At 72.2% G+C, this 56,864-nt stretch carries 46 protein-coding genes, 1 tRNA gene and 2 pseudogenes (1 of these 49 only partly in view); 29 read left to right on the top strand and 20 right to left on the bottom strand.

The window, feature by feature from the left end; all coding sequences use genetic code 11:
• Nucleotides 1-1,657, top strand: a 1,657-nt coding sequence (locus ORI94_RS24430) for a PTS fructose transporter subunit IIC (protein ID WP_266079326.1), incomplete at its 5' end; no start/stop codon positions are given.
• A gap of 181 nt (nucleotides 1,658-1,838) precedes the next feature.
• Nucleotides 1,839-2,183, top strand: a complete 345-nt coding sequence (locus tag ORI94_RS24425) for a hypothetical protein (RefSeq protein WP_266079324.1) — start codon at nucleotides 1,839-1,841, stop codon at nucleotides 2,181-2,183.
• An 85-nt stretch (nucleotides 2,184-2,268) separates the two neighbouring features.
• Here the strand turns inward: ORI94_RS24425 and ORI94_RS24420 are convergent, their stop codons facing one another.
• Nucleotides 2,269-3,024: a DUF6227 family protein gene (locus tag ORI94_RS24420; RefSeq protein ID WP_266079322.1), complete on the bottom strand. Its 756-nt coding sequence runs from the start codon at nucleotides 3,022-3,024 to the stop codon at nucleotides 2,269-2,271.
• A gap of 367 nt (nucleotides 3,025-3,391) precedes the next feature.
• Complete coding sequence (locus ORI94_RS24415) at nucleotides 3,392-4,417, bottom strand: P1 family peptidase (protein ID WP_266079320.1); 1,026 nt, start codon at nucleotides 4,415-4,417, stop codon at nucleotides 3,392-3,394.
• A gap of 125 nt (nucleotides 4,418-4,542) precedes the next feature.
• Here ORI94_RS24415 and ORI94_RS24410 point away from each other — a divergent pair, with 125 nt between their 5' ends.
• Complete coding sequence (locus ORI94_RS24410) at nucleotides 4,543-4,719, top strand: hypothetical protein (RefSeq protein ID WP_266079318.1); 177 nt, start codon at nucleotides 4,543-4,545, stop codon at nucleotides 4,717-4,719.
• 51 nt (nucleotides 4,720-4,770) lie between these two features.
• Here ORI94_RS24410 and mscL read toward each other — a convergent pair whose 3' ends face one another.
• The 6 genes and pseudogenes from mscL to ORI94_RS24380 form a co-directional block, all read right to left on the bottom strand.
• Nucleotides 4,771-5,277, bottom strand: coding sequence for a large conductance mechanosensitive channel protein MscL (gene mscL / locus ORI94_RS24405; protein ID WP_266079316.1), 507 nt, complete (start codon nucleotides 5,275-5,277; stop codon nucleotides 4,771-4,773).
• Between the two features lie 141 nt (nucleotides 5,278-5,418).
• On the bottom strand, nucleotides 5,419-6,045 hold the full coding sequence (locus ORI94_RS24400; RefSeq protein WP_416237884.1) for a hypothetical protein: 627 nt from the start codon (nucleotides 6,043-6,045) through the stop codon (nucleotides 5,419-5,421).
• 210 nt (nucleotides 6,046-6,255) lie between these two features.
• Nucleotides 6,256-7,098 (bottom strand): S-methyl-5'-thioadenosine phosphorylase, encoded by an 843-nt coding sequence (locus tag ORI94_RS24395; protein ID WP_266079312.1) that lies wholly within the window; start codon nucleotides 7,096-7,098, stop codon nucleotides 6,256-6,258.
• A gap of 105 nt (nucleotides 7,099-7,203) precedes the next feature.
• Nucleotides 7,204-7,572, bottom strand: coding sequence for an FmdB family zinc ribbon protein (locus ORI94_RS24390; protein WP_266079310.1), 369 nt, complete (start codon nucleotides 7,570-7,572; stop codon nucleotides 7,204-7,206).
• Nucleotides 7,573-7,869: 297 nt separating this feature from the next.
• A complete protein-coding gene (locus ORI94_RS24385) occupies nucleotides 7,870-9,162 on the bottom strand; it encodes an MFS transporter (RefSeq protein ID WP_266079308.1) in 1,293 nt (430 codons plus the stop codon).
• Between the two features lie 346 nt (nucleotides 9,163-9,508).
• Nucleotides 9,509-11,031 (bottom strand): annotated as a pseudogene (locus ORI94_RS24380) (potassium/proton antiporter); the annotation flags it as partial.
• Between the two features lie 249 nt (nucleotides 11,032-11,280).
• On the opposite strand from ORI94_RS24380, the gene ORI94_RS24375 reads away from it, so the two are divergent.
• Nucleotides 11,281-14,121 carry a penicillin acylase family protein gene (locus ORI94_RS24375; RefSeq protein WP_266079304.1) on the top strand — a complete coding sequence of 947 codons (2,841 nt, stop codon included), beginning with the start codon at nucleotides 11,281-11,283 and terminating at the stop codon, nucleotides 14,119-14,121.
• 68 nt (nucleotides 14,122-14,189) lie between these two features.
• Here ORI94_RS24375 and ORI94_RS24370 read toward each other — a convergent pair whose 3' ends face one another.
• Nucleotides 14,190-14,732 (bottom strand): 5-formyltetrahydrofolate cyclo-ligase, encoded by a 543-nt coding sequence (locus ORI94_RS24370; RefSeq protein ID WP_416237883.1) that lies wholly within the window; start codon nucleotides 14,730-14,732, stop codon nucleotides 14,190-14,192.
• Nucleotides 14,733-14,899: 167 nt separating this feature from the next.
• Between ORI94_RS24370 and galU the strand changes: the two genes are divergently transcribed.
• From galU to ORI94_RS24335, 7 genes are all read left to right on the top strand, one after another.
• Nucleotides 14,900-15,811: a UTP--glucose-1-phosphate uridylyltransferase GalU gene (gene galU / locus ORI94_RS24365; protein ID WP_266079300.1), complete on the top strand. Its 912-nt coding sequence runs from the start codon at nucleotides 14,900-14,902 to the stop codon at nucleotides 15,809-15,811.
• Complete coding sequence (glp, locus tag ORI94_RS24360) at nucleotides 15,808-17,130, top strand: gephyrin-like molybdotransferase Glp (protein ID WP_266079298.1); 1,323 nt, start codon at nucleotides 15,808-15,810, stop codon at nucleotides 17,128-17,130. Before galU ends, glp begins: the two co-directional genes overlap by 4 nt.
• An 84-nt stretch (nucleotides 17,131-17,214) precedes the next feature.
• A complete protein-coding gene (gene moaC / locus ORI94_RS24355; protein WP_266079296.1) occupies nucleotides 17,215-17,781 on the top strand; it encodes a cyclic pyranopterin monophosphate synthase MoaC in 567 nt (188 codons plus the stop codon).
• Nucleotides 17,778-18,353 carry a MogA/MoaB family molybdenum cofactor biosynthesis protein gene (locus ORI94_RS24350; protein WP_266079294.1) on the top strand — a complete coding sequence of 192 codons (576 nt, stop codon included), beginning with the start codon at nucleotides 17,778-17,780 and terminating at the stop codon, nucleotides 18,351-18,353. Before moaC ends, ORI94_RS24350 begins: the two co-directional genes overlap by 4 nt.
• A 59-nt stretch (nucleotides 18,354-18,412) precedes the next feature.
• The gene (locus ORI94_RS24345; protein ID WP_416237886.1) at nucleotides 18,413-19,057 is read left to right on the top strand and encodes a GNAT family N-acetyltransferase; all 645 of its coding nucleotides are present in this window, start codon (nucleotides 18,413-18,415) and stop codon (nucleotides 19,055-19,057) included.
• Between the two features lie 180 nt (nucleotides 19,058-19,237).
• Nucleotides 19,238-20,542: a gephyrin-like molybdotransferase receptor GlpR gene (gene glpR / locus ORI94_RS24340; protein ID WP_266079290.1), complete on the top strand. Its 1,305-nt coding sequence runs from the start codon at nucleotides 19,238-19,240 to the stop codon at nucleotides 20,540-20,542.
• A gap of 83 nt (nucleotides 20,543-20,625) precedes the next feature.
• Nucleotides 20,626-20,699: transfer RNA gene (locus tag ORI94_RS24335), tRNA-Ala, on the top strand.
• A gap of 590 nt (nucleotides 20,700-21,289) precedes the next feature.
• Here ORI94_RS24335 and ORI94_RS24330 read toward each other — a convergent pair.
• Nucleotides 21,290-21,766: a GNAT family N-acetyltransferase gene (locus ORI94_RS24330; RefSeq protein WP_266079288.1), complete on the bottom strand. Its 477-nt coding sequence runs from the start codon at nucleotides 21,764-21,766 to the stop codon at nucleotides 21,290-21,292.
• 185 nt (nucleotides 21,767-21,951) lie between these two features.
• Here ORI94_RS24330 and ORI94_RS24325 point away from each other — a divergent pair, with 185 nt between their 5' ends.
• Nucleotides 21,952-22,755, top strand: a complete 804-nt coding sequence (locus ORI94_RS24325; protein WP_266079285.1) for an exodeoxyribonuclease III — start codon at nucleotides 21,952-21,954, stop codon at nucleotides 22,753-22,755.
• An 81-nt stretch (nucleotides 22,756-22,836) separates the two neighbouring features.
• Here the strand turns inward: ORI94_RS24325 and ORI94_RS24320 are convergent, their stop codons facing one another.
• Nucleotides 22,837-23,457 carry a MerR family transcriptional regulator gene (locus ORI94_RS24320; RefSeq protein ID WP_266079441.1) on the bottom strand — a complete coding sequence of 207 codons (621 nt, stop codon included), beginning with the start codon at nucleotides 23,455-23,457 and terminating at the stop codon, nucleotides 22,837-22,839.
• Between the two features lie 231 nt (nucleotides 23,458-23,688).
• On the opposite strand from ORI94_RS24320, the gene ORI94_RS24315 reads away from it, so the two are divergent.
• The 4 genes from ORI94_RS24315 (at nucleotide 23,689) to ORI94_RS24300 (ending at nucleotide 27,522) form a co-directional block, all read left to right on the top strand.
• On the top strand, nucleotides 23,689-25,227 hold the full coding sequence (locus tag ORI94_RS24315) for a flavin-containing monooxygenase (RefSeq protein WP_266079283.1): 1,539 nt from the start codon (nucleotides 23,689-23,691) through the stop codon (nucleotides 25,225-25,227).
• Nucleotides 25,224-26,339 carry an alpha/beta fold hydrolase gene (locus ORI94_RS24310; RefSeq protein WP_416237882.1) on the top strand — a complete coding sequence of 372 codons (1,116 nt, stop codon included), beginning with the start codon at nucleotides 25,224-25,226 and terminating at the stop codon, nucleotides 26,337-26,339. The genes ORI94_RS24315 and ORI94_RS24310 overlap by 4 nt, the downstream gene beginning before the upstream one ends.
• An 11-nt stretch (nucleotides 26,340-26,350) precedes the next feature.
• Nucleotides 26,351-27,253 (top strand): SDR family oxidoreductase, encoded by a 903-nt coding sequence (locus ORI94_RS24305; protein WP_266079439.1) that lies wholly within the window; start codon nucleotides 26,351-26,353, stop codon nucleotides 27,251-27,253.
• 80 nt (nucleotides 27,254-27,333) lie between these two features.
• Complete coding sequence (locus ORI94_RS24300) at nucleotides 27,334-27,522, top strand: hypothetical protein (RefSeq protein WP_266079281.1); 189 nt, start codon at nucleotides 27,334-27,336, stop codon at nucleotides 27,520-27,522.
• A gap of 69 nt (nucleotides 27,523-27,591) precedes the next feature.
• Here the strand turns inward: ORI94_RS24300 and ORI94_RS24295 are convergent, their stop codons facing one another.
• Nucleotides 27,592-31,056, bottom strand: coding sequence for a S41 family peptidase (locus ORI94_RS24295; RefSeq protein WP_266079279.1), 3,465 nt, complete (start codon nucleotides 31,054-31,056; stop codon nucleotides 27,592-27,594).
• Nucleotides 31,057-31,315: 259 nt separating this feature from the next.
• Here ORI94_RS24295 and ORI94_RS24290 point away from each other — a divergent pair, with 259 nt between their 5' ends.
• From ORI94_RS24290 to ORI94_RS24275, 4 genes and pseudogenes are all read left to right on the top strand, one after another.
• A complete protein-coding gene (locus tag ORI94_RS24290; protein ID WP_266079277.1) occupies nucleotides 31,316-31,915 on the top strand; it encodes a TetR/AcrR family transcriptional regulator in 600 nt (199 codons plus the stop codon).
• Nucleotides 31,916-32,072: 157 nt separating this feature from the next.
• Complete coding sequence (locus ORI94_RS24285; RefSeq protein ID WP_266079275.1) at nucleotides 32,073-34,313, top strand: MMPL family transporter; 2,241 nt, start codon at nucleotides 32,073-32,075, stop codon at nucleotides 34,311-34,313.
• A 220-nt stretch (nucleotides 34,314-34,533) separates the two neighbouring features.
• Nucleotides 34,534-34,662, top strand: a pseudogene (locus ORI94_RS24280) (EamA family transporter); the annotation flags it as partial.
• A 143-nt stretch (nucleotides 34,663-34,805) separates the two neighbouring features.
• Complete coding sequence (locus ORI94_RS24275; RefSeq protein WP_266079273.1) at nucleotides 34,806-35,090, top strand: DUF1876 domain-containing protein; 285 nt, start codon at nucleotides 34,806-34,808, stop codon at nucleotides 35,088-35,090.
• A gap of 85 nt (nucleotides 35,091-35,175) precedes the next feature.
• On the opposite strand, the gene ORI94_RS24270 is transcribed toward ORI94_RS24275, so the two are convergent.
• Nucleotides 35,176-36,369 (bottom strand): serine hydrolase domain-containing protein, encoded by a 1,194-nt coding sequence (locus ORI94_RS24270; protein ID WP_266079271.1) that lies wholly within the window; start codon nucleotides 36,367-36,369, stop codon nucleotides 35,176-35,178.
• A 263-nt stretch (nucleotides 36,370-36,632) separates the two neighbouring features.
• Between ORI94_RS24270 and ORI94_RS24265 the strand changes: the two genes are divergently transcribed.
• A complete protein-coding gene (locus ORI94_RS24265; RefSeq protein ID WP_266079269.1) occupies nucleotides 36,633-37,001 on the top strand; it encodes an SsgA family sporulation/cell division regulator in 369 nt (122 codons plus the stop codon).
• 102 nt (nucleotides 37,002-37,103) lie between these two features.
• On the opposite strand, the gene ORI94_RS24260 is transcribed toward ORI94_RS24265, so the two are convergent.
• The 4 genes from ORI94_RS24260 to ORI94_RS24245 form a co-directional block, all read right to left on the bottom strand.
• The gene (locus ORI94_RS24260) at nucleotides 37,104-38,774 is read right to left on the bottom strand and encodes a penicillin-binding transpeptidase domain-containing protein (protein ID WP_266079267.1); all 1,671 of its coding nucleotides are present in this window, start codon (nucleotides 38,772-38,774) and stop codon (nucleotides 37,104-37,106) included.
• Nucleotides 38,775-38,938: 164 nt separating this feature from the next.
• Entirely contained in the window at nucleotides 38,939-40,591 is a 1,653-nt protein-coding gene (locus tag ORI94_RS24255; protein WP_266079265.1) for a penicillin-binding transpeptidase domain-containing protein, read from the bottom strand.
• Between the two features lie 480 nt (nucleotides 40,592-41,071).
• Entirely contained in the window at nucleotides 41,072-41,635 is a 564-nt protein-coding gene (locus ORI94_RS24250; protein WP_266079263.1) for a dihydrofolate reductase family protein, read from the bottom strand.
• 282 nt (nucleotides 41,636-41,917) lie between these two features.
• Nucleotides 41,918-43,660 (bottom strand): dolichyl-phosphate-mannose--protein mannosyltransferase, encoded by a 1,743-nt coding sequence (locus tag ORI94_RS24245; RefSeq protein ID WP_266079261.1) that lies wholly within the window; start codon nucleotides 43,658-43,660, stop codon nucleotides 41,918-41,920.
• Nucleotides 43,661-43,850: 190 nt separating this feature from the next.
• On the opposite strand from ORI94_RS24245, the gene rsmI reads away from it, so the two are divergent.
• The 4 genes from rsmI (at nucleotide 43,851) to ORI94_RS24225 (ending at nucleotide 47,810) form a co-directional block, all read left to right on the top strand.
• Entirely contained in the window at nucleotides 43,851-44,699 is an 849-nt protein-coding gene (rsmI, locus tag ORI94_RS24240; protein ID WP_266079259.1) for a 16S rRNA (cytidine(1402)-2'-O)-methyltransferase, read from the top strand.
• A 388-nt stretch (nucleotides 44,700-45,087) separates the two neighbouring features.
• Nucleotides 45,088-45,987 (top strand): TatD family hydrolase, encoded by a 900-nt coding sequence (locus tag ORI94_RS24235; RefSeq protein WP_266079257.1) that lies wholly within the window; start codon nucleotides 45,088-45,090, stop codon nucleotides 45,985-45,987.
• A 33-nt stretch (nucleotides 45,988-46,020) separates the two neighbouring features.
• Nucleotides 46,021-46,917, top strand: a complete 897-nt coding sequence (rsmA, locus tag ORI94_RS24230) for a 16S rRNA (adenine(1518)-N(6)/adenine(1519)-N(6))-dimethyltransferase RsmA (RefSeq protein ID WP_266079255.1) — start codon at nucleotides 46,021-46,023, stop codon at nucleotides 46,915-46,917.
• Nucleotides 46,914-47,810 (top strand): 4-(cytidine 5'-diphospho)-2-C-methyl-D-erythritol kinase, encoded by an 897-nt coding sequence (locus ORI94_RS24225; protein WP_266079253.1) that lies wholly within the window; start codon nucleotides 46,914-46,916, stop codon nucleotides 47,808-47,810. Before rsmA ends, ORI94_RS24225 begins: the two co-directional genes overlap by 4 nt.
• A gap of 9 nt (nucleotides 47,811-47,819) precedes the next feature.
• Here the strand turns inward: ORI94_RS24225 and ORI94_RS24220 are convergent, their stop codons facing one another.
• Nucleotides 47,820-48,425 (bottom strand): Uma2 family endonuclease, encoded by a 606-nt coding sequence (locus ORI94_RS24220; RefSeq protein WP_266079251.1) that lies wholly within the window; start codon nucleotides 48,423-48,425, stop codon nucleotides 47,820-47,822.
• Between the two features lie 143 nt (nucleotides 48,426-48,568).
• Here ORI94_RS24220 and ORI94_RS24215 point away from each other — a divergent pair, with 143 nt between their 5' ends.
• The 4 genes from ORI94_RS24215 (at nucleotide 48,569) to ORI94_RS24200 (ending at nucleotide 55,619) form a co-directional block, all read left to right on the top strand.
• Entirely contained in the window at nucleotides 48,569-50,392 is a 1,824-nt protein-coding gene (locus tag ORI94_RS24215; RefSeq protein WP_266079249.1) for an ABC-F family ATP-binding cassette domain-containing protein, read from the top strand.
• A 299-nt stretch (nucleotides 50,393-50,691) separates the two neighbouring features.
• Nucleotides 50,692-52,482: a PQQ-binding-like beta-propeller repeat protein gene (locus ORI94_RS24210; protein WP_266079247.1), complete on the top strand. Its 1,791-nt coding sequence runs from the start codon at nucleotides 50,692-50,694 to the stop codon at nucleotides 52,480-52,482.
• A 115-nt stretch (nucleotides 52,483-52,597) separates the two neighbouring features.
• Nucleotides 52,598-54,652 (top strand): PQQ-binding-like beta-propeller repeat protein, encoded by a 2,055-nt coding sequence (locus ORI94_RS24205; protein ID WP_266079245.1) that lies wholly within the window; start codon nucleotides 52,598-52,600, stop codon nucleotides 54,650-54,652.
• Between the two features lie 274 nt (nucleotides 54,653-54,926).
• A complete protein-coding gene (locus ORI94_RS24200; protein WP_266079243.1) occupies nucleotides 54,927-55,619 on the top strand; it encodes a helix-turn-helix transcriptional regulator in 693 nt (230 codons plus the stop codon).
• A gap of 106 nt (nucleotides 55,620-55,725) precedes the next feature.
• Here the strand turns inward: ORI94_RS24200 and ORI94_RS24195 are convergent, their stop codons facing one another.
• Entirely contained in the window at nucleotides 55,726-56,118 is a 393-nt protein-coding gene (locus ORI94_RS24195; protein ID WP_266079241.1) for a hypothetical protein, read from the bottom strand.
• A gap of 30 nt (nucleotides 56,119-56,148) precedes the next feature.
• On the bottom strand, nucleotides 56,149-56,864 hold the final stretch of the coding sequence (locus ORI94_RS24190) for a sodium:solute symporter family protein (protein ID WP_266079239.1). The gene runs 1,021 nt beyond the window's last position; 716 of the gene's 1,737 nt are visible here — the last part of the coding sequence; the start codon falls outside the window, past its right edge; the stop codon is at nucleotides 56,149-56,151.

Genomic DNA, 56,864 nt, shown 5'->3' with positions numbered 1-56,864 from the left:
CGCCCGGGGCTCCCCGGGCCCCCCGGACGCGGGGGGGGGGGGGGGGCCCCCCCCCCCCGCCCCCACCACGGGCACTGCCGACGACGGCTCCACCGGTGACGGCGCCCTGGACGCGGGAACCTCCGACGCGGGTGCGTCCGGCGGGAGCGCGCGCCCCTTCCGGATCGTCGCCGTCACCTCCTGCCCCACCGGCATCGCCCATACGTACATGGCGGCGGAGTCGCTGGAGAACGCCGGCCGGGAGGCGGGCGTCGAGATCGCGGTCGAGCCGCAGGGCTCGGCGGGCTTCACCCGGCTCGACCCGGCCGTGATCGCGGCGGCGGACGGTGTGATCTTCGCCCACGACGTGCCCGTCCGGGAGAAGGAGCGCTTCGCGGGCAAGCCGACCGTCGACACCGGCGTCAAGGCGGGCATCAACCGCCCCGCCGAGCTGATCGACGAGGTCCGCGGCAAGGCCGCGCGCGGCGAGGCCACCGCGGCTGCCGCACCCGGCGACAACCCCGTGGACCGCGCAGGCGAACCCGGTGAGGGCTACGGCACCAAGCTGCGCAAGTGGCTCATGTCCGGTGTCAGTTACATGGTCCCGTTCGTCGCGGCGGGCGGTCTCCTCATCGCCCTCGGCTTCGCGATCGGCGGCTACGAGATCAACGAGGCGCCGTCGGTGATGGAACGCTTCGTGTGGACCCAGACCGACAGTTGGGGGGCCCTGCTCTTCCAGATCGGCGGCGTCGCCTTCGGGTTCCTCGTCCCGGTCCTGGCCGGTTACATCGCGTACGGCATGGCCGACCGGCCCGGACTCGTGCCCGGCTTCGTCGGCGGTTCGATCTCCCTCACCATCAACGCCGGTTTCCTCGGCGGCCTCGTGTCCGGTCTGATCGCCGGTGCGGTGGTACTGGCGATCCAGAGGGTGCGCATCCCGGTGGCGCTGCGCGGCATCATGCCGGTGGTGGTGATCCCGCTGATCTCCTCGGCGGTGGTCGGCTTCCTGATGTTCGTGGTGATCGGAAAGCCGATCGCCGAGGCACAGAAGGCCATGACGGACTGGCTGAACGGCCTCACCGGCACCAACGCCATCCTGCTCGGCACCCTGCTCGGCCTGATGATGTGCTTCGACCTCGGCGGCCCCGTCAACAAGGTCGCGTACACCTTCGCCACGGCCGGTATCGCGGTCGCGAGCCCCAGCGACTCCGCGATGAGGATCATGGCCGCGGTGATGGCGGCCGGCATGGTTCCGCCGCTGGCGATGGCCCTGGCCACCACGGTCCGCGGCAAGCTCTTCAACCGGACCGAGCGGGAGAACGGCAAGGCCGCCTGGGTCCTGGGAGCCTCCTTCATCTCCGAGGGTGCGATCCCGTTCGCGGCGGCCGACCCGCTGCGCGTGATCCCCGCCTCGATGGCGGGCGGCGCCGTCACCGGTGCCCTGTCAATGGCCTTCGGCGCCACCCTGCGCGCGCCGCACGGCGGCATCTTCGTGGTCCCGCTGATCGGCAACCCGCTGCTCTACCTGGTCGCCATCGCGGCGGGTGTCTGTGTCACGGCGGCCCTGGTGATCGTCCTGAAGGGACTGCGCAAGCCGGTTCCCGGAGCGGAGGGCGCGCCCGGCAGCGGGGGGCCGGCGGCCTCGGCGGCGGCATCGAAGCAGCCGGTCGCCGCGTGACACGGCAGCGGACAGCACGCAAGCGGGTAACGGCCACAGGCAGCGGAGGGATCGGCGAGGACACCGAAAAGCACCAATAGGTACATGTGAGACTTTCGCAGGTAAATGACTCAACTGCGATATAGATCACGTTCATCACGGTCCGGGATCGAAGTCCCGGACCGTGATGTGTACTGGGCGCATGCCTGAGCGCGACTCGATCTTGAGGGTGACGGGCGGCACCGTCCTCACCTTGGTGGCCGCGGCCTGCACGGTGGGCCTGGCCGGTGTCCTGCGGCGGGACCGCAGGCTGGTCCGGGGCAGTGGCGTCGGCCCCCGTTCGCATCGGAAGCCGCCTCGGGAACCGCGTCCGGAGTCGGAACCGGCGCGCGACGTTCCGGGGCCGCAGGAGGTGTGGGCGCTCCGGACGATTCCGCATCAGCGGCGGACGGGCCCGTCGGTGGAGCAGGTGCTGCTCACCCAGGCCGAACGCGAGGCGTTCGCCACCCTGGTCCGGCGCTTTACCGGTGGCCGGGAAGCAGGATGACGGCGGATCACGGATCACGGATCGCTGGGCACAGGGCACGGATCACGGGGCGCAGGTCACGGGTCGGACGGTCCGGTCCTGGTGGTCAGGGCACCTGCGCCGCGCGACGCTCCATCGCGTCACGGGCGGCGTCCTCGGTGATGTACACCTCGCACATGTGCCGTCCGTCGGGAGTGGCCGTGTGCTCCACCTCCCAGAGGGAGACCTCCGCACCGTCACGCAGCAGGAACGCGTGCTCGTACAGCGAGAAGGACAGTCCCGGGCGGCCGGGTTCGCCCACGGTGGACGGGCGACCGAAGGCCTGGGTGATCTGGTGGGCGGACGCAGTGGCCAGCAGGGCGGCCGTCCCGGGGCCCGGACGGTCCGTGTTCTCCGCCCGGCGCAGTAAGCGGCGCGCGTGGTCCGCCGAACCGTCGGGGAGGTAGACGGGCCGGGGCTCGGGGATCCGGGACAGCTGCACCAGCACCGGCAGTTCGAAGTCCGGTGTCTCCGGCGGCAGCGGCAGTCGGGCGGTGGCGAGGCCCAGCTCCTCCTCGTCCACGTACACCTCGTGCTGCGGCTCGCTGCCCGGGGCCGTGTTGTGGACCAGCTCCCAGAGTGTGAGCGCCGAGCCGTCGGCGAGCAGCCAGGTGTGCCGGTACGTCTCGCGGTGCAGGCCGGCGCTGTGGTGCGCGGAGTGCAGCGAACTGTTGTGGGCCAGCGCGCAGTCGAGCAGGTGTACTGCCTCGTCGGGCAGCTCGAAGGAGTTCAGGGCACGGCCGAGCAGTCGCGCGAGATGCTCCTCAGGAGACTCGGGCGAGTCGGCTGGTTCGTACGCTGCCGTCTCGTACGGAACGCTCAAGGCTTCTCCCGGCGTCGCTGCATGTCACCTTGTGGGTGCATACCGTAGCCCCTCGGTCGGACATCATGTCCGGGAACTGAGAAAACGTGCGGCATCACAACGAACGGACCGTGCGAGGAATTCCCGCCCGTTCCCGCCGGGCACCCATAATCCCTGTTCAGACGCCACTCCTGCCGCTCGCCGCGGGCCCGTCGGCCACCGGTCGCGCACTCCGCTCAGCGGACGGCTCCCTCCGCTCACCGGACACCTCCGCCGACCCGCCCGATCTACGCTTCCCCGTCCGGCGCGCCACACGCCTCCCTGCCCGGTTCGTCATACAACTTTTCGTACATCCATCCGAGCGGTCACCCGTACCGCCTTCCTTCACCTACCCGTACAACTCCTCGTACGACGGCCAGACTCCGCCCGGTCCGTCCACCGACCCGGCCGCGCGCAGGGCCCGTACGATCGCGCGGGTCACCAGGTCGGCGCCCGCCGCGAGGATCCCGTTCAGGGCGAGCGGGTTCGCGGCGTCGAGCGGGCGGGTGCCCGTGGCGAGGGCGAACACCGTGTCCCCGTCGTTGAGCAGGTGCACCGGCCGCACCGCCCGCGCGATGCCGTCGTGCGCGGTGCCGGCCAGCTTCTGCGCCTGCGCCTTGGACAGGTCCGCGTCGGTGGCGACCACCGCGAGCGTGGTGTTGAGCGGCTGCGGCCCGTTCTGCTCCGTGATGCCGGCGAGCCGCCGGACCGCCGCCGCGTGCACCTTTGCGTCCGGCTGGCGCACCCGGCCGCCCTGGAAGAACTCTCCGTACAGGGTCCCGGTTTCCGGGTCCAGCGCCGACCCCGCCGCATTGGCCACCACCAGCGCGGCCACCGTGATCCCCGAGTCCAGCACCGTGCTCGCGGTGCCGACCCCGCCCTTCACCGCTCCGACCACGGCCCCCGTACCGGCGCCCACGCACCCCTCCGGCACCCGCGCCCCCGGCGAGGTCGCCGCGGCCGACTCGACGGCCGCGCGCCCGGTGGACGCGTCCGGCCGGGCCCCGAAGTCCCCGCCCCGGCCCAGGTCGAAGACGCACGCGGCCGGCACCACCGGCACCACGTGCGCGGGATCCGGGCCGACCCGCACCCCGCGCCCCTGCTCCTCCAGCCAGGCCATCACCCCTGACGCCGCGTCCAGTCCGTAGGCACTGCCACCGGTCAGGACGATCGCCTCGACCCGCTGCACGAGGTTGCGGGGATCGAGCGCGTCGGTCTCCTTCGTACCGGGACCGCCGCCGCGCACGTCCACGGCGGCCACGGCCCCGCCCTCGGGTGCGAGCACCACCGTGGTGCCGGTGAGCAGGCCGCCGCCGGTACGGGTCGCGTGTCCCACCCGCACACCGGCCACATCGGTCAGAGCGTCAACAGTCATGGCGCCAGTCTCGCGCGGTCACCGTCGGACCGGGGAGCAGCGGCCTGCGAGCGCAGCCACCGGTGAGGAGCCGAGGGAGAGACCGCCGGCCGGGGAAGGTTTTACCGGGCCCGTATTCTGGGCGCATGAGCACTGCTCCCGATTCCGGGCCGCGCGAGCCGAAACCCGCGCTGGTCTTCGACGACCCGCTGGACCAGCCGTCCGCGGACGAGACCGACCGGGGGTGGGGCGACCGCCCGTCCGGTGACAGCGCGTCGGACCTGAAGCGCTTCCTCGAGGAGAAGCCGCCCCACCACATCTGACCCGGATGGCCCCACCACATCTGACCCCGGTGCCGGGCGGACCGGTGTCGGCTATCGCTCGCCGTACCCCGCGCCGTCGCCACGTACCGGGAACCCGTCGTGCTGCGGGCCGCGCTGCGCCACCAGTTCGTCGCGGATCTCCTTGAGCACCTCGAGCTCGGAGATCTCGACGATCTCCTGCGTGCCCTCCCTCGCCTTCCTGCGGGCCTCGACCCGGGCCAGGTACCGGGCCATGGGCATCACCATCAGGAAGTAGACGACCGCGGCCGTGATCACGAACTGGAGTGTCGCGCCGAGGACCGAACCCCACAGGATCCTGACGCCCGTCGCGGCATCGCCGGTGCCCGTGCAGGGGCCCTTCAGGCACGAGCTGTAGGTGTCCAGGTTCTGCGTGCCGAAAGCGCCGACCAGCGGGTTGATCATCCCCTTCACCACCGCGTTGACGATGTTGGTGAAGGCGGCGCCGATGACCACGGCCACGGCCAGGTCGACGACGTTCCCCCGCATCAGGAAGGCCTTGAAGCCCTGCCAGATGCTGGCCTCGTTCTTCTCGCTCACCCCGGGGCTTCCTTTCGTAGGCGTGATGCTGGGACTCAAACGCTCCGCAACCTACGTCAGCGCTCCGCCGGACAGAGCAGTCGGGTCCCTCGAGCGAGGTGCCCGGCACGGCTCCCGCGCCACCGGCCCGGAAGGACCGGCTCACCACAGGGTCACCGCCAGCCGCGAGGTGGCGCCCGCGCCGGCGAGGCCGGCCGCGACGGCGCGCGGAACCGACAGCACCACCAGGGCCCCGCCCGTGCCCGGGCCCATGCCCGTGTCCTCCAGTGGTTTCGGTACCTCGGTGACCCGCGCTCCACGGGCGACCACGCGGGCCCCACCGTCCGTCACCCGCTCCCCGGCGGCGATGACATCGACCCGGTCGCCCGGCCTCAGCAGCCGCACGGTGGCAGCGTCGGCGATCCGCACCGGCGCCGTGACCCGTGCTTCCGCGCGCCGCGCCCTTACGGCACGGTCTCCCGGGGAGGCCGGCCCGGCGTGGGCGCTCGAAGCGCCGTCGGGATGCCCGCGCGGCCGGTCCGCGTCCCGGGGGCCCGCCGCCACCAGCGCCACCGCCGTGACAGCGAGCCCGACCGCCGCCGCCCGCCTCCGGTGCCGGATCAGCCGAGCCGACCGAAGCGGCCCGCCACGCACCCGCACCGGCGCGAAGTGCGGTACCTCGCAACGCGGTGGGACACCGGCCCCGGGCGGGTGCGGAACAACGGCGGGGAGGGAGGGAGAGGGGGAGGGAGACGGAGGAACGGAGGGGAAGGACGGAGGGAACTGCACGGGACCACCACCTGCCACGAGGGAACGGCTTGCGGACCCCACGATGAGGCTTTCCGCCGTTCTCCGCCGGCGCCTGTGGACACACCACCGCCTGTGGAAAACTCCCTCACCCGAACGTGGGCCGCCGGTGCGAGCCCCGCACCGGCGGCCCTACGGCACCGCGAGCCCCCGTCGGCGGCCCTACGGCACCGCGAGCCCTCGTCGGCGGCCCTACGGCAGTGCGAAGCCCGGGTCCATCCCGCCCAGCGCCGAGGCGCACGGGCAGTCCCGTTCCTCCGTCGTCGGCAGCGCCGCCACCGTGTCGAAGAGCACGTTCCGCAGCCGGTCCACGTTGTCCGCGAACACCCGCAGCACCTCGTCGTGCGAGACGCCCTCGCCGGTCTCGGCGCCGGCGTCGAGGTCGGTGACCAGGGCCAGGGACGTGTAGCAGAGCTCCAGTTCACGGGCGAGCGCCGTCTCGGGGTGGCCGGTCATGCCCACCACCGACCAGCCCTGCGCCCGGTGCCACAACGACTCGGCGCGGGTGGAGAACCGCGGCCCCTCGACCACGACCAGCGTGCCGCCGTCCACCGGCTCCCAGTCCCGCCCGCGCGCCGACTTCAGGGCGACCGCCCGGCCGGCGGGGCAGTAGGGGTCGGCCAACGACACGTGGACGACGTTCGGGACAGTGCCGTCGGGTCGGGGCAGTCCGTCGAAGTAGGTGTTCACCCGGGACTTCGTACGGTCCACGAGCTGGTCCGGGACCAGCAGCGTCCCCGGCCCGTACTCGGGCCGCAGCCCGCCCACCGCGCACGGCCCGAGCACCTGGCGCGCGCCGACCGACCTGAGCGCCCACAGGTTGGCCCGGTAGTTGATCCGATGGGGCGGCAGATGGTGGCCGCGCCCGTGCCGGGGGAGGAAGGCGACCCGCCGGCCGGCCAGTTCACCGAGGAAGAGGGAGTCGCTGGGCGCCCCGTACGGGGTGTCCACATGGACCTCGGTCACGTCGTCGAGGAAGGAGTAGAAACCGGAACCGCCGATCACGCCGATCTCGGCGTTCGCCTTGTTCGCCATGCTCCGCACCCTAACCGGCCCCGGAACCGCCGAGGACCCCGTCGTCGGAAGACGACGGGGTCCTGTAAGGGAATCCGGCCTCAGGCGGCGCGCAGGGATCCGGCCTCAGGCGGCGGTGCTGCCGGCGGTGCTGCTCTTGGCGCTGCCGGATCCGGACGACGAGCCGGAGCCCGAGGTCGAACCCGAGCCCGAGGAGGACGAAGCGGAAGAGGACGAGGAAGACGCGGAGGACGAAGACGAGGACGAGCCCGTCGACGAACCGGCCGTCTTCGACCCCGGGGCGCTGCTCGACGAGGAGCCGCGGCTGTCGTTGCGGTAGAAGCCGGAGCCCTTGAAGACAATGCCGACCGCCGAGAACACCTTCTTCAGGCGACCCTGGCAGTTCGGGCACTCGGTAAGAGCGTCATCGGTGAACTTCTGCACCGCCTCGAGGCCCTCGCCGCACTCGGTGCACTGGTACTGATAGGTGGGCACTGTCTTCCTCCTGGCACTCTCACTCGTTGAGTGCTAACGATCGTCAATGGTAACCCGTGCCGCAAGTGATCGGCGTAACGCACGTCACCCCGCCACGGCGGCGGCCGGAACGCGACCGTCGTGAGGACGGGCCCGTGCGCGGGCCCCGCCCGTGCCCCGAGCGGACTCCGGACGCGTCCTCGGGGCGTGCCCTCCCAGGCGGGAGGCGCGTCCGTGGGCCCGCCGGTGCACGCGTGCGGGCGGCGGCGGGCCCGACGGGGGGCTGCCCGGAGCCCTGCGGGACGGCCCGCCGATGCGTCACATCTCACTGATCCCGACGGGGCCGTGCCGGACCGCGCCGCGCGTGACCTCGCGGGTCGTCCGGGGCGGCACCAGCCGTGACCGCAGGGCCAGCAGCGTCACCAGGGCGAGCACCGTGCCGCCCATGGGCACCAGGAAACCGGCGCCGGCCCAGAGGTGGTCCTCCAGCTGTCCGGAGACCGTGACGGCGGTCGCCTGGCCGAGGGCCACCGCGCCGGTCAGCCAGGTGAAGGCCTCGGTGCGGGCACCGGCCGGGACCAGGTCGTCGACCAGCGTGTATCCGGTGATCAGGGCGGGCGCGATGCACATGCCGACCAGGAGGCCGAGACCGGCGAGGAGCAGTGCCGAGTGGGCGGTCCACAGGGCGGAGGCGGTCACCGCGAGCGCCGCGTACCCGATGACCAGGCGCCGCTGGGGAGCGGCCTTCCAGGCGACGGCGCCGCAGGCGATGCCGGAGAGCATGTTTCCCGCGGCGAAGACGCCGTACAGGATGCCGTTCAGCCCGGGTTCGCCGATCGACTCGGTGTACGCGGCCAGCGACACCTGCATGCCGCCGAAGACGGATCCGATGCCCAGGAAGACGACGATCAGGACGCGCACCCCGGGGGCGCGCAGCGCGGAAGCGTGCTGCACGCGCGCGTGCCCGCGGGCGGCGACCTCGGGCTGCGTGCCCCTCTGCGCGGCGAACAGCAGCCCGCCGACCAGGGTCAGCGCGGCCTCGGCCACCAGGCCCGCCGCCGGGTCCACGACCGTGCACAGGGCGGTGGCCAGCAGCGGTCCGACGACGAAGGTCAGCTCGTCGGTGACGGACTCGAAGGCCGCCGCCGTGGTCATCAGCGGTGAGTTCTTGAGCTTCACGCCCCAGCGGGCGCGCACCATGGGCCCGACCTGGGGCACCGAGGCGCCGGTGGGCACGGCGGCGGCGAACAGCGCCCACAGCGGGGCGCCGTTCAGTGCCAGCGTGGTCAGGGTCAGTCCGGACAGGGCGTGCAGCAGGACACCGGGGACGAGGACGGCGCGCTGTCCGTGGCGGTCGGCGAGCCGGCCGCTGTAGGGCGCGAACACGGCCATGGCGACGCCGGTGACCGCCGCGACGGCGCCGGCCGTGCCGTACGAACCGGTGGTGTGCTGCACCAGCAGCACGATGGAGAGGGTGAGCATGGCGAACGGCTGACGTGCCGCGAAGCCGGGGAGCAGGAACGTCCAGGCGCCGCGGGTGCGCAGCAGTCGGCCGTATCCCGGACGGGAGGTGGCCGCAGGGTCCTTCGACGTGGTGACCGTGGATGCCACGGCCCGTGCCTTTCTGCCGCCTGGTGGCGTGGGGGCCCCTGGTGTCGGGCACGCCGAGAGCTGTCCTCTTGCGCTGACTGCGGTAGATGCCGGTGCCACAGCTCAGGGCGTGCCGGCCGCCATACGGTCGCGCCAGCTCTGCGTCAGGCAGAGTTGGTTCGATCTGGTATCGCTTGCAGGATACAGACGGTTCCAGGCATACGCAGGCGCCAGGCGCTTGTGATCCCGTGAAAATGGTCACGGGGGACCTGTGGCCCTGCGAATGACGGGGCGTGTGACGGGTCGCGCCCGATCCGCGCGAACGGCGTCGGAGGTGACCTTCCGGCCCCCGCCTTCGCCCGCCCGGTCACCCCCGGGCCCCGCCCCCGCCCACCCCCAGCCAGCCGGCCAGTTTGCCGCCGCGGCCCACCGCGCGGAGGCGGCGTTCGGCGGCGTCCCGGACCGGGTCGGTGGCGACGACGAGCAGTTCGTCCCCGCGCCGCAGTATCGTCGTCGGCCCCGGAACGAACGAGGCGCTCCCGCGCACCACGAGCGTGACGGCCGCCCCCTTCGGCAGCCGCAGCTCGCCGACCTCCACGCCGTGCATCCTCGACCCCTCCGGGATGCCGACCGACAGCAGGTGTCCGCGCAGCCGCTCCAGGGGAGCCGACTCGATGCCCAGGTCGGCGGCCTCCGCGCCCTCGCCGAGCCGCAGTGCGCGGGCCAGCCACGGCAGTGTCGGTCCCTGGACGAGGGTGTAGACGACGACCAGGATGAAGACGATGTTGAAGATCGGCCGGCTGCCGGGAACGCCCTGGACCATCGGAATCGTCGCCAGGACGATGGGCACGGCGCCGCGCAGCCCCGCCCAGGACATCAGCGCCTGCTCCTGCCAGGGCACCCGGAACGGCACCAGGCACAGCACGACGCTCAGCGGGCGGGCCACCACGGTCAGCACCAGCCCGATGATCAGCGCGGGCACGATGTCGTCGCCCAGCTCGTGCGGGGAGACCAGCAGACCGAGCAGGACGAACATGCCGATCTGGGCGAGCCAGCCGAGCCCTTCGGCGAACCCGCGCGTGGCGGGCCAGTGCGGCAGCCTGGCGTTGCCCAGCACCATCGAGGCGAGGTAGACGGCGAGGAAGCCGCTGCCGTGGGCCATGGCGCCCGCCGCGTAGGCGGTGACGGCGATGGCCATGACGGCGATCGGGTAGAGACCGGAGGCGGGCAGCGCCACGTGTTTGAGCCCCAGGGAGCCCAGCCGGCCCACCGCGAGTCCGATGACGGCGCCGATGACCAGCTCCAGGGCGATCTCGCCGAGCAGGACGTACCAGTGCTCGACCGGGCCGGCCGTGGAGAAGGCGAGCACCAGGATGACCACGGGGGCGTCGTTGAAGCCGGACTCGGCCTCCAGCGTGCCCGTCACCCGTGCGGGGAGCGGGATGCGCCGCAGCACGGAGAAGACGGCCGCCGCGTCGGTCGAGGACACCACCGCGCCGATGATCAGCGCCTGCCGCCACTCCAGCCCGATCAGGAAGTGCGCGGCCGACGCGGTGACGCCGACGCTCGCCGCGACGCCGACGGTCGCGAGGACGGCGGAAGCGGGCAGGGCGGGTCTGATCTCCGTCCACTTGGTGCCCAGACCGCCCTCGGCCAGGATCACGACCAGGGCCGCGTATCCGAGGACCTGAGTCAGCTCGGCGTTGTCGAAGTGGATGCCGCCGATGCCGTCCTGTCCCATGGCGATGCCGATGCCCAGGTACACGAGCAGGCTGGGGAGCCCGCTGCGCGAGGAGACGCGGACCGCCACGACGGCGACGAGCAGGACCAGCGAGCAGACGAGCAGGAGCTGGTTGAGGTGGTGGACAGTCGTGGCCGTTCCCTTCCCTGGCACCCGCGCGGTGCGCCGGGCTCCTCTCCGGGGCCCGGGTGGCCGGCGCGTTCACGGCGAACCGATTCGTTACTTTACCTAACTCTTGACGCTTTCTTGACGCGCATCCCTGGCATCATCGAACGTCCGTCCGGGGTGGTACCCGACTCCGCGTCAAGTGGCGCGGGGCCCTGCGCCTATCGTTGCTCCAGCGCTCAGTTAAAAGCACAGCCCGCCCTGCCGCTCGCGTAAGGACAGCAAGGACAGCGATGCCCCCCAATACCACCGCCTCCACGGGTCAGCAGCCCGGCAAGTCCGGCAGGAAAAAGGGGCGCAAAGCCCGTCTGATCGTGTTCGTCCTGGTGCTGGCACTGATCGGCGGTGCCGTCTACGGGGCCTACTGGTCGGTCAGCACCGTGCGTGCCTCCTTCCCGCAGACCAAGGGCTCGATCACCCTCAAGGGCCTGTCGGGCACCGTCGACGTGAAGCGCGACGACCACGGGATCCCGCAGATCTACGCCTCCTCCGACGAGGACCTGTTCATGGCGCAGGGCTACGTCCAGGCGCAGGACCGGTTCTACGAGATGGACGTCCGCCGGCACATGACCTCCGGGCGCCTGTCGGAGATGTTCGGCGAGAGCCAGGTCGAGACCGACGAGTTCCTGCGCACCCTGGGCTGGGACCGGATCGCGCAGGAGGAGTACGAGAAGACGCTCTCCCCGGCGACGAAGAAGTACCTCGACGCCTACGCCAAGGGCGTCAACGCCTACCTGAAGGGCAAGGACGGCGCCGCCATCTCCCTGGAGTACGCGGCCCTGGGCTTCACCAACGACTACAAGCCCGGCGCCTGGACCCCGGTGGACTCCCTGGCCTGGCTGAAGGCGATGGCCTGGGACCTGCGCGGCAACATGCAGGACGAGATCGACCGCGCCCTGATGACCAGCCGCCTCGGCCCGGAGCAGATCGCCGACCTGTACCCGGCCTACCCGTACAGCCGGCACAAGCCGGTGGTGCAGGAGGGCCAGTACAACGAGCTCACCGGCACCTACGAGTCGGACGGCGGCGGGAGCGGCACGGGCGACGGCACGGGGACCGGCACCGGAGACGGCACCGGCACCGACCCGGGCGCCGGCGCCGGCACCGGCACGACGGACCCCGGCACCGGTGTGGAGGGGGCGGCCGGGGCGGGCGGCACCGCCGGCACCGAGAGCAGCCTGGAGAGCCAGCTGACGGGCCTCCAGCAGGTCCTGCAGGACCTGCCGACCGCCGTCGGCGTCAACGGCGACGGCATCGGCTCCAACTCCTGGGTCGTCTCCGGGAAGCACACCATCACCGGTGAGCCGCTGCTGGCCAACGACCCGCACCTGTCGCCCGCACTGCCGTCCGTCTGGTACCAGATGGGCCTGCACTGCCGCAGTGTCTCCGCCGAGTGCCAGTACGACGTCTCCGGCTACACCTTCGCGGGCCTGCCCGGCGTCATCATCGGCCACAACCAGGACATCGCCTGGGGCCTGACCAACTCCGGGGTCGACGTCACCGACCTCTACCTGGAGAAGGTCACCGGCGAGGGCTACCAGTACGACGGCAAGGTGGTGCCCTTCAAGACCCGCGAGGAGACCATCGAGGTCGCCGGTGGCGACGCGCAGAAGATCGTCGTCCGGGAGACCAACAACGGTCCGCTGCTCTCCGACCGGTCCAAGGACCTGGTGCGGACCGGCAAGAAGGCGACCGTCGACTCCGCCGCACCCGACCGGGGCGACGGCTACGGCGTCTCCCTGCGCTGGACCGCGCTGGACGCCGGCCGCACCATGGACTCCGTCTTCGCGATCAACCGCGCGAAGGACTGGGACGGCTTCCGCGAGGCGGCCGCCCTGTTCGAGGTGCCCTCGCAGAACCTCGTCTACGCGGACACCGAGGGCCACATCGGCTACACCCTGCCCGGCAGGATCCCCACCCGCGCAGAGGACCACGACGGCTCCGTCCCCGCCCCCGGCTGGAACCCCGACTACGCATGGACCGGCTGGATAGAGCAGGACGAACTGCCCTACGAGTTCGACCCCGACCGCGGCTACATCGTCACCGCCAACCAGGCCGTCGTCGACCCGGACACGTACCCGTACACCCTGACCACCGACTGGGGCTACGGCGCCCGCAGCCAGCGGGTCAACGATCTGATCCAGTCGAAGATCAAGGACGGGGGCAAGATCTCCACCGACGACATGCGGCAGATGCAGCTCGACAACAGCAGCGGCATAGCCAAGCTGCTGGTGCCCGAACTGCTCAAGATCGACGTCGACGACCCGGACGTGCGCGAGGCGCAGAAGCTGCTGGAGGGCTGGGACTACACCCAGAACGCGGACTCGGCGGCGGCGGCCTACTTCAACTCCGTCTGGCGCAACGTCCTCAAGCTCGCCTTCGGCCACAAGCTGCCCAAGGAACTGCGGGTCAAGGGCCAGTGCCTGTGGGTCGACCCGGTCAACCCGACCGGGCCCGCCGAGGAACGCGTCAAGGTCCGCGAGTGCGGCCTGCGCGAGGCGGACCAGGCCCAGCCCGACGGCGGCGACCGCTGGTTCGAGGTGGTCCGCACGCTGATGGAGGACGAGGACGGCGACTGGTGGAGGACCCCGAAGTCGGGCACCCGCCCCGGCGCGGAGAACCGCGACGAGCTGTTCAGGCGCGCTCTGATCGACGCGCGGTGGGAACTCACCGCCGAGCTCGGCAAGGACATCGACACCTGGAGCTGGGGCAGGCTGCACCGCCTGTTCCTGAAGAACCAGACCCTGGGTACCTCCGGGCCCGACTTCGTGCGGTACGCCCTCAACCGGGGCCCCTGGAAGCTCGGCGGCGGCGAGGCCACGGTCAACGCCACCGGCTGGAACGCCGCCGGCGGCTACGGGGTGGTGTGGGTGCCGTCGATGCGGATGGTGGTCAACCTCGGCGACCTCGACAAGTCGCGGTGGATCAACCTCACCGGCGCCTCCGGACACGCCTACAGCGCCCACTACGTCGACCAGACGGACAAGTGGGCCGAGGGCGAACTGCTCGAGTGGTCCTTCTCGGAGAAGGCGGTCGGGAAGAACACCGAGAACACCCTGCTGCTCAAGCCGTGAGCAGCGGCCTTCGCTGACACGGAAAGCGGCCTCCACGCGTGCGTGGAGGCCGCTTTCCGTGTACCGGCTCAGCCGAACCGCCGTACCCCCGAAGGCGTCACCACCGCGTGCACCGGGCGGTCGTGCGGCTCCTCGGGAACCCGCTCGACGACCTCCGTGCCGTACAGCAGCACCACCAGCGCCGGGTGTGCGCCCGCGCGTTCCAGCCGGGCCAGCACCCGGTCGTAGGAGCCTCCGCCGCGTCCCAGCCGCATCCCGCGCCCGTCGACGGCCAGGCCCGGCAGCAGCACCACGTCCGCCCCGGTCACGGCGTCCGGACCGAGGCGCTCCCCGGACGGTTCGAGCAGCGTCAACCGCCCGCCGCCGTGCCGCACGCGCGCGAGTGACCCCCCGCCGGTGTACGCGCCCCAGTCCAGGTCGTTGTCGGGGAGCAGGGCCGGCAGCAGCACGCGTACGCCCCGCGCGCGCAGGGCGTCGAGGAGCGCGGGCGTGCCGGGTTCACTCCCGACGGAGACGTACGCCGCCACCGTGCGCGCGTGCGCCAGTTCGGGCAGTCCGAGCGCCCGGTCGGCCAACGCGGTCGCGGACTCCCTTACGTCATCCGCCGTCAACCTCCCCCTCGCCAGGAGGACTTCCCGTCGCAAGGCCCGCTTGGCATGATCGTTCACGCGTTCGTTCCGTCTCAACTCTGTCCCCGTACCGTTCCAATATGCTCATATGAGCTTTAAATGTGCGGAGCCCCAGATTCCCTGCGAAGGCAGCGGATATGGTGGCGGGCATGATTCAGTCGCACCCTCGGATCACCAAGGCTGTCATCCCCGCAGCGGGCCTCGGTACCCGGTTCCTGCCGGCCACCAAGGCCACTCCCAAGGAGATGCTGCCGGTCGTCGACAAGCCGGCGATCCAGTACGTGGTCGAAGAGGCCGCCGCCGCGGGCCTCGACGACGTCCTCATGGTGACGGGCCGCAACAAGCGCCCCCTGGAGGACCATTTCGACCGCAACTACGAACTGGAGTCCGCCCTCAACAGGAAGGGTGACGCCGCCCGCCTCGCCAAGGTCCAGGAATCCAGTGACCTCGCGACGATGCACTACGTCCGCCAGGGCGACCCCAAGGGCCTCGGCCACGCCGTCCTGTGCGCCGCCCCGCACGTCGGCGACGAACCCTTCGCCGTCCTCCTGGGTGACGACCTGATCGACCCGCGCGACCTCCTGCTCCAGCGCATGATCGAGGTCCAGGAGCAGCACGGCGGCAGCGTCGTCGCGCTCATGGAGGTCGCCCCGGAGCAGATCCACCTCTACGGCTCCGCCGCCGTCGAGACCACCGCCGACTCCGACGTGGTCCGGGTCAGCGGCCTGGTCGAGAAGCCCGACCCGGCCGACGCGCCCTCCAACTACGCCATCATCGGCCGCTACGTCCTCGACCCGCACGTCTTCGGCATACTCCGGAAGACCGAGCCGGGCCGCGGCGGCGAGATCCAGCTGACCGACGCCCTCCAGCAGCTCGCGGACGACGAGAACGTCGGCGGCCCGGTGCACGGCGTGGTCTTCAAGGGCCGCCGTTATGACACCGGCGACCGGGGCGACTACCTGCGTGCCATCGTGCGACTCGCGTGCGAACGTGAGGACCTGGGACCGGACTTCCGGACCTGGCTCCGCCGTTACGTCACCGAGGAGATGCAGCAGCCTTGAGCACCGCCGCGCCCCGCACCGCAGGACCGGACCGCCTCTGGTCGGTGGACGAGCACCTGGACGACATCCTCGCCACCGTCCGCCCCCTGGAACCCATCGAGCTGAACCTCCTCGACGCCCAGGGCTGCGTCCTGGTCGACGACGTCACGGTGCCGGTGTCCCTGCCGCCGTTCGACAACAGCTCCATGGACGGGTACGCGGTGCGGGTCGCGGATGTCGCGGGCGCGAGCGAGCAGTACCCGGCGGCCCTCGAGGTCCTCGGCGACGTCGCGGCGGGCCAGGCCGACCTGCTCCGGGTCGGCCCCGGCCAGGCCGTGCGCATCATGACCGGCGCCCCGCTCCCGCCCGGTGCCGAGACCGTCGTCCCCGTCGAGTGGACCGACGGCGGGCTCGGCGAGGGCCCGGTCGCCGCGATGCGGGCCCGCGGCCCGGCCCCCGAGGGGGCCACCGGGCAGGTGCTCGTGTACCGCTCGGCCGGGGCCCGCGCGCACGTGCGCGCCAAGGGCAGCGACGTACGGGCCGGAGACCGCGCACTGGAGGCCGGCACGGTCCTCGGCCCGCCGCAGATCTCCCTCCTGGCCGCGATCGGCCGCGGCACGGTGCGCGTGCGCCCGCGCCCGCGCGTGGTGGTGATGTCCACCGGCAGCGAACTCGTCCAGCCCGAGGGGGAGCTGGGTGCCGGCCAGATCTACGACTCCAACAGCTTCTCCCTCACCGCCTGCGCCCGCGACGCCGGCGCCATCGCCTACCGCGTGGGTGCCGTCGCCGACGACGCCGACACCCTGCGGGACACCATCGAGGACCAGCTGGTGCGCGCCGACCTGATGGTCACCACCGGCGGTGTGAGCGTCGGGGCGTACGACGTCGTCAGGGAGGCGCTGTCGTCCGTCGGGGACGAGGACGAGCCGGGCAGCGGCATCGACTTCCGCAAGCTCGCCATGCAACCCGGCAAGCCCCAGGGCTTCGGCTCCATCGGCCCCGACCACACCCCGCTGCTGGCCCTCCCCGGCAACCCGGTCTCCTCGTACGTCTCCTTCGAGCTGTTCGCCCGCCCCGCCATCCGCACCCTGATGGGCCTCACCGACGTCCACCGGCCGAGAACGCGCGCCACCCTCACCGCGGACGCGGCGCTGAGGTCCCCGAAGGGCCGCCGCCAGTTCCTGCGCGGCCGGTACGCCGACGGAGAGGTCACCCCGGTCGGCGGCGCCGGATCCCACCTGGTGGCCGCCCTCGCCCGGGCGAACGCGCTGATCGTCGTGGGCGAGGAGACCGAGTCCGTCGTCTCCGGCGCCGACGTCGAGGTGATCCTGCTCGGCTGACCCGCACGGGTTGGCGGTACCGTGTCGCGCACAGCAGGCCCGTGCGCCGCACCGCGGCGGGCCCGGACCGGGAGCGCCACACTCATGACCGTGCCTTCCCGGGGGGACACCCCCGGACCCCCTGACCAGCGCCGCCTGACCGACCCGAGTCGCCCGACCGACCAGGGCCGCCCGACCGACCAGGGTCGTCTGACGCACATCGACGAGGCGGGCGCCGCCCGCATGGTCGACGTCTCCGGCAAGGACGTGACCGCGCGCACCGCCCGCGCCACCGGCCGGGTCCTGGTCTCCCCCCGCGTGATCGAACTGCTGCGCGGCGAGGGGGTACCCAAGGGAGACGCCCTGGCCACCGCGCGGATCGCGGGCATCATGGGAGCCAAACGCACCCCCGATCTGATCCCGCTGTGCCACCCCTTGGCGGTGTCCGGTGTGAAACTGGACCTGTCGGTCGCGGACGACGCCGTGGAGATCACGGCCACCGTGAGGACGACGGACCGCACGGGCGTCGAGATGGAGGCGCTCACCGCGGTCTCGGTCGCCGCGCTCACCGTGGTCGACATGGTCAAGGCGGTCGACAAGAAGGCGGTCATCACGGACGTACGGGTGGAGGAGAAGACGGGCGGCACGTCGGGCGACTGGAGCAGGACATGACAGGCGACGCATCCATCGGCGACGCGTCCCCCACCGTCGCGTCCGCCGGCGGCGCACTGCTCGCGCCGTACAGCGCGCTGGTGGTCACCGCCTCCAACCGGGCCGCCGCCGGCGTCTACGAGGACACGGGCGGCCCGTTGGTCGCCGAGGGCCTGAGGCGCTTCGGCTTCGCCGTCGACGGCCCCCAGGTGGTCCCGGACGGCGACCCGGTCCAGGCCACGCTGCGCGCCGGCACCGAGGCCGGGTACGACGTCATCGTGACCACCGGCGGCACCGGCATCTCGCCCACCGACCGCACCCCCGAGGCGACCCGCGCGGTGATCGGCCACGAGGTGCCCGGCATCGCGGAGGCCATCCGGGCCCACGGCCGGGACAAGGTGCCGACGGCCGCCCTCTCCCGGGGCATCGCGGGGGTCACGGAGAACGGAACCCTGATCGTCAACCTGCCGGGGTCCCGCGGCGGGGTGAAGGACGGCCTCGCCGTCCTGGAGCCGCTGCTGAAGCACGCGGTGGACCAGCTGCGCGGCGGTGACCATCCCGGGCCGGGGGCCAGTGGCGGGGGTGCGAGCTGAACGGCCCGGCCTGGCCCGTGGAGCTGGTCGCCGGCGACGTCGTCCTGAGGCCCATAAAGATGCGCGACCAGCGGGCCTGGCGCGAGGTCAACCGCCGCAACCGTGACTGGCTGCGGCCCTGGGAGGCGACCATCCCGCCGCCCACCCCCGCCGGCCCGGTCGTGCACCGGCCGACCTACCGCCAGATGGTCCGTCATCTGCGGGCCGAGGCGCACGCGGGCCGGATGCTGCCGTTCGTCATCGAGTACCAGGGGCTTCTGGTCGGCCAGTTGACGGTCGCCGGGATCACCTGGGGCTCGATGTGCTCGGGCCACGTCGGCTACTGGGTGGACGAGGCGGTGGCCGGCCGCGGAGTCATGCCGACGGCCGTGGCGATGGCCGTGGACCACTGCTTCCGTACGGTCGGGCTGCACCGCGTCGAGGTGTGCATCCGCCCCGAGAACGGGCCCAGCCGGCGGGTCGTGGAGAAACTCGGATTCCGTGAGGAAGGGCTGCGCCCGCGTTATCTGCACATCGACGGGGACTGGCGCGACCACCTCGTCTTCGCGCTCACCGCGGAAGAAGTGCCCGAGGGGTTGCTCGGCCGCTGGCAAAGGACACGATCCCGGCGTGAACAGGCGGAGGGGCAAGGCCGGCCGGAGCGGTCGGGGCGGCCCGAGGGCGGATGGCGTCATCCCGGAATACCGCACGGCCCTGGTAATTGAATAAACGTTCGAATTTAGCCGTCCGGTGACCGCTCGAAGCCAGTGGGGGCAGGGGATTTCGCGTTTCGGACGGTCTGCTGATCGCATCGATCCAAAAAAGTTCGAGATATCAGCCGGAAGGTGCGACACACCGGCTCAATTGGCGGATGGCCCCACCTAAACCCCTCTACCGTGTGAGGCGTGAGCAGCAGCGGCCTCATCTACGCAGTCATTGTCGGGGCCTGGGCCGCCTACTTGGTGCCGATGTGGCTCCGTAGGCAGGACGAGCTGAACGAAGCCCGTCCGACGGAACGCTTCAGCACGGCCATCCGTCTGTTGTCCGGACGGGCGGGCATGGAGCGCCGGTACGCCAAGGACCTGCGGGCGCGCTCCACCGACGAGGAGGAGCAGGGCGTCCACGACCCGGACGCGGTCACCGATTCGGTGGACGTCCGGGCCTTCGCCGTGTCCCGGACCCGCCCGCAGGCGCAGGCACCCGTACGGGAGCAGCAGCCCGCGCAGCGGCCGGACCACCGCGGCCCCGAACCCGAGCCCGGCTCCGAAGCCCGTCCCGCACACGGGCGCGTCCCGTCCGCCCGCCGCGAACGGGGCACCCGAAGGGTGCGACCCGCCGGACCGGACCGGGCCTCTGCCCAGCAGTCCGCGGCAGCGCAGGCCGCCGCGGCACGTGCCCGGCGCTCGAAGGTGCTCGCACGCCGCCGGCGCACCACCACCCTGCTCTTCCTCGCCTTCACACTCGGCGCGGTCGTCGCGGCGGTCGGTGGACTCGCGTTCCTGTGGGCGCCCGGAGTGCCGGCCGTGCTGCTGAGCGTCTACATCGCGTACCTGCGTTCCCAGGAGCGCCGCCGGTTCGCGTACCAGATGGACCGCCGCCAGGCCGAGGTCGCGGCGCAGCGGCTGCGTGAGCGTGAACGCCGGCCGCGCCGCCGCCCGCCTGTCGCCGACACGGACACCGACGAACCGGAGGGTCCGGAGCAGGGCTTCGAGGCGGACGTGAACCCCGCCACCGACCCCGGCCTCTCCGCCCTGGCCGCCGACCGGCGGGCCCTTGTGGAGCAGACCGACCACGCCGAGTGGATCGACCAGCAGCGCGAGCGCCGGCGGCGCCCCGGCCAGGGCGGCGACAGCTGGGACCCGGTCCCGGTTCCGCTGCCCACCTACGTGACCGCCCCGGTCGCCCCGCGCGCCACCAGCGGCGTGGACCTCGGCGCCCCGGACACCTGGAGCTCGGCCCGCTCGAGCTCCATGGCCCCGGGCCCGGAGGAGACCGCCGCGTCCGACGGCGCGGACCCGGAGGGTGCCGGGACCGGCGAGGACGGCCACCCGGACGAGCCCGGCCGCACCGACGCCCTCCCCCAGGCCCGGAGGGGCCCGCGCGGGGGGACCCCCGCGGCGGCCCCGGCCCACCGGGCCCGCGAACGCGGCCGCACCCCGCTGTTCGACCAGTACGAGGACGGCGACCGCCCCCGCGCCGCCAACGAATGACCTTCCGAAACCGCAGGTGACCCCCCACCGGCAACGGATTTCCGAGCACCCCGATCGGGGTGCTAAGGTTTCTCTCGTTGCAAGGGCCTGTGGCGCAGTCTGGTAGCGCACCTCGTTCGCATCGAGGGGGTCTGGGGTTCAAATCCCCACAGGTCCACCGCAGCTGAAAGTCCCCGCCGGGAAACCGGCGGGGACTTCTTCGTGTTGCGCACCACAAGAGGCCGGCGCCGGCCGTCACCTCATCTCGACGTCGGCCCGTGGCCCGTGGACGCCCTGTACCGGCGAAGGCGATCCAGCACGTGTTCTCCGGGTTGCGTCCAGGACGTACCGGACGAGCCGGAGACGTCGCCCGCGCCGGACGGCCGCACGATCCACATCGTGGACCGGGTGAGCGAAGGGGTGCGTCGGAAAGGCTTGTTCCTCAAGGAGCTGAAGGCCGAGGGCGCGGTGGCGGACGAGCCGGTGGGGTGGGTGCGACGCGGGAGGCGGGTCGGCCGGCCCGTCGCGGCGCAATGGGCCGGCCTCCTGCACCCGCAAGCTCGAGGGAGGCGGTGTCCCGGCTTCGCCGACCGCCGGCGGTGCCCCTTGGCCACCCACCGTTCCTCCGGCAGCGCACACCCGGAGCCGCCGAAGGGTGGTCCCGACCGCACCCTTCGGTTCGTGCACGTCAACGACTCGAAGCGGCGTCGGGGACCCGCCACAGGGTCAGGGAGACGGAGCCCGGTCGGTGACCGGCGGGTCCGGTCCCTACAGCGGCTTCGCGTAGCAGCGGCTCGACTCGTGGAAACGGTAGTAGCCGAACTTCTCGCAGGGCTCGTAGCCGCTGGAGGTGTACAGGGCGATGGCCTCCGGCTGCTTCGTGCCGGTCTCCAGGACCATGCGCAGGCGGCCGGCCGCGCGGGCGTCCTCCTCCAGGGCGGCCAGGATGCGGCGGGCCAGGCCCCGGCCGCGCATCTGCTCGCTCACGTACATCCGCTTCAGCTCGGCGTCCCCGTCGCGGTTGCCCTCGCCGTTGGCGTTCTGGACGCGCCAGCCGCCGGAGGCGACGGGGGTGTCGTTCTCGTCGTAGGCGATCAGGTAGACACCGTTCGGCGGCCGGAAGTGCGCCGGGTCCATGGGGGTGGCGTCGCCGCCGTCGCCGTAACGGACGTGGTACTCGGCCTGGACCTCGTCGTTCAGCTTGACGGCGTCGGGGTGGTCGTAGGGGACGGGGCGGATGGTCATGGTGGGCACGGTAGGGCAGTCCAAGGTGGGGTGGGGATTGTTTTTCGGGCTGTTCGAAGTGGTCAGGGGCCCGTTCGGGCTGATTGCGGGGACACTCCAGTGTGCCGGTATCGTGCCCTGATGTTCACTGTGACCTCCGTCAACGTGTCCGGGGAGGGGCCGACAGTGAGAGCTGGGAGTGTGTTTTGTTCACTGTGACCTCCGTCAACGTCAACGGACTGCGTGCCGCCGCGAAGAAGGGCTTCGTGGAGTGGCTGGCCGGGACCTCCGCCGACGCGGTGTGCCTGCAGGAGGTGCGCGCGGAGCCGCAGCAACTGCCCGGGCACGTCCGGGAGCCCGAGGGGTGGCATGTGGTGCACGCGCCCGCCGCCGCGAAGGGGCGCGCCGGGGTTTCGCTGTATACGCGGCGTGCGCCCGATCGCGTCCAGGTCGGGTTCGGGTCGGCCGAGTTCGACGGCAGCGGGCGGTACGTGGAGGCGGACCTCCCCGGGGTCACCGTCGCGTCCCTGTACCTGCCCTCCGGCGAGGTCGGTACCGAGCGGCAGGACGAGAAGATCCGCTTCATGGGGGAGTTCCTCGCCTACCTGAAGGGCCTGCGGGAGCGGGCCGCCGCCGACGGCCGTGAGGTCGTGGTGTGCGGGGACTGGAACATCGCGCACCAGCAGGCCGACCTGAAGAACTGGCGCGGCAACACCAAGAACTCCGGGTTCCTGCCGGAGGAGCGGGAGTGGCTGGGGCGGGTCCTCGACCCGGCCGACGGCGGGTACGTGGACGTCGTACGGGCGCTGCATCCGGAGACCGAGGGGCCCTACTCGTGGTGGTCGTACCGGGGGCGGGCTTTTGACAACGACGCAGGTTGGCGCATTGACCTCATCGTCGGTTCGCCCGGTCTCGCAGAGCGCGCGGTGAAGGCGTACGTGGAGCGGGCGACCAGCCATGCCGAGCGGTGGAGCGACCACGCCCCCGTAACGGCTGTGTTCGACGTGTAGGGAGTCGAGCGGGCGGGCACCCATGCCGAGCGGTGGTCGGACCACGCTCCGGTGACCGTGGTCCACGACCGCTGACAGCCGTCAGTCCCGTGTGCGCAGCCGGCGGTCCATCGCCAGGGAGAGCTCGGCGTCGACCACGCTGCGGGCCAGGGGGCGCAGGCGCCGCACGGCCTCCTCGGGGGCGTGGCGCAGGATCAGCCCGGCGAAGAGGTCGGCCACGGCCTCGGTGTGGGCGCGGACCTCGCGGCCCGCGCGCAGCACCTCCGCGAGCGGGATGCCCTCGCGGACCAGGGCGGACGAGACGTCCAGCAGGCGGCGGCTGATGTGGACGATCTCCTCGCCGTCCGTGCCGAGGTAGCCGAGGTCCATCGCGGCGGCCAGGTTCTCCGGGGTGACGTCGCCCGCGAAGTAGTCGGCGAGCTCCTCGGGGGTGAGGCGGACCGGCGTTTCCTCGGTGGGGGTGTCCACGCCGAGGAGTTCACCGACGTCGCGGCCGTGGTCGAAGGCCTCGGCGAGTTCCGCTATGCCGTTCAGGGTGTGGCCGCGTTCCAGCAGCGCCGTGATCGTGCGCAGCCGGGCCAGGTGCTGGTCGTCGTACCAGGCTATGCGGCCCTCGCGGCGGGGCGGCGGTATCAGCTTGCGTTCGCGGTAGAAGCGCAGCGTGCGCACTGTGATGCCGGCCAGGCGGGCCAGTTCCTCCATGCGGTACTCGCGCCGCTCGCCCCTGGGTTCCGCTTCCTCTGCCACGCCAGCAGCCTAGGCCCTGCCATCGGACTCGAGGGAGCGCGACGGGCACGGCCCCCGAGTGCGTACCGGCGGTAACTTTTTCCCGCGCACCCCCTACCCATCAGTAGCCGACTGCCCTACTCTCCCCATTGCGCCAGTGGTCACTGGCAAGGTTCTCTGCGGTGCGCAAGGGCGGGAGGCTTCGGGATGACCGAGCACGAACACGAGCACGAGCACGAGCACGTACGGGTCGCGGTGATCGGGTCCGGGTTCGGCGGGCTGGGGGCCGCCGTGCGACTGCGCCGCGAAGGGGTCACCGACTTCGTCGTCCTGGAGCGGGCCGGTTCCGTCGGCGGAACCTGGCGGGACAACAGCTATCCGGGGTGCGCGTGCGACGTGCCCTCGCACCTGTACTCGTTCTCCTTCGCGCCCAACCCCGACTGGCCGCGCTCCTTCTCCGGGCAGGAGCACATCCGCGCCTACCTCGAGCACGTCACCGACGTCTTCGGGCTGCGCCCGCACATCCGCTTCGACTCGGAGGTGAAGCGGATGGTGTGGGACCCCGAGCGGCTCCGCTGGGACATCGAGACCAGCAGCGGCAACCTCAGCGCGGACGTGGTCGTGTCCGCCACCGGACCGCTGTCGGAGCCCAAGGTCCCCGCCGTCCCGGGGCTCGAGACCTTCCCCGGCAAGGTCTTCCACTCCGCCCGCTGGGACCACGACTACGACCTGCGCGGCAAGCGGGTCGCCATGGTCGGCACGGGCGCGTCGGCGATCCAGATCGTGCCGGCCGTCCAGCCGTTGGTCTCCCGCCTCACCCTCTTCCAGCGCACCCCGCCCTGGGTCCTGCCCCGCGTCGACCGGGCCATCGGCGGCGCCGAGCGGGCCCTGCACCGGGCACTGCCCTTCACCACCCAGCTGCGCCGCGGACTGCTGTGGGGGGTGAGGGAGCTGCAGGTCCAGGCATTCACCAAGCACCCGGGCGAGCTGGGCTTCGTGGAGCAACTGGCCAAGCGCACCATGGCCCGCGCCGTCAAGGACCCCGCCCTGCGCGCCCGGCTCACCCCCGACTACCGCATCGGCTGCAAGCGCATCCTGCTGTCCAGCACGTACTATCCGGCGATCGCGCAGCCCAACGTCGACGTCGTCGACGGAGGGCTGAGCGAGGTCCGCGGGTCGACCGTCGTCGCGGCCGACGGGACCGAGGCCGAGGTCGACGCGATCGTGTTCGGGACCGGGTTCCACGTCACCGACATGCCCATCGCCGAGCGGGTCGTCGGTGCGCAGGGCAAGACCCTCGCCGAGACCTGGACGGGCGGCATGGAGGCGCTGCGCGGTGCCGCGGCCGCCGGGTTCCCCAACTTCATGACGCTCATCGGGCCCAACACCGGCCTCGGGAACTCCTCCATGATCCTCATGATCGAGTCCCAGCTGAACTACCTGGCCGACTACCTCCGCCAACTCGACGTCCTCGGCGGCCGGGTCGCCCTCGACGCCCGCCCCGGTGCCGTCCGCGGCTGGAACCACCGGGTGCAGGAGCGGATGAAGCGCACGGTGTGGAACACCGGTGGCTGCACCAGCTGGTACCTGGACGCGAACGGCCGCAACACCACCGTCTGGCCGGGGACGACCGCCGAGTTCCGGCGGGCCACCCGGCGCGTGGACCTCGCCGAGTACACCGTCCTGCGGGCGGCGCCCGGGAAGAGGAGCACCGCACCCCACGAGAGCGCCGAGGTGGCCGCGTGAGCCGGCCGGCGCATGTCTCCGCAGGGCCCTACGCCCCGCCCGTCCCCGCTCGCGAACTCACCGCCGTGTCCGCCGACGGCACCCGGCTGCACGTCGAGACGCACGGGCCCGACGGGGCACCCGCGGTCGTCCTCGCCCACGGCTGGACCTGCTCGACCGCCTTCTGGGCGGCCCAGATCCGCGAACTCGCCACCGACCACCGGGTGATCGCCTACGACCAGCGCGGCCACGGACGCACCCCTGCGAGCCGTGACTGCACCACCGACACGCTCGCCGACGACCTGGAAGCCGTCCTGACCGCCACGCTCGCACCCGGCGAACAGGCCGTGATCGCCGGACACTCCATGGGCGGCATGACGGTCATGGCCGCGTCCGCCCGGCCCGCCTTCGTCGAGCACGCGGGGGCCGTCCTGCTGTGCAGCACCGGAAGTTCACGGCTGATCGCCGAGTCGACGGTGCTGCCGATCCGGCCGGGACGGGTACGGACCTGGCTGACCCGGCGCGTCCTCGGCTCCCGGGCCCCGCTCGGACCCGTCACGCCGGCCGCCCGCCGCATCCTCAAGTACGCGACGATGGGACCCGGTTCGACGCCGCACATGGTCGAGGCGTGCGCCCGCATCGTGCACGCCTGCCCGCGCACGGTCCGCCACTCCTGGTCGCACGTGCTCGGCCTGCTCGACCTCGGCCACGCCGTGAGGGAGGTGCGGGTGCCCACGGCCGTCGTCGTCGGCACCGCGGACCGGCTGACCCCGCCGGTGCACGCGCGGGCGATCGCCGCCGGGCTGCCGCACTGCCTCGGGCTCACCGAACTGCCCGGCGTCGGCCACATGACCCCCGTCGAGGCGCCCGGCCTGGTCACCGCGCGGATCCGTGAACTCGCCGCCACCCACCTGCCTGCCGCGCCTGCCGTGTCTGCCGTGCCGTCAGTGTCTGCCGTGCCTGTCGTGCCGACCGCACCTGTCGAGTCCGCCGCACCTGCCGTACCGGTTGTACCCGCCGTGTCTGCCGAGTCCGCCGCACCTCCGGTACCCGCCACACCCGTTGTACCCGTTGTACCCGCCGTACCCGCCGCACCGGTTGCACCCGCCATACCTGCCGAGGAGAGCGCATGAGTGGACAGCGCATGACCAGGGGCCGTCTCGAAGGTCAGGTCGCCGTCGTCACCGGAGCGGCGCGCGGGGTGGGGGAGTTGCTCGCCCGCAAGCTGTCCGCGCGCGGGGTGAAGGTGGCGCTGGTCGGGCTGGAGCCGGACGGGCTCAAGCAGGTCTCGGAGAGGCTGCACGCCGAGAGCGGCCACTGGCACGCCGACGTCACCGACCACGAGGCGATGGCCCGGGTCGCGGCGGAGGTGAAGGAGCGCTTCGGGCGGGTCGACGTGGTCGTCGCCAACGCCGGTGTGGCGAACGGCGGTCCGTTCGCCGACTCCGACCCGGAGGCCTGGCGGCGGGTCATCGAGGTCAACCTGATCGGGTCGGCCGTCACCGCCCGCGCGTTCCTGCCGCTGCTGACCGAGAGCCGTGGCTACCTGCTCCAGATCGCCTCGCTCGCCGCGATCACCCCGGCCCCGATGATGACCGCGTACTGCGCGTCCAAGTCCGGTGTGGAGGCGTACGCGCACAGTCTGCGGGCCGAGGTCGGACACCTGGGTGTGCGGGTCGGCGTCGGCTATCTGTCGTGGACCGACACGGACATGGTGCGCGGGGCCGACCAGGACACGGTGATGCGGGAGCTGCGGCAGCGGCTGCCGTGGCCGGCGAACAAGACGTACCCGCTGGGCCCCGCGGTGGACCGGCTCGTCGCCGGGATCGAACGGCGCTCCAGCCACGTGTACGGGCAGTGGTGGCTGCGAGGGATGCAGGGCGTACGCGGTTACCTGCCCGGCATGATCGGGACCGTCGGGCAGCGGGAGGTGCGGCGGTTCGCGGACCGGCTCACCGGCATGCGGACGGGGCTGGTCGGGGCCGGCGGCACCGCCGACGAACAGCACCGGACCGGGCTCGGAACGGCATCGGAACACGCTGCGTAACTGATCGACATGCGGGGGGTGATGGGCCGTGTGAATCTGGTCGGGCAACAGCCCCCACACCCCAACGGGAGTGAACCCACATGGGTATGAAGGACCAGTTCCAGGAGAAGTCCGAGCGGATGAAGGACCAGGCCAAGCAGAAGATGGGCGAGGCCAGGGAACAGCACCAGAACCGCGGCCGCGGTCGCGAGGAGGACTCGGACAACCCCCAGCAGCGTCGGATGCAGCAGGAGGCCGAGGAGCGTCGCGGACAGCGCCGCCAGTCCTGACGGCGTGAGCTGAGCTGAACTGGAAAGGGGCGTTCCCTGCCGGGGGCGCCCCTTTCCCGGCGCGTCCGATCAGCCCTCGGACGCCCTCGGCGGCAGCTTCGGGCGGGAGCGGTCGGGGACGTCGCCGTAGGCGGGGGGCGCGGCGGGAGGCGTGGACTCCAGCAGTTCCAGGGCCAGTCGGACCGCGTCGTCCAGTACGGCGTACCGGCCCTCCGCCCAGTCCAGCGGGGTGCGCAGAGCCTCCAGGTCGGGGGCGACGCCCTTGTTCTCCACCGACCAGCCGTACGCGTCGAACCAGGCCGCGTTCATCGGCACCGTGATCACCGTGCCGTCCCCCAGCAGGTGCCGGCCGGTCATGCCGACGACGCCGCCCCAGGTGCGCTGCCCGACCACCGGCCCCAGTCCCAGCAGCTTGAACGCGGCCGTGATCATGTCGCCGTCGGAGCTGGTCGCCTCGTCCGCCAGGGCGACCACCGGCCCGCGCGGGGCGTTGGCCGCGTACGACACGGGCTGGGCGTCGCGGGTGAGGTCCCAGCCGAGGATGGTGCGGGTCAGGGTCTCCACGACGAGTTCGCTGATGTGGCCCCCGGCGTTGCCGCGCACGTCCACGATCAGCGCCGGGCGGGAGACCTCCATGCGCAGATCGCGGTTGAACTGGGCCCAGCCCGAGCCGCCCATGTCGGGGATGTGCAGGTAGCCACACCGGCCGCCACTCAACTCCCGTACCACGGCACGCCGTTTGGCCACCCAGTCCTGGTAGCGCAGCGGACGCTCGTCGGTCAGCGGGACCACGGCGACCCTGCGGGGCGGGCCCGCGCCCTCGGCCGGGGTGAACGTCAGCTCCACCGTCGTACCGCCCGCTCCCGCGAGCAGCGGGTAGGGCCCGGTGACCAGGTCCACCGGGCGGCCGTCGACATGGGTGAGGACGGCGCCCTCGCGGATGCCGGTGCCGGCCAGCGGGGAGCGGGCCCGGGAGTCGGAGGAGTCGCCGGGAAGGATCCGCCTGACCGTCCAACCGTCCTCGCGGGGAACGAGGTTGGCGCCCAGGAAGCCCTGGCGGCGCTGGTAGTGCGGTGGGCCCTCGTTGCGTCGGGCGGGGGTGACGTAGGCGTGGGACGTGCCCAGTTCGCCGAGGAGTTCGCGCAGCAGGTCCGCGAACTCGTCGGGAGAGGAGACCCGTTCGACCAGCGGACGGTACTGGGCGAGCATCGCGTCCCAGTCGACGCCGCACATGCCGGGGTCCCAGAAGTAGGAACGGATCAGCCGCCCCGCCTCCTCGTACGCCTGCCGCCACTCGGCCCCCGGGTCGGCCTGGTGCAGGATGCGGCGGACGTCGATCCACACGGTGGAGTCGCTGTCGCCCGGCTCCGTCGCGGGCACCGCGCGCGGCTCGCCCTCGTCCGCGACGACCAGCCGGGTGCCGTCGCCGCTGACCGCGAAGAAGTCGAGGTGCTCCACGAGTTCGGATCTCTTCGCCCGGCTGATGCTGAAGTGCTCCAGTGTCGGCCGGCCACTGGTGTCGTCCGGGTTGGCGAAGGTCTCGCCGAGCGCGCCCGAGATCGGCCAGCGCAGCCAGACCAGCCCGCCGCCCGCGACCGGCTGCAGCGCGGAGTACTTGGAGGCGGCGACCGGGAAGGGGGTGACCCGGCTCTCCAGGCCCTCGGTCTCGACGGCCACCGCCCCGCTGTCGCCGATGTCCTCGGTGTCGTCGGCCTCCACCGGGTCGAGGCCTCCGGCGGCCGGCCGGCCCTCGGGGTTGAGGGCGAAGGGGGAGAGGGTCGCCGACGACAACGGCACCAGGTACGGGCGGCAACCCAGCGGGAAGGACAGGTCGCCGGTGTGCACGTCGTACACCGGGTCGAAGCCGCGCCAGGACAGGAAGGCGAGGTAGCGGCCGTCCCGGGTGAAGACCGGATTCTCGTCCTCGAAACGGCCGTTGGTGACGTCGATGACCAACCGGTCCTTCATCCGGGCCAGTTTGATCTGCCGCAGCGACCGCCCGATGCCGGGGTGCGACCAGGCGAGCCACCCGCCGTCGGGCGAGAACGCGAGATCGCGCACGGGACCGTTGACGGACCGGATCAGCTCGGTGACCCGGGGTGCGGGTGTGGGGGCGGGTGAGGGGCCGGCGCCGGAGCCGTCGTCGGAGCCCGCACGGCCACCCTGGGCCTCCTGGACCTCCTGGGCCTCCTGGGTCTCCCAGGCCTCTTGAGTCTCTCCGGTCTCTCGGGTCTCCTCGCTCTCCCCGCCGGTGTCGACGAGCAGCAGGCGTCCGTCGTGGGAGGCGACGGCCAGCCGCCCGCCGTCCGGGTCGGCGACCATCTCCAGCACCCGGCCCAGCTCGCCCGAGGCCAGCCGTCGGGCGGGGCGGTGACCGCTCGCCCGGGGCAGGGAGGCGATCTCGACGGCGTCCTCGCCGTCGGCGTCCGTCACGTAGGCCACCCGGCCGCCCGCGCCGAGCATCTCCGGCAGCCGCACCCGTACGCCCGGGGTGTCCGTGAGGGTGCGGGCGGGGCCGTCGCGGTGGGTGAGCCAGTACAGGCTGCCGCGCACGACGACGGCGCTGGCCCGGCCCGTCTCGTCCACGGAGATGCCGTCCAGGTGGTGGGCGGCGGGCACCTGGTAGCGGCGCCGCCCCGCGCGCGGCCCGCTCAGCGTGATGTCGAGCCGACGCGGCACCGAGCCCGGGGACAGGTCGTCGACGATCCACAGGTCACCGGCGCACTGGTAGACGACCCGGGTGCCGTCACTGGACGCGTGGCGGGCGTAGAACGCGTCGTGATCGGTGTGACGGCGCAGGTCGGAGCCGTCGTACGCCACGGAGTACAGGTTGCCGACGCCCTCGTGGTCGGAGAGGAAGGCGATCCGCCCGCCGACGAACACCGGGGAGTGCAGATGCCCGTCGACGCCTTCGCCGCCCCCGCCGGGCCCCCCGCCGGTCCCCTCGCCGCCCCCGCCGGTCCCCTCGCTCCCGCCGAGCAGGCGCCGTCCGTGCAGCCACAGTCTGCCCGTCGCCCCGCCCCGGTACCGCTTCCAGGAGGCCGGTTCGTGCGGTGGGGTGCCGGTGAGCAGCAGGGTCTGCCGTTCTCCGCCGACGTCGGCGACCTGGAGGTCGGTCACCGGGCCCCACGGCAGTTTGCGGCCCGGACTGCCGTCGGGAGAGAGCTTGTAGGCCCAGGTGAAGTACGAGAACGGTTCGCCGTGCGAGGCGACGGTGAGGATCTCGGCGCCCGCGTTCCCGTTCGGGGGAGCCCAGCCGCAGACCCGGGTGTCGGAGCTGCCCCAGTAGGTGAGCCGGCGTCCGGGACCGCCGTCCACCGGCACCAGGTGGACCTCGGGGGCGAGGCTGCGCCAGCTCGTGTACGCGATGTGGCGGCCGTCGGGGGAGAAGCGGGGATGGCCGAGCTTGGTGCGGTCCACGGTGAGCCGCCAGGCCCGGCCGCCCGGCGGGTCGAGCGGGGCGAGCCAGAGATCGTCCTCGGCCACGAAGCACAGCAGGTCACCGTTGAGGTGTGGCAGGCGCAGATAGCTCACCATCCCATGCTTTTCCGGGGGAAGGGCCGCAGCAACTCCTGCGGAGGAGCGGTGGCTCTCCCGGACGTGACCCAGCACACGTACGAAACCGTTTCGTTCTCTTAAGATCCTGGGTACATTCGTCATGTAGGAATCCGCGCACACCTCGCGTACGAGTCCGCGTACGCGAGGGCGGACGTACGGCACCATGTGTACGGACGTGTGTCGTGTGACGCGGCGGTCCCCCTGACGGGAACGAGGAAGTGGGAAGGTGAGCGGGATGACCGAGGTCGCGAGCGTGCGGCGCAGCCGGATCACCCCCGAGCGCGAGGCCGAGTTGTACGCGGCCGTGCTCGACCTGCTCCGCGAGGTCGGGTACGACGCCCTCACCATGGACGCCGTGGCCGCCCGCACCCGGTCCAGCAAGGCCACGCTCTACCGCCAGTGGGGCGGCAAGGCCGAGCTGGTGGTCAGGGCCATGCGGCACCAGAAGCCCGGCGGCATCGGCGACGTCGACACCGGTTCCCTGCGGGGCGACCTGCACGGCATCATCGGCCGCGAGGACGACTGCGTCATGGAGCAGAACGCCGCCCTGATGCGGGCGCTCGCCATGGCGGTGCACACGAACGACGACCTGCGGCGGGCCTTCAAGGACCTGCTCGTGGAACCCGAGGTCGACGAGTTCCAGGCGATCGTCCGGCGTGCGGTCGAGCGCGGCGAGGTCCGCCCGGACAATCCGGCACTGGCCTACATCGTGCACATGCTCATCGGCGCGTTCGCCACGCGGACGCTGATCGACGACCTGCCGCCCACGCGGGAGTTCCTCACCTCGTACATCGACGCCGTGGTGCTCCCCGCCCTCGGCGTCTCCCCCCGCTGACCGGACCCGCCGGCCGGCGAACACCACCAGTACCACCCCTGCCTCCTGACGGACGCCACCTCCCCCTTGCCTTGAAGGCATGGGCGGTACCCCCACCGTCGTCGGGCCGATCTCCCCTGTCCCGAACAATCCGCGACCTGACCGGGAGTACTCCCTCGTGGCCACTTTGCTGTACCGACTCGGCCGCTTCGCCTTCAGGCGACGGCACTTCGTAGCCCTGTTCTGGGTGGCGCTGCTGGCGCTCGCGGGCGCCGGCGCGGCCGGCGCACCCGTCGCCGGCAACAGCTCCTTCTCCATCCCCGGCACCGAGGCCCAGAAGGCCTTCGACGTGCTGGAGGAGCGTTTCCCCGGGAGCAGTGCCGACGGAGCGACCGCACGTGTCGTCTTCAAGGCGCCCGCAGGCGAGAAGATGACCGACGCCGGCCACAGGGCGACCGTCCAGGACACCGTCGGGGAACTCTCCGACGGCTCCGAGGTCGCCCGTGTCACCGACCCGTACGCGGGCGGAGGCGTCAGCAAGGACGGCACCGTCGCCTACGCCTCGGTGACCTACCAGGTCTCCGGCATGGAACTGGAGGACTCCTCGCGCGACTTCCTCCGGGACGCCGCGGAGAGCGCCCGGGACACCGGCCTGACCGTGGAGATCGGCGGTGACGCGCTCCAGGCCGTCCCGGCGACCGGCGCCGCCGAGATCATCGGCATCGGTGTCGCCGCGGTCGTCCTGGTCATCACCTTCGGCTCGCTGGTCGCGGCCGGTCTGCCGCTGCTCACCGCGCTCATCGGGGTCGGCATCGGCGTCGCGAGCATCACCGCGCTGGCCTCGACGCTCGAACTCGGCTCGACCACCTCCATCCTGGCCATGATGATCGGCCTCGCCGTCGGCATCGACTACGCGCTGTTCATCGTCTCCCGCTACCGCGCCGAACTGGCCGAGGGCCGGGAACGCGAGGACGCGGCGGGCCGCGCCGTCGGCACCGCGGGCTCCGCGGTCGTCTTCGCCGGCCTCACGGTCGTCATCGCCCTCGTCGGCCTGTCGGTGGTCAACATCCCGATGCTCACCAAGATGGGCATCGCCGCCGCCGGCACGGTCGCCATCGCGGTCCTGATCGCCCTCACCATGGTTCCGGCGCTGCTCGGCTACGCGGGCCGCAGGGTCCGCGCGGCCGGCGAGAAGGGCAGGCCGGGCGGGCGCAAGGCCGGGAACGCGGACGAGGAGAAGCCGCAGCAGCAGGCGCAGCGCCCGAACCTGGGCACCCGCTGGGCGAGCTTCGTCGTCCGGCGTCCCGTGGCCGTCCTCCTGCTCGGCGTCGTCGGCCTCGGCGCGGCGGCCGTACCCGCGTCCTCCCTCGAACTCGGCCTGCCCGACGACGGCTCGCAGCCGACGTCCACCACCCAGCGCCGCGCCTACGACCTGCTCTCCGAAGGCTTCGGCCCCGGATTCAACGGCCCGCTCGTCGTCGTGGTCGACGCCAAGGGCAGCGACGACCCGGACGCCGTCTTCCGGCAGACCGGCGACGCCGTCAAGGCGCTCGACGGCGCCGTCTCGGTGAGCCCCGCGACACCCAACAAGGCCGGCGACACGGCGACGATCACCGTCGTCCCGGACTCCAAGCCCTCGTCCGTCGCCACCGAGGACCTGGTCCACGACATCCGGGACGCCGGAGCGGACGTCAGGGCCGACACCGACGCGGACGTCCTGGTCACCGGTGCCACGGCGATGAACATCGACGTGTCGCAGAAGCTCAACGACGCGCTGCTCCCGTACCTGACCCTGGTGGTCGGCCTGGCCTTCCTGCTGCTGATCGTGGTCTTCCGGTCGGTCCTGGTCCCGCTCAAGGCGGCCCTCGGCTTCCTCCTCTCGGTGATGGCCGCGCTGGGCGCCGTGGTCGCGGTCTTCCAGTGGGGCTGGCTGTCCGGCCTGATGGGCGTGGAGGAGACCGGCCCGGTCATGTCGATGATGCCGATCTTCATGGTCGGCGTGGTCTTCGGACTGGCCATGGACTACGAGGTGTTCCTCGTGACCCGGATGCGGGAGGCCTACGTCCACGGCGAGAAGCCGAGCCAGGCCGTGGTGACCGGCTTCCGGCACGGCGCCCGTGTGGTGAGCGCGGCCGCGGTGATCATGATGGCGGTCTTCGCCGGGTTCATCGGCTCCAGCGAGGCGATGGTCAAGATGATCGGCTTCGGCCTCGCCGTCGCCGTCTTCTTCGACGCGTTCGTCGTCCGCATGGCGATCGTGCCGGCGGTACTGGCCCTGCTGGGCAAGAAGGCCTGGTGGCTCCCGAAGTGGCTGGACCGCGTCCTGCCCAACGTGGACGTCGAGGGCGAGGGCCTGCGCACCGACGCGGAGAGGAAGGGCGGCAGCCCGGACGACGACTGGGACCTGGCCCGCGTCTGACAGCCGCAGCGCGCCGCAGGACCGGCCGGTGAGGGCCCCCGTGGGGACGGGGGCCCTCACCGGCCTCCGTACCGGCCTCCGTCTTCGCCCGGACGGCCTTGTGCAGGTACGCCTCGTACCTCGCCGTCGCTCACACGCCGTGGACCCTGTTCCCCGCACACGTCGCGAAGCGACTCGGGCCGCCCGTGCCGTCCTGGAGGGCCGGACCTGGAAAACCCGGCCGGTCGCCGCCCCGCGGGAGCGCTCCGTCCTCGTCGGCGCCGCGATCGGGGCCCTGTTCCCCAAGGGGCGCTGCGGCGCCCCGCGCGTCGCCGTGTCCGGGCCGCCGGCCGTCGGGGCCGGGCTGATGCCGTGCCGGGGAGGGCAGGCGGGCTGCTTGGGCGCCCGTTCGGGGGGAGGGGCCGGCGGGCCCCGAACACGTCGTCCGGCGGGCAGGTGCGGCGGGCCGGTGCGGGGCGCACCCTGGAACTAGGTATTCCGGAGGTGACCGTCATGACGAACACCATGCGTACCACCGTGGGGTGGCATGTCGAGATGGAGTTCATGGAGGACGACCAGCACACGCGGGCGGTGGCCATGGTGCGCTTGCCCGACGGGACCGAGCTACGGGGCCACGGGCACGCGAGCCGGCACCGGGTCGACGAGAACCAGCCCAGGGTCGGGGAGGAGGTGGCCGGCGCCAGGGCACTCAACGAGCTCACGATGCAGATGCTGACCAAGGCGCACGACGAGATCGACGCGATGTCGGGGCGGACCTCGCACCCGATCCACGTCTGAGCGGTCCCGTCTGAGCGGTCCCGCACGAGCGGCCGCGTACAGGCGGCGGCGTACAGGCGGCGGCTTACGAGCGGCCGTGTACGGGTCAGGTGAGGACGACGGAGCGTACCGCCCTTACCAGGGACTGGGCGCGGGGGTCCGAGGTCACCGTGGTGCGGAAGCCGTTGGTGACGTAGCCGAAGGCGATGCCCGTGTCCGGGTCGGCGAAGCCGAGGGAGCCGCCGCGGCCGGGGTGGCCGAAGGAACCCGGGGCCAGCAAGGGCGACGCACTCCCGTGCAGCATGTAGCCCAGGCCGAAGCGGGTGCCGACGATCAGGACACGGTCCGGGCCCGCCGACTCCTCGGCGCGGGCGCGTTCGACGGTGGCCGCCCCGAAGAGGCGTACGCCGTCGACCTGCCCGATGAGCGCGGCGTAGAAGCGGGCCAGCCCGTCCGCCGTCGCGACGCCGTTGGCGGCGGGATGGGGGACCGCGCGGAACTCCGGGTCGTTGTGGTCCGGGAACGGATCGATCGCGGCGAAGGCCCGGCGGGTGACGGAGGCGGGGTCCTTGTAGGCCTCGGTGACCGAGCGTTTGGGGCGGGCGCGCAGCGCGCCGGACGGCTCGGGTCCCTGGACCGGGCCGACCCTCCCCACCCGGCCGGTCTCCGCGTCCGGCAGGCCCAGCCAGAAGTCCAGCCCCAGGGGGGCGGCGATCCGCTCCGCGATCCACTCGCCGGTGCCCCGGCCGCCCGTCACGCGTCGTACCAGCCCGTCGAGCAGCCAGCCGTAGGTGAGGGCGTGGTAGCCGTGGTCCGTGCCCGGCTCCCACACGGGTGCCTGGGCGGCGACGGCCTCGGCACCCCGCAGCGGGTCGAGCGCCTCCCGCGGGGTGAGCGGGCGGTCGAGGAGCGGGAGACCGGCCCGGTGGTTCAGTACGTGCCGGACGAGGACCTGCTCCTTGCCCCGGGCCTTGAACTCGGGCCAGTAGTGGCCGACCGGCGCGTCCAGGTCCAGTTCGCCGTACTGGTGCAGCAGCAGGGGTACGGCGGCGGCGACGCCCTTGGTCGCCGAGCGGACGAGCTGGGCCGTGCCCTGCTCCCACGGCTCGGAACCGGAGCCCTCACCGCCGGCCCCACCGTCGACGTTCTTCGCGCCGGCCCACAGATCGACGACCCGCCGCCCGTCCCGGTACACGGTGACGGCCGCACCCCGTTCCCCGAGGCGCTCGAAGTTCCCTGCGAACGCCTTCCTGACCGGCTCGAAGCCCTCGGTCACCGTGCCGTGCACCTCGACGCCCACGCCTGTCGGTCCTTTCCGTACCGTTCCCTGCACTTCTGTCCGCCGCCGGGCGTGCTCGCCCGCGACGCGAGGTGCAACAGCGGCCGTCCACCCGGGATTCCTCACCCCCGGGGAGGACGGCCGGCCGGGCGTGACCGGGTGCCCGTGGCCGCGCTCCGGTGGCCGCCCGTGTACGGAGAGTCGGATTCCGGAATCTGTGGCACATTGGACGCAGGGGCGGGTATACGGCTTTCGTGCAGGTAGCGCACCGTGAGGGGCCACCCATGAACGTAGTCGAACAGTACGCACGCGCCCAGATCGTCACGGACGCGGACGCCCCGCAGGCAGCGGGCCGAACGGTGCCGGTGAGGTTGAGCTACGATCCCGGGCGCGATCCCCGGACCGTGCGGGTGAGTCTTCCCGGTCCCGCCGGCCGTGAGTGGAGTCTGCCCCGTGAGCTGCTCGAACAAGGGCTGCGCGCCCCTGCGGGCAGTGGTGACGTGCAGGTGTGGCCGTGCGGCCGGGTGCAGGCGGTCGTGGAGTTCCACTCCGCGCAGGGAGTGTCGGTGGTGCAGTTCGAGACGAAGGCCCTGACGCGTTTCCTGCGCCGTGCGCACGTGGCAGCGGCAGCCACCGAACCGGTGCCGCACTGACGGACGGACGCACGGACGGACGCACGGACTGGCGGACGGGCACACGGGCACACTGGCGGACGGACGGACCTGCGGACGGTCCGGGGGCCGTGCCCGGACCGGTCAGTCGCCGAGCTTCAGCAGGCTCGCCACGATCGGGCCCGCCGTCGAGCCGCCGTGGCCGGCCGCCTGGACGACTCCCGCCGCGGCGAGGTCCCCGCGGTACGCGGTGAACCAGCCGTTGGGCTTCTTCTGCCCGTCGACCTCGGCCGAGCCGGTCTTCGCGCCCTTGTCGCCGCCGACCCCGGCCATCGCCTTCGCCGCGGTGCCGCTGGTCGCCGTGTAGGACATCAGCTGCCGCAGCTGCGTCACCGTCCCGGCCGACATGGTGCGCGAGGCGGTGGCCAGCTTCCGGCCGTCCACCTCCGGCGACACCAGGTACGGCTGGCGGAACTCGCCCGCCTTGACGGTCGCCGACACCGACGCCATGTTCAGCGGGTTCATCCGGACCCCGCCCTGGCCGATCAGGGAGGCCGCCATGGGGGCGTCCTTCTGCACCGGCACCGAGCCGTCGAAGGACGCGACACCGATCTGCCAGTCGTTGCGGGAGAGCCCGAAGACCTCCTGCGCCTGCTCGGTCAGGTCGTCGTCCTCCAGTTCGGACGCCTGGCTGATGAAGGCGGTGTTGCAGGAGGCGCCGAAGCTGTCGCGGAACGTGCCGCCCTTGATCTCGAACTTGTCGAGGTTCTGGAACTTCCAGCCGCCGTAGCTGGAGTACTTCGGGCACGGGTGCTTCTTGTCGATGGACGCGAGGCCCTTCTCGATGAGCAGCGAGGCGGTGAGCACCTTCATCGTCGAACCCGGGGCCAGCGAACCCTGGAACGCGGTGTTGAAACCGCGCGAGGAGTTCGCGGCGGCGAGTATCTCGCCGCTCGACGGCCGCATCAGCACCACCGACGACTTGGCCTTCTTGGCCACCTGTTCCTCGGCCGCCGCCTGGAAGGCCGGGTCCAGCGTGGTCTGCACCGTCCCGGGGGTGCCCTCGCTCACCTCCAGCACGGTCTTGTCGGAGGCCTCCGCCTTCTTGGACTTCTCGCCGCGGACGACCCGCAGCTCGATGCCGGCCTCGCCGCCCGCCGTCTTCCCGTACTTCTCGCGCAGCCCGTCGAGGACCGGGCCCAGGGACGGGTAGTCCTTGGTGGTCAGCTCACCGCCGTCCCGGTCCAGCGCCCTGATCGGCGGGGTGTCCGTCTTCCCGGTGACCAGCTTGTCGCCGTCCTCGAGGTCGGGGTGCACGACCGAGGGCTGCCACGCGACCCGCGGTTCACCGTCCCCGCCCCGGCGTACGACGGTCAGCCTGCTGTCGTACGCCAGCGGCTCGGTGATCTCCTCGTACGCCACCGTGCCCTTGACGGAGAACGGGACCTCGGTGCCGGTGCGGGCGCCGGCGGTGAGGGTGACGTCCTCGACGCGGGCGTCCTTGGCGTAGCCGGTGAGCAGGGCGGTGGCCGCCTCCGGGTCGTCGGTGGCGTCGGCGGCCTCGCCGACCTTGCCCTGCTGCCAGGCGGTGAGGAAGCGGTCGGCCGCGGCGGTGACCTCGGCGGCGGACAGCGGGCCGCTCTTGGCCCTGGCCTGCTGGGTGGCGGCCGCCCGGGGGTCGCCCTCGGACCCGGACCCGCCCCCGAACAGCGCGTAGGCACCGAATCCGGCGCCCCCGACGACGGCGGCGATCACCCCGCCGAGTACGGCGGGGCTGGTCTTCCGTCGCTCGGCGACGCGCCTTCTGTTGCCCACTGCTGTCCGATCCTCCGCAAAGTCCGCATCCGCCGGGCTGACCGGCCGACAGGTCGACGGGCCGTAGGCGGATGGTCGTACCGTCATACCGGCCCGCTGTTCATGCGGCGCTCACCTGCCCGTGACGGCCACCAGCCTAGAGTCCCGCCTTCCGCGCGTCGCGGTCAGCCGCCCGCTCGTAGCACAGCTGCGACAATCGGACCGGCCGCGTCGCCGCCGTGACCGCCCTGCTGGGTCATGGCCGCCGCCGCGACGTCGCCCCGGAAGCCGGTGAACCAGCTGTCGGAGGTGGCGTTGCCGTCGACCTCCGCGGAGCCGGTCTTCGCGCCGATGTCGCCGCCGAGCCCGGACATCGCCTGCGCGGCGGTGCCCTGTGTGGCCGTCAGACGCATCATCTGCTTCACCTGGCTCGCGGTGTCGGCCGGCAGGCCCTTCGCCTGCGCCAGCTGCCGGCCGTCGAGCTCCGGGGAGACGAGGTAGGGCTGGCGGAAGGTGCCGGTGATGGCGGTGGCCGTCACCGACGCCATGTTCAGCGGGTTCATCTGCACCTGGCCCTGGCCGATGGCGTTCGCCGCGCGGTCCGGACCGCCGACCGCGGGGACGCTGCCGTCGAAGGAGACGATGCCGGTCGCCCAGTCGTCCCGGCCGAGCCCGAACCGCTCCTGCGCCTCCTGGGTGAGCGAGGCGTCGGTCAGCGGGGTCTCGTCGATGAGCTTGATGAAGGCCGTGTTGCAGGAGCGCAGGAAGCTGTCGGCGAGGGTGGCGCCCTCGTTCGGCTCCATGCCGGTGAGGTTCTTGAAGGTCTGGCTCTGCCAGGTCGCGGTGGGCGGGCAGGGCGCCGGACCGTTCATCGAGGCCACGCCGTTGTCGATGAGCATGGCCGCGGTGATGATCTTCATGGTGGATCCGGGGGCGACCCGGCCCTGGAACGCCGCGTCGAACCCGTCCTGGCGGTGGTTGGCCACGGCCAGCACCTCGCCGGTGCTCGGCTGCACGGCGACCACCGACGACTCGGCGAACTCCCTCACCGCCTTCTCGGCGGCGGCCTGCACGCCCGCGCTGAGCGTCGTCCGCAGCTTGCCGGGCTTGCCCTTCGCGAGGGTCACCAGCGTGGAGTCGGCGGCACCCGCCCCACCGCCGGCGCCCTCGGCGTGCCGGATCGTCAGCTCGATGCCGGGGGTGCCGCCCGCCTTGTCGCCGTACTTCTCGCGCAGCGTGTCCAGGACCGGCCCGAGGGAGGGGTGGTCGTCCTCCGTCAGCACCGTGCCGTCCCGGTCCACGGCCTCGATCGGCGGCTGCGCGGACTCCCCGGTGACCAGGGTGTCGCCGTCCTCGAGCTCCGGGTGGACGACGGAGGGCTCCCAGTCGACCAGCGCCCGCCCGGTGGTCTGCCCGCGCACCACGGTCAACTCGCTCTTGTAGGCGAGAGGTTCGGACTTCCCGTCGTACGAGACGGTCGCCTCCACGCGGAACGGCACGGTGGTGCCGGAGACCGTGCCGGGCGTGATCTCGACATCGGTGATGCGGGCGTCCTCGCGGTAGGCCGCCAGCAGCGGGGCGGCGTCCTCGGCGTTGTTCGTGTACGACGCCGCCCGCGTCGCCCGCCCCTTCTCCCAGGCCGCGAGGAACGTCGCGCTCGCCTTCTCGACCTCCTCCTCGTCCGGCGGCCCGGTCTTCTTCGTCACGGCCGCGTCCGAACCGCCGCCGCCCCCGTCGCCGTTCACCGCCGACACGATGTTGTAGACCCCGTACCCGGCCCCACCCACCATCACCGCGAACACACCGCCGATGACGGTCGCCTTGACCCCCTTGCCCATCGGGCGCTTCCCCTCCCCCGCCGGACCTCCCACGTCTTATGAACGTGTTCAGAAAGTTCGGCGAGTGAGCACTCTACGCACAAGGAGTGACGCCGGGGACGGTAGTTGACCTTTGTTGTCCGAAAGGAGATCGGTTCGGACCGGCATCTGTTCGCGGTCGGTCCACCTCCGAACGGATGAAGGGGCGTTCCTCCTCCGGGCACCCCCGTCTCCGTGCACCCCCGTCTCCGTGCACCCTCGTCTCTCCGTTCTCCGTTCTCCGTCTCTCCGTACGTCCCGCTCCGTAGCCCCTTCGGACGCCGCGAAGGCCGGCGCGCACGGACCGGCCCCCGGTGCACCCTGCACCACGTCACCCTCGCCCGAGCCGAATCGGCTGCATCACCCGCGCCGCCCTTGTCCTCGGCGGACACTGGAAGTGATCTTTACTGGGAAGACGTCACCGGCCGGGCCGTTCTTCCCAGGGCTCGGCGGCCGAGCCGGCTAACGCGCCACGCGGTGGCGGAGGTAGACGACCTTCGAGCCGAAGGTGCGGGTCTCGACGAGTTCGAGATCCACCCGGCGCCCCCGTTGGGGAAAGAACGGAACGCCACCGCCGACCAGCACCGGGTGGACCATGGCCCGGTACTCGTCGATCAGACCCGACGCGGCCGCCTCGGCGGCGAGAGTCGCGCCGCCGATCGCGATGTCGCCCTCCCCCGGCTCGGCCCGCAACCGCCCGATCTCCTCCGCCAGGCCGCCGGAGGCCAGGCGGGCATGGCCCTGCACCGCCGACAAGGTGGTGGAGAACACCACCTTCGGGAGCGGCTTCCAGAGCGCGGTCCACTCGCGCATGGAGTCGTCGAGCGTTGGATCCTGGTCGGCGTTCTCCCAGTACAGCATCGTCTCGTACAGCCGTCGTCCCAACAGGTGGACGCCGACCTCTCGAATCTCGTCGATCCAGAAGCGAAAGACCTCCTCGTCGGGGCCCGTCCAGTCGAAGCCGCCGTCCGGCCCGACGATGTAGCCGTCGAGTGAGACGTTCATCGAACAGGTCACGCTGCGCATCCGGAGTCCTCCTCGGTAACGGGTTCCACCGTAGGACCGCCGGACGCCGCAGGACTCATCGCGGCTCGCGGAACCCCCTGGGCCGAGTCACCTCACGAGATCCTTTCGTTGAGAAAACCCCGGTGACCCCATGGACGGCTGCCTCACCGGGACCGGCCTGACCGTCAGACCCATCCGGGCAGCCCGGCGACATCACGCGTTCACCCTCGGCAACGGCCCACCACGACCGGGAGGGCGCGGCAGCCTGCCGTGCCCTCCCGGTACGCCTTCCCGGTCACAGCACTAGACCCAGGTGTCCAGCCACATCCGCGCCCGCCAGTCCTCGATCGGGATGGACGTGCCCGTGTGGATGGGCCAGAAGTAGATGAAGTTCCAGGCGATCAGCAGGGTCAGCACGCCCGCTGCCGTGGCACCCGCCACGCGGCGGGTGTCGCCCGCCCGGGGCGGGCCGACGAGCGCGCCCAGGAGCATCGCCACCGCCAGGCACAGGAAGGGGAGGAAGACGACGGAGTAGAAGAAGAAGATCGTGCGCTCCTGGTAGAAGAACCAGGGCAGATAGCCGGCCGCGATGCCGCAGGCGATGGCGCCCGCCCGCCAGTCCCGGCGGAAGAACCACCGCCACAGGACGTAGAGGAGCGCGAAGCAGCCCACCCACCACAGCAGGGGCGTGCCCAGGGCCAGTACCTCGCGGGCGCACTTCTCGGCCGCGTCGGCCGGGCAGCCGTCCGCGCCGGGCGCAGGCGACTCGTAGAAGAACGAGACCGGGCGGCCCGCGACGATCCAGCTCCACGGGTTGGACTCGTAGGGGTGCGGCGAGGACAGGCCGACGTGGAACTCGTACACCTGGGTCTCGTAGTGCCAGAAGCTGCGCCACCAGTCGGGGAACAGCCACGACCAGGAGCTGTCCTTGCCGTCGGTCACCGCCCAGTCGCGGTAGTAGCCGCCGCTGCCGTCGTCGGCGGAGAGGAACCAGCCGGTCCAGGACGTGACGTAGGTGGCCAGGGCGACGGGGACCGTGGACAGGAACGCCCAGCCCAGGTCGCGCCGCACGACGGCCCGGACCGGGCGGTGGGCGCCCGCGGTCCGGCGGGAGCCGACGTCCCACAGCACCGACATCACACAGAACGCGGCCATGATGTACAGGCCGTTCCACTTCGTGGCGAACGCCAGGCCCATCATCAGCCCCGCCGCCAGCCGCCACGGCCGCAGGCCCAGCCGTGTGGCGGCGGCGATGTGCGCGTCCGGCAGGGTCCTGCCGTCGGTGCCCACGGGCAGCGCGGCCGCGAGCCTCTCCCGCGCCCGGTCCCGGTCGACGACCAGGCAGCCGAAGGCCGCCAGTACGAAGAACATCAGCACCCCGTCGAGCAGCGCGGTGCGGCTCATCACGAAGTGCAGCCCGTCCACCGCCACCAGCGCGCCCGCCAGGCAGCCGAGGAACGTCGAACGGAACAGGCGCCGGCCGATCCGGCACAGCACCAGCACCGACAGCGTGCCGAGCAGGGCCGTCATGAACCGCCAGCCGAACGGGTCGAACCCGAACATCAGCTCGCCCAGCCCGATGACGTACTTCCCGACCGGCGGATGCACCACGTACGCCGCTTCGATCGGGATCGAGACGTCCCCGCCGGAGGAGAGGACCAGGCTGTCGGCGTTCTTGTCCCAGTTGACCTCGAAGCCGCGGTGGACCAGCGCCCACGCGTCCTTCGCGTAGTACGTCTCGTCGAATATCACCTTCCTGGGGCTGCCCAGGTTCCAGAAGCGCAGCACCCCCGCCACCAGCGTGACCAGCAGCGGACCGCCCCAGCCCGACCAGCGGGTGATCCTCTCGCCGAGTCCCGGCGGCACCCCGAGCGCCGTCCACAGCCTGCCGGACGGCTTCGTGTACGGAGGGACCAAGCGGTCGCGGACGTCGCCCCCCGACCTCGCCGTGTAGCCGAAACGGCTCAGACGCTGCTGCCACGGCGGCTGCTGGTCCTGCGGCGGCTGTTCCTGCCGGGTGTCCGTGGAGGACGCGGTACTCGTCACCGCGCCATCGTAGGGAACGGCGCTGTGCGAGTCCCGTGCACGGGCGGGATGGACCCGGTATGCCCCGGGCGACCCCCCCCCGGGTGTGTTCGGCCCCCCGGGTGCGCCCGGCCGCGGGGGCCACGGGGGCGCGCCGGGTGCGGGTACGGGCCGTTCCCGCGGGGGCGCCGGTGCTGGGAGGATGGCAGGTGTGACCGGAATCCTCGTACTCGCAGGCACCCCCATCGGCGACGTCTCCGACGCCCCGCCCCGGCTCGCCGAGGAGCTGGCCGGCGCCGACGTCGTCGCCGCCGAGGACACCCGGCGGCTGCGACGGCTGACCCAGGCACTCGGCGTCACCCCCAAGGGGCGGGTCGTCTCCTACTTCGAGGGCAACGAGTCCGCCCGTACGCCCGAACTGGTCGAGGAGCTGGCGGGCGGCGCCCGCGTGCTGCTCGTGACGGACGCCGGGATGCCGTCCGTGTCCGACCCCGGCTACCGGCTGGTCGCCGCCGCCGTCGAGCGGGACGTCAAGGTCACCGCCGTGCCCGGACCGTCCGCCGTACTCACCGCGCTCGCCCTGTCCGGGCTGCCCGTGGACCGGTTCTGCTTCGAGGGGTTCCTGCCCCGCAAGGCCGGGGAACGGCTGGGGCGGCTGCGGGAGGTCGCCGGGGAGCGGCGCACCCTCGTCTACTTCGAGTCCCCGCACCGGCTCGACGCCACCCTCGCCGCGATGGCCGAGGTGTTCGGCACGGAGCGCCGTGCCGCCGTCTGCCGTGAACTGACCAAGACGTACGAGGAGGTCAGGCGCGGTCCCCTGGCCGAGCTGGCCGCATGGGCGGCCGAGGGCGTACGCGGTGAGATCACCGTCGTCGTCGAGGGCGCCCCGGACCACGGGCCCGAGGAAGTGGACGCCACCGAGCTGGTACGCCGGGTACGGGTGCGCGAGGAGGCGGGGGAGCGCCGCAAGGAGGCCATCGCGGCGGTCGCCGTGGAGGCGGGGGTGCCCAAGCGGGAGGTCTTCGACGCGGTGGTGGCGGCGAAGCGCTCCGCGGGGTGAGCGGGGGTGGCGGGCGCCGTCGGGGGCCTGCTTTCTTGTCGCGGGGCGGTGGTGGCGCGGGGCGGGGTGAGGGCGGGGTGGTGTGTGGCGGGATGACGGCGGGGTGTTCCGTGGGGTGAGCGGGGGTGGCGGGCGCCGTCGGAGGCCTCCTTTCTCGTCGCGGGGCGCGGGGCGATGGCGGGGCGATGGTGCGCAACGGGATGACGGCGGGGCGGTGGTGCGCGGCGGGGTGGCCTCGGCTCGCGGCCGGGTGGTGGAGTCGCAGGCCGGTGCGGTTCCGTGCCCTCTCGGGCGGGGACGGTGTACCCGGCGGCCTCCCGAGCCGGACCGTCGCCCGCGTCGCCCCGGGGCCGGACGGTGCGTGCACGGCCTTCCGTAGGATCGGGGCATGCCTTCGAACACCTCCGACACCTCCGACCGGAACGCCGCCCCGCCGCTTCCGGAGCCGCTGCGGGTACCGGTCGCGGACTCGCACACCCACCTCGACATGCAGTCCGGCACGGTGGAGGAAGGGCTCGCCAAGGCCGCGTCGGTGGGGGTGACGACGGTGGTCCAGGTCGGTTGCGACCTCGCGGGCTCGCGCTGGGCGGCGGACACGGCCGCCGCGTACGAGAGCGTGCACGCGACCGTCGCCCTGCATCCGAACGAGGCTCCCCGGATCGTGCACGGCGACCCTGACGGCTGGTCGCGGCAGGGCGCGCGGGAGCCGGGCGGGGACGCGGCCCTGGACGAGGCGCTCGCCGAGATCGACCGGCTGGCCGCGCTGCCCCAGGTCAAGGGCGTCGGCGAGACCGGGCTCGACTACTTCCGCACCGGGCCCGAAGGCAAGGAGGCGCAGGAGCGCTCCTTCCGCGCCCACATCGAGATCGCCAAGCGGCACGGCAAGGCCCTGGTCATCCACGACCGCGACGCCCACGCCGACGTACTGCGCGTGCTCAAGGAGGAGGGCGCGCCGGAGCGCACCGTCTTCCACTGCTACTCGGGGGACGCGGAGATGGCGGAGATCTGCGCCCGCGCCGGGTACTTCATGTCGTTCGCCGGGAACGTCACCTTCAAGAACGCCCGGAACCTGCGCGACGCCCTCGCCGTCGCCCCGCCGGAGCTCCTCCTGGTCGAGACCGACGCCCCGTTCCTGACACCGGTGCCCCACCGCGGCCGGCCGGGCGCCCCGTACCTGGTGCCGGTCACCGTGCGGGCCATGGCGGCCGTACGCGGCACGGACGAGGACACCCTCGCCACGGCCCTCGCGGCGAACACGGCACGGGCCTTCGGTTATCCACAGGCGTGACCTGCGGGGTCCCGCGCCCCGTACCCTTGTCCCGTGACGAGCCCCACCCCCGACGCCCTCCTGGGCCCCGCCGACGTCCGCGAACTCGCGGCCGCGCTCGGCGTGCGGCCCACCAAGCAGCGCGGCCAGAACTTCGTGATCGACGCGAACACGGTCCGCCGTATCGTGCGCACCGCCGGGGTCCGCCCCGACGACGTGGTCGTCGAGGTGGGTCCGGGGCTCGGCTCGCTCACCCTGGCGCTGCTGGAGGCCGCCGACCGGGTCACCGCCGTCGAGATCGACGACGTCCTGGCCGCCGCGCTGCCCGCGACCGTCGCGGCCCGGATGCCGGAGCGCGCCGACCGGTTCGCGCTGGTCCACTCCGACGCGATGCGGGTCACCGGGCTGCCGGGGCCCGCCCCGACCGCGCTGGTCGCCAACCTGCCCTACAACGTGGCCGTCCCGGTGCTGCTGCACATGCTCGAGACCTTCCCGAGCATCGAGCGCAGCCTCGTCATGGTCCAGGCGGAGGTCGCCGACCGGCTCGCCGCCCCGCCCGGCTCGAAGGTGTACGGCGTGCCCTCGGTCAAGGCCAACTGGTACGCCCGGGTCAAGCGGTCCGGCGCCATCGGGCGGAGCGTGTTCTGGCCGGCACCCAACGTCGACAGCGGCCTGGTCTCCCTCGTCCGCCGCGACGAGCCGCCGAAGACCACCGCCACCCGGCGCGAGGTCTTCGCCGTCGTCGACGCGGCCTTCGCCCAGCGCCGCAAGACCCTGCGGGCGGCCCTCGCCGGATGGGCGGGCTCGGCTGCGGCGGCGGAGGCCGCACTGGTCGCCGCCGGGGTGTCGCCGCAGGCCCGCGGCGAGTCCCTGACCGTCGAGGAGTTCGCGCGCATCGCCGAGCACAAGCAGTCCACGGAGCCCGAGCCGTCCGAGGAGCCCGTCGCGTGAGCGTCACCGTCCGCGTGCCCGCCAAGGTCAACGTCCAGCTCGCGGTCGGCGCGGCCCGCCCGGACGGCTTCCACGACCTGGCCAACGTGTTCCTCGCGGTCGGCCTCCACGACGAGGTCACCGTCACGCCGTCCGCCGGCGGCCTGCGCGTCACCTGCGAGGGGCCGGACGCCACCGAGGTGCCCCTGGACCGTACGAACCTCGCCGCCCGCGCGGCCCTCGCGCTCGCCGAGCGGTACGGCCGGGACGCCGACGTGCACCTCCACATCACCAAGGACATACCCGTCGCCGGCGGCATGGCGGGCGGCAGCGCGGACGGCGCCGGCGCCCTGCTGGCCTGCGACGCGCTGTGGGGAACCGGCGCCTCACGGCAGGAACTGCTCGAGATCTGCGCCGAGCTGGGCAGCGACGTGCCGTTCGCACTGGTCGGCGGGGCGGCGCTGGGCACCGGGCGGGGCGAGAGGCTGACGGAGCTGGAGGTCGGCGGCACCTTCCCCTGGGTGTTCGCGATGGCCCGGCGCGGGCTGTCCACCCCGGCGGTCTTCCGGGAGTTCGACCGGCTCGCCCGGGGCCGGACCATCCCCGAGCCCGTGGCCTCGCAGGACCTGCTCGACGCCCTCGCCAAGGGCGACCCCGAGGCGCTCGCCGCCGCCGTCTCCAACGACCTCCAGCCCGCGGCGCTGTCGCTGTTCCCCGAGCTGGCCGACACCCTGGCGGCGGGACGCGCGGCAGGTGCGCTGGCCGCCCTGGTCTCGGGCTCGGGGCCGACCACGGCCTTCCTCGCCCGGGACGCGGAGTCGGCGGAGGCGATCTCGGACGCGCTGGGCGACTCCGGCACCTGCCGCACGGTGCGCACGGCGCCGGGGCCGGTGCCGGGGGCGACGGTGGTGTGAGGGCCCGGTTCAGAACTCGGTGACGGCGGTCAGGTCGATGTCGATGGCATAGGGGTGGTCGACCTTGATCCGGTCGCGGTGCATGCCCATGTGCACGTACGTGAGGGTCAACGGGTCCCTCTCGTACACGTGGACGAGTGGGCTGCCGCCGGTGCCGTCGCGCTCGACGCGCCAGAAGTGGGGGATGCCGGCGGCGGCGTACTTCTGCGGCTTGGTCGTACGGTCGCGGGACTCCGAGTCCGGGGACACGACCTCGACGGCCAGCAGCACGTCCTGGGCCTGGTAACTGGTCTGATCAGGGCCACGGACCGCCTCGGCGAAGACCACGCTCACATCGGGTTCCGGTCCGTTGCGCCGGTCCAGGACGATGGTCATCTCCCGCTTCACCCTGAACTTCTTCGGCATGTCTCGCCGTAGGCCGCTGACCAGCAGGTCGATCACGTCTGCGTGGAAATTGCGCTGCGGACTCACGGTGATGAGACTCCCGTCGATCAGCTCGGTGTGCGGCGGGAGATCGGGCAGTGTGAACAGGTCGTCCACGGTGTAGCCGTCCACGGGCGGCACCGGCCAGTGGTGGCGGTGCTCTACGGACTCGGCGGTCATGGTTCCTCCCATGGACGGGATCCTGCTGCCTGCCCCTACGGTAGCCGCCCGTTTCCGCTCACGTCATCACAAAGAGTGACGGCCCTCTCGCGTCCCGCCCGCTGTCCCCCAGGGCCTAGGCTGGACAGCTGATCGACCCCCCAGGCAGGAGCGTAATGGCCGTCAATCTGGTCAATGTCGAGAACGTCAGCAAGGTGTACGGCACCCGTGCCCTCCTCGACGGCATCTCCCTGGGCGTCTCGGAGGGGGACCGCATCGGTGTCGTCGGGCGCAACGGCGACGGCAAGACCACCCTGATCCGGATGCTCGCCAAGCTGGAGGAGGCGGACACCGGGCGGGTCACGCACTCCGGCGGACTGCGCCTCGGCGTGCTGACCCAGCACGACTCCCTCGACCCCCGGGCCACCGTCCGGCACGAGGTCATCGGCGACATGGCCGACCACGAGTGGGCGGGCAACGCCAAGGTCAGGGACGTCCTGACCGGCCTGTTCGGCGGGCTCGACCTGCCGGGCTTCCCCAAGGGCCTGGACACCGTCATCGGACCGCTCTCCGGTGGCGAGCGGCGCCGGATCGCGCTCGCCAAGCTCCTCATCGACGACCAGGACCTGGTCGTCCTCGACGAGCCCACCAACCACCTCGACGTCGAGGGCATCGCCTGGCTCGCCCGGCACCTGCGGGAGCGGCGCTCCGCCCTCGTCTGCGTCACCCACGACCGCTGGTTCCTCGACCAGGTCTGCACCCGCATGTGGGACGTGCAGCGCGGTGACGTGTACGAATACGAGGGCGGCTACTCCGACTACGTCTTCGCCCGCGCCGAGCGGGAGCGCATCGCCGCCACCGAGGAGGTCAAGCGGCAGAACCTGGTCCGCAAGGAGCTGGCCTGGCTGCGCCGCGGGGCACCCGCGCGGACGTCCAAGCCGCGCTTCCGCGTCGAGGCCGCCAACGAGCTGATCAAGGACGTCCCGGCGCCCCGGGACAGCAGCGAGCTGATGAAGTTCGCCTCCTCCCGGCTCGGCAAGACGGTCTTCGACCTGGAGGACGTCACCGTCCAGGCGGGGCCCAAGGTGCTGATCGAGCACCTCACCTGGCAGCTGGGCCCCGGCGACCGGATCGGCCTGGTCGGTGTCAACGGCGCCGGGAAGACGTCCCTGCTGCGGGCGCTGACCGAGGCCGCCCGCAGCGGGGGCGAGGTCCAGCCTGTGGCGGGACGGGTCCACGTCGGCAAGACGGTCAAGCTCGCCTACCTCTCCCAGGAGGTCGCCGAACTCGACCCCACCTGGCGGGTGCTGCAGGCCGTGCAGGCGGTCCGGGAGCGCGTCGACCTGGGCAAGGGGCGGGAGATGACCGCCGGGCAGCTGTGCGAGACGTTCGGCTTCAACAAGGACAAGCAGTGGACGCCCGTGGGCGACCTGTCCGGCGGTGAGCGGCGCCGGCTCCAGCTGCTGCGGCTGCTCATGGACGAACCCAACGTCCTCTTCCTCGACGAGCCCACCAACGACCTCGACATCGAGACCCTCACCCAGCTCGAGGACGTCCTCGACGGCTGGCCCGGCTCGATGATCGTGATCTCCCACGACCGGTTCTTCGTCGAGCGCACCACCGACCGGGTGTTCGCCCTGCTCGGTGACGGCGCCCTGCGGATGCTGCCCCGCGGTATCGACGAGTACCTGGAACGGCGCAGGAAGATGGAGGAGACCGCCGCCTCCGCGGCCTCCTCCGCCGCCTCGTCGGCGAAGCCGGCCGCGGACGCCGTTCCCGAGAAGAGCGCCGCCGAGGTGCGCGCCGCCAAGAAGGAACTGCAGAAGATCGAACGGCAGCTCGACAAGGTCTCCGAGAAGGAGGCCAAGCTGCACGCCGCGATCGCCGAGAACGCCACGGACTTCGCCAGGGTGGCCCAACTCGACGCCGAGCTGCGGGAGGCGGCGGGCCAGCGGGACGAGCTCGAACTGAGGTGGCTGGAACTCGCCGAGGACGCCTGACCTCCGGCCCCACCCCGCCCGCGCCCTCACGCCCCCTCTGCGCAGGCACCCCGCACGCCCCCGCTCACCCCCGAGCGCGGGGCGTGCGGGGGTGTGAAGGGGGCGTGGAGGCGCGTAACGAGGGCATCACGGACCGGTCCTTCCTTGGGAACAGGGGTGGACGGAGCCCGGTGACCTGTCGGTTCCGGGTGATAGAAAGACCCCGTCCGAGAAGAGTAAGAACCGCGTGAATACGACTCTGGGAGCCTCACGTACCTCAGGGTGTGGCTAAAAATCAGTGAGCAAGGGGGAACGCGCTGATGGCTCAGCCGCCCAGTCAGCCGCCGCAGGGCGGCTTCGGAGCACCGCAGGACCCGCCCGCGTCGGGTGGGGGTTTCGGGGCTCCGGCCCCACCGCCCCCGCAGGGCCCGCCCCGGACGCCGCCGCCCCCGCAGGGAGCGCCGTCCGGTGAACCGCCACAGCCCGGGTACGGCCACCCGCAGCAGGGACCGCCCGCACCGCAGCAGGGACCGTACGGGCAGCAGCCGGGGCCGTACGCCTCCGGCCCCTACGGCCCGCCGCAGCAGCCCGGCCCGTACGGGCAGCAGCCGGGGTACGGCTACCCGCAGCCGCAGTTCCCGGGCGCGCCCGGGACCCCGCCGCCCGGCCCCGGTTCCGGCAGCCCCTTCAAGGGCAAGCCCGCCATGATCATAGGTGCCGCGGTGGCGGCGCTGCTGGTCGTCGGCGGCACCGTCTGGGCGGTCTCCGGCGGTGACGACGAGAAGAACAAGAAGCCCGTCGCCCGGCAGACCGGCGACGACCCCGAGCCCCAGCCGTCCGGCGCCCCGGTCAATCCGGGCGACGGCGAGGGCGACGGCGGCTCGGGCCCCGAGGACCTCAACGAGGGCCGCAAGTCCGGCGAGGCCAAGGTGCTCTGGTACAAGGAGGCGCCCGACGCGCCCGGTTCCGGAGCCGACGCCCCCGGCATGTGGATCACCGACAAGACGGCGGTGAAGGCCGCCTACAAGGAGCTCTCCGCCTACAACGTCGCCGACGGCAAGCCGACCTGGGAACCCGTGGCCTTCCCGCAGAAGATCTGTGCGGTCACCTCGGAGAAGACGGCCGACGACAAGGTCGTCGTCGCGTACATGAGCGGCGGCAGCGACCGCGCCAAGTGCAACCAGCTCCAGCTCGTCGACCTGAACACCGGCGACAAGGGCTGGACGCAGGAGGTCGCCGACGGCGCGCTGTTCGACTCCGCGCTCTCCATCGAGATGACCCTCAGCGGCGACACTCTGATGGTGGGCCGCTCGCAGTCCGGCACCGCGTTCGACGTGACCTCCGGCGACAAGATGTACGACAAGAAGAAGTACGGCGAGGCCTGCTTCCCCGTCGGGTTCGCGGGTGGCGAGCGGCTGATCCAGGTCGCGTCCTGCGGCGCCGGCGGCGCCAACGAGCACGACGAGGTCCAGGAGCTCGACCCGAAGACCGGCAAGGTCAAGTGGACCCAGAAGTTCGACAAGGGCTGGCGCGTCTCGCGCGCCTACTCCGTCGACCCTGTGGTCGTCTACAGCACCAACGAGGACAAGAAGGCGTGGAACATCTCCACGCTCGGCGCCGACGGATCGATCCGTTCCCAGGTCGACGTCGACGAGGACTTCTCCGCCGACTGCGGCTGGGCCATCCTCGCCCGTGACCTCCAGGGCTGCGAGGGCGTCGTCGTCGAGGGGGACACCCTCTACCTGCCCACCAAGGCGACCACCGGGGCCAACGAGATCGTCGCGATCAGCCTCGCCACCGGCAGGGAGAAGTGGCGGGTGAAGTCCCCCGCGGCGGACTCGATGGTGCCCATGAAGGCCGAGGGCGGCAACCTCGTCGCCTACGTGGAGCCGTCGTACGACGGGGGCGGCCGGGTCGTCTCCGTCCCGACCGCGGGCAGCAGCCACGAACCGGTCACGCTGCTGCAGAACCCGCAGGGCACCGCGTCCATCGAGAACAGCTTCTTCAGCAAGTCGATCGACTGGGTCGACGGCCGCTTCTACATCTCGACGACCCGGCTGACCGGCAACGACGAGACGAAGGAGAAGCTGATGCTCGCCTACGGCAAGTGAGGCGCGCAGCAGCGGCGAGGCGCGCCGGCCCCGGCCGGCCGGCGCTCTCGCCCCTTCCGGTCCCTTTCCCGCCGCCGCCCGTCCCCTTCGTCGAGTCATTCGAGGTGTCCACGTCATGACGCAGCCGCCCCAGCCGCCCCAGCCGCCCCGCCAGCCGGGCTTCGGCCCGCCGCCCGAGCCGTCCGAGCCGTCCGAGCCGCCCGAGCCCGAGCAGCAGGGGCAGCAGCGGCCCGAGCCGTCGGCCCCGCAGGCTCCCGCGGCTCCGCAGGCCCAGCCGGGCTTCGGCCCGCCGCCCGAGCCCTCGCCGACGCCCCAGCCGCAGACGCCGCCGGCGCAGCAGCCGCCGTCCGCACCGGGCGGGCCCGACCTCAGCAAGACCCCGGAACCGGGCTACGGCCACCCGCAGGCCCCCCAGCCCCCGCAGCAGTCGCCCCAGGCGCCCCCGCAGACCCCGCCGCCGACCGCTCCGGCGCCGGGCGGTCCGCAGCCGCCGCCCGGGTACGGCTACCCGCAGCAGCCTCCGGCCGGGTACGGCTACCCGCAGCAGCCTCCGGCCGGTTACGGATACCCGGGTCAGCCGCGGCCCGGTCAGCCCGGTGGCCACGGCCAGCCGCAGCCGCCGTACGGCTACCCCCAGCAGCCCTACGGCCAGCCCGGCTACGGCGGCTACCTCCAGCAGCCGACCATGCCGATGCAGCCGCAGCCCGGACGGCCCGGCGGCGGACGGAAGATCAACGCACAGCTGGCGATCGTCGTGGCGGCGGTCGTGGCCATCGCCCTGATCGTCGGCAGCGGTGTCTGGTACGCCTCGTCCAGCGGAGACGACAAGAAGAACACGGCGAACTCGGGCGACAGCGGCGACACGAAGGGCGCCGAGGGCGGCGGCTCCGGCGGTGACACCGCCGGCGGCGACGAGAAGGCCCCGGCCGACCCCTCCGCCAAGGTCCTCTTCCAGGTCCCGGCGCCGAAGGTCCCGAAGGACACCACGACCATCGTCACCTCCGGCTCCTGGCTGACCGACAAGGTGTACGCCAAGAGCGGCGTCGCCGAGGTCGTCGGGTACGACGCCGTCAAGGGCAGCGAGCTGTGGACGCTCGACCTGCCCGGACCGGTGTGCGAAGCCAGCGACCACGCCACCGAGGACGGCAGGACGGCGATCATCTACAAGCCGAAGATGCCGACGAAGACCGATCCGCAGCGCTGCACGCAGGTCGCGGCCTTCGACCTCGCCACCGGCGAGAAGCTGTGGTCCGAGACGGCCAGGTCCGGCACCCAGGAGATCAGCTTCAACAACGTCACCGTCAGCGGGAACACCGTCGCGGCGGGCAGCACCAGCGGCGGCGCCGCCTGGGACATCACTTCCGGCAAGTCCCTGTGGACGCCCAAGACGTCCGACGCCTGCTACGACTCCGGCTACGGCGGCGGCCCGAAGATGGTCGCGGTGCGCAAGTGCGGTTCGTACGACCAGCGTCAGCTGCACATCCAGACCATCGACCCGAAGGACGGGAAGGTGATCTCGGAGTACAGGATGACCGAGGGCATCGAGTACGCGGCCGTGGTGTCCACCGACCCGCTGGTCGTGGCCGCCGACGTCGGCGACTCCGCCGGTGACGGCAGCGGCATCTCGGACTTCTTCTCCATCGACAACAAGAGCGGCGAGCTGCGGACCCGTATCTCCGCGCCCGGTGAGGAGTTCGCGGCCCGCTGCGACGGCATCACCAAGATCGAGCACTGCACCGGCCTGACCGTCGGCAACGACCGCCTGTACATCGCGACCGAGGAGCACGACGGCACGGGCGAGCACAGCCGGACCAACGAGGTGGTGGTCTTCGACCTGTCGACCGGCAAGCAGACCGGCCAGCGCGCCGACGCGGGCGACGGCTACAGGATCGTCCCGCTGCGCATGGACGGCAACAGCGTCATCGCCTACAAGCGTCCCCCCTACGACAAGGGCGGGCAGATCGTCAGCATCGACGGCGGTTCCCTCAAGGAGACCAAGCTGCTGGAGAACCCGGCGACGGAATCCGTGCGGGACGTGGAGACGCGGATGTCGCCCGACTACTCCGAGATCCTGTACTCGCAGGGCAGCCTGTACATGTCGGACGTGTACGCCAGCGAGTTGTCCTCGGGCGACAAGGAGTACCTGGCGGTCGCTTTCGGTACCGGCTGACCGTTCTCCGGTCCGGTCCGGTCCGGTGCGGCCCGGTCCGTACCGGTCCGCTCGTGAGGCCTGTTCGTACGGCCCCGCCCCCGGGACGGCGAGTTCCGGGGGCGGGGCCGTACGCGTACCGCTCCTCAGGTGCTCACCGCCGCCGAATACGAGAAATTCGGCGATCCGGGGCGATTCTCGCCGGTAGGGGGAGCGCGACGTCGAACAAGCGTGTAGCTTCCGGGACCGGGGAGGCGGCGCACGGGGGTGCGCCCGCGGTTTGGGGGGATGATCGATGGGCGTGCGGTTGATGGTGGTCGACGACCACCGGCTGCTCGCGGAGGCGCTGGCCTCGGCACTGAAGCTGCGGGGGCACCGGGTGCTGGCCGCGGCGGCACCCGTGGCGGGGGCGGCGGATCTGGTGATCAGCAGAGCGCCGGAGGTGTGCCTGCTGGGGACGGCGGCCCCGGCGGAGCCCGGGATCTTCGACCCGGTGGTGAAGGTCAAGCGGGAGCGGCCGCAGGTGGCGGTGGTGGTGCTGGGGCCGGTGCCCAGCCCCCGCGGGATCGCGGCGGCGTTCGCGGCGGGTGCGTCCGGCTACGTCCGGCACGACGAACGCATCGAGGGCGTCGAACGGGCGATCATGAAGGCGCGGGCGGGGGAGGCCGCGGTGGCGCCGCAGCTGCTGCACGGCGCCTTCGGCGAGCTGCTGAACCCGGCGGCCCAGCCGGACGACGAGGGTCAGCGGCTGCTGAGGATGCTCACCCCGCGGGAGGTGGAGGTCCTGGTCCGGGTCGCCGAAGGCGAGGACACCCGGCTGATCGCGGCGGGCATGGGCATAGCCTCGTCCACGGCGCGTACGCATGTGCAGCGCGTCCTGATGAAACTCGGCGTGGGCTCCAGGCTGGAGGCGGCGGCGCTGGCCGCCCGGACGGGGCTGCTGGACCGGGCGGGCCCGGTGCGCAAGGCGTCGCCCTGCGAGGAGTGAACGCGCTGGAGGAGCGAACGCGCTCGCGGGGCGGAGCGCCCGCGGTGCCGGCGCCCGTGTGCTGCCGGTACCGCGGTCGCCCCGCCCCGCCGCGTGCCGCGGGGACTCAGTCGCCCCGCTGTTCCTCTTCCACGGCGTCCACGATGTCCGGGGTCGGCGGAGCCGTGGGCCGCAGTTTCAGCCAGACGAGGAAGAACAGGCCCAGGGCCAGCATGCCCAGGCCGGTCCACAGGTTGATGTTGATGCCCGCGGCCTTGTCGATGTCCGCGTCGGACGCGGTGATGCCCGCGATCGTGACGATGACGCCGTACACCACGAACAGGGCGCCGATGAGGCGGCGGATGTCGAAGAGGCGGGCGGCGGTCGCGGACTTGGTGCGCAGCTCGGAGACCTCCTCCTGGAGGTCCTTGTCCGAATAGTGCGCGGACGACGAGGATGCGGAGTGGGGGCCGGGCCGGGTGGGCCGGGGACGAGGCTGCTCGGAATTGTGTTCGGACATGATCTCTCGGACTCCTCGGTCGGAGCGTGGTCAGAACGAGAACGGGATGTAGCAGGCGGCCGCCAGGATCACCGCGCCCCAGCCGAGCAGTGCCGGCTTGCGGTACCAGGCGTCGTCGCCCTCGGCGGGCGGCTCGGCCATGCCGGGCGAGGTGGTGCCGTAGACCAGGCCCTGGAGGTCCTCGGCCGGCTTGGGTGCGGTGAACAGTGACACCGCGACCATCACCACCGCGCCGGCGACGAAGCCCGCGATCGCGGAGACGAAGTTGGCTCCCTGGTCGGTGGGGATGTCGACGATGCCCTGCTCGTAGAGGATGAAGTAGTTGACCATCGCGGCGGTGGTGCCGGCGAGCAGGCCCCAGAAGCCGGACTTCATCGACGCCCGCTTCCAGAACATGCCGATGATGAAGACCACGAACATCGGCACGTTGAAGAAGGAGAACAGGGTCTGGAGGTAGCTCATGATGTTCGAGAACGACGAGGCCAGGAAGGCCGTGCCGATCGACGCCAGGACCCCGATCACGGTGATCAGCCGGCCGAAGCGGACGTAGTACGCGTCCTCACGTCCCTTCTCCACGTACCGTGCCCAGATGTCGGTGGTGAACACCGTGTTGAAGGCCGAGATGTTGGCCGCCATGCCCGCCATGAACGCGGCCAGCAGACCGGTCACCGCGATGCCCAGGACACCGTTGGGCAGCAGCTGTTCCATGAGGTACGGGATGGCGTCGTTGTACTGGAGATCGGAGT

Origin of the sequence: Streptomyces sp. NEAU-W12 (assembly GCF_026242095.1) — a bacterium.
Taxonomy (GTDB): Bacteria; Actinomycetota; Actinomycetes; order Streptomycetales; family Streptomycetaceae; genus Streptomyces.
Note: the sequence above shows the minus strand (reverse complement) of the source record. Positions and strands in the feature narration are given on the sequence as shown.

Excerpts from the sequence above, each read along its gene's own strand:
- ORI94_RS24305 (WP_266079439.1), top strand. The coding sequence starts at position 26,351 with ATGACCAGGGGCCGTCTCGAAGGTCAGGTCGCCGTCGTCACCGGAGCG.
- ORI94_RS24315 (WP_266079283.1), top strand. The coding sequence starts at position 23,689 with ATGACCGAGCACGAACACGAGCACGAGCACGAGCACGTACGGGTCGCG.
- ORI94_RS24255 (WP_266079265.1), bottom strand. The coding sequence starts at position 40,591 with ATGGGCAAGGGGGTCAAGGCGACCGTCATCGGCGGTGTGTTCGCGGTG.
- ORI94_RS24350 (WP_266079294.1), top strand. The coding sequence starts at position 17,778 with ATGACAGGCGACGCATCCATCGGCGACGCGTCCCCCACCGTCGCGTCC.
- moaC (WP_266079296.1), top strand. The coding sequence starts at position 17,215 with ATGACCGTGCCTTCCCGGGGGGACACCCCCGGACCCCCTGACCAGCGC.
- ORI94_RS24200 (WP_266079243.1), top strand. The coding sequence starts at position 54,927 with ATGGGCGTGCGGTTGATGGTGGTCGACGACCACCGGCTGCTCGCGGAG.
- ORI94_RS24195 (WP_266079241.1), bottom strand. The coding sequence starts at position 56,118 with ATGTCCGAACACAATTCCGAGCAGCCTCGTCCCCGGCCCACCCGGCCC.
- ORI94_RS24290 (WP_266079277.1), top strand. The coding sequence starts at position 31,316 with ATGACCGAGGTCGCGAGCGTGCGGCGCAGCCGGATCACCCCCGAGCGC.
- ORI94_RS24320 (WP_266079441.1), bottom strand. The coding sequence starts at position 23,457 with ATGGAGGAACTGGCCCGCCTGGCCGGCATCACAGTGCGCACGCTGCGC.
- ORI94_RS24220 (WP_266079251.1), bottom strand. The coding sequence starts at position 48,425 with ATGGGAGGAACCATGACCGCCGAGTCCGTAGAGCACCGCCACCACTGG.
- ORI94_RS24215 (WP_266079249.1), top strand. The coding sequence starts at position 48,569 with ATGGCCGTCAATCTGGTCAATGTCGAGAACGTCAGCAAGGTGTACGGC.
- ORI94_RS24265 (WP_266079269.1), top strand. The coding sequence starts at position 36,633 with ATGAACGTAGTCGAACAGTACGCACGCGCCCAGATCGTCACGGACGCG.
- ORI94_RS24235 (WP_266079257.1), top strand. The coding sequence starts at position 45,088 with ATGCCTTCGAACACCTCCGACACCTCCGACCGGAACGCCGCCCCGCCG.
- ORI94_RS24330 (WP_266079288.1), bottom strand. The coding sequence starts at position 21,766 with ATGACCATCCGCCCCGTCCCCTACGACCACCCCGACGCCGTCAAGCTG.
- ORI94_RS24345 (WP_416237886.1), top strand. The coding sequence starts at position 18,413 with ATGCGCGACCAGCGGGCCTGGCGCGAGGTCAACCGCCGCAACCGTGAC.
- ORI94_RS24425 (WP_266079324.1), top strand. The coding sequence starts at position 1,839 with ATGCCTGAGCGCGACTCGATCTTGAGGGTGACGGGCGGCACCGTCCTC.
- ORI94_RS24375 (WP_266079304.1), top strand. The coding sequence starts at position 11,281 with ATGCCCCCCAATACCACCGCCTCCACGGGTCAGCAGCCCGGCAAGTCC.
- ORI94_RS24205 (WP_266079245.1), top strand. The coding sequence starts at position 52,598 with ATGACGCAGCCGCCCCAGCCGCCCCAGCCGCCCCGCCAGCCGGGCTTC.
- ORI94_RS24275 (WP_266079273.1), top strand. The coding sequence starts at position 34,806 with ATGACGAACACCATGCGTACCACCGTGGGGTGGCATGTCGAGATGGAG.
- ORI94_RS24415 (WP_266079320.1), bottom strand. The coding sequence starts at position 4,417 with ATGACTGTTGACGCTCTGACCGATGTGGCCGGTGTGCGGGTGGGACAC.
- ORI94_RS24300 (WP_266079281.1), top strand. The coding sequence starts at position 27,334 with ATGGGTATGAAGGACCAGTTCCAGGAGAAGTCCGAGCGGATGAAGGAC.
- ORI94_RS24395 (WP_266079312.1), bottom strand. The coding sequence starts at position 7,098 with ATGGCGAACAAGGCGAACGCCGAGATCGGCGTGATCGGCGGTTCCGGT.
- ORI94_RS24250 (WP_266079263.1), bottom strand. The coding sequence starts at position 41,635 with ATGCGCAGCGTGACCTGTTCGATGAACGTCTCACTCGACGGCTACATC.
- ORI94_RS24210 (WP_266079247.1), top strand. The coding sequence starts at position 50,692 with ATGGCTCAGCCGCCCAGTCAGCCGCCGCAGGGCGGCTTCGGAGCACCG.
- ORI94_RS24410 (WP_266079318.1), top strand. The coding sequence starts at position 4,543 with ATGAGCACTGCTCCCGATTCCGGGCCGCGCGAGCCGAAACCCGCGCTG.
- galU (WP_266079300.1), top strand. The coding sequence starts at position 14,900 with ATGATTCAGTCGCACCCTCGGATCACCAAGGCTGTCATCCCCGCAGCG.